Origin of the sequence: Sphingomonas faeni (assembly GCF_024273235.1) — a bacterium.
Classification (GTDB): Bacteria; Pseudomonadota; Alphaproteobacteria; order Sphingomonadales; family Sphingomonadaceae; genus Sphingomonas; species Sphingomonas faeni_A.
This window is the reverse complement of record NZ_JANBVH010000009.1, coordinates 1-57,671: the sequence shown is the minus strand read 5'-3', so window position 1 is coordinate 57,671 and position 57,671 is coordinate 1. Positions and strand designations below refer to the sequence as shown.

Annotated in this window: 49 protein-coding genes and 1 pseudogene (1 of these 50 running past the window's edge); 17 read left to right on the top strand and 33 right to left on the bottom strand. The window is 66.8% G+C overall.

Annotated features, from left to right (window positions below; all coding sequences use genetic code 11):
- Positions 1–170 carry the 5' end (the start) of a TIGR04063 family PEP-CTERM/XrtA system glycosyltransferase gene (locus tag NLI89_RS06660; protein WP_254686306.1) on the bottom strand. The gene continues 1,042 nt to the left of window position 1, outside the view, so 170 of the gene's 1,212 nt are visible here — the first part of the coding sequence; the start codon lies at positions 168–170; the stop codon falls past the left edge of the window.
- 97 nt (positions 171–267) lie between these two features.
- Here NLI89_RS06660 and NLI89_RS06655 point away from each other — a divergent pair, with 97 nt between their 5' ends.
- Genes NLI89_RS06655 through NLI89_RS06645 form a run of 3 tightly spaced genes read left to right on the top strand, consistent with a single transcriptional unit; the run spans position 268 to position 2,796 of the window.
- On the top strand, positions 268–423 hold the full coding sequence (locus NLI89_RS06655) for a hypothetical protein (protein ID WP_254686305.1): 156 nt from the start codon (positions 268–270) through the stop codon (positions 421–423).
- Positions 416–1,759, top strand: a complete 1,344-nt coding sequence (locus NLI89_RS06650; protein WP_254686304.1) for a putative O-glycosylation ligase, exosortase A system-associated — start codon at positions 416–418, stop codon at positions 1,757–1,759. Before NLI89_RS06655 ends, NLI89_RS06650 begins: the two co-directional genes overlap by 8 nt.
- On the top strand, positions 1,756–2,796 hold the full coding sequence (locus NLI89_RS06645; protein ID WP_254686303.1) for an acyltransferase family protein: 1,041 nt from the start codon (positions 1,756–1,758) through the stop codon (positions 2,794–2,796). The genes NLI89_RS06650 and NLI89_RS06645 overlap by 4 nt, the downstream gene beginning before the upstream one ends.
- A 94-nt stretch (positions 2,797–2,890) precedes the next feature.
- Here the strand turns inward: NLI89_RS06645 and NLI89_RS06640 are convergent, their stop codons facing one another.
- Complete coding sequence (locus NLI89_RS06640) at positions 2,891–3,454, bottom strand: type 1 glutamine amidotransferase domain-containing protein (protein WP_254686302.1); 564 nt, start codon at positions 3,452–3,454, stop codon at positions 2,891–2,893.
- Positions 3,455–3,616: 162 nt separating this feature from the next.
- Here NLI89_RS06640 and NLI89_RS06635 point away from each other — a divergent pair, with 162 nt between their 5' ends.
- Both NLI89_RS06635 and NLI89_RS06630 read left to right on the top strand, forming a co-directional pair.
- Positions 3,617–4,585 carry a DNA topoisomerase IB gene (locus tag NLI89_RS06635; protein ID WP_254686378.1) on the top strand — a complete coding sequence of 323 codons (969 nt, stop codon included), beginning with the start codon at positions 3,617–3,619 and terminating at the stop codon, positions 4,583–4,585.
- A gap of 11 nt (positions 4,586–4,596) precedes the next feature.
- Positions 4,597–5,772, top strand: a complete 1,176-nt coding sequence (locus NLI89_RS06630; RefSeq protein ID WP_254686301.1) for a mechanosensitive ion channel family protein — start codon at positions 4,597–4,599, stop codon at positions 5,770–5,772.
- Between the two features lie 364 nt (positions 5,773–6,136).
- Here NLI89_RS06630 and putA read toward each other — a convergent pair whose 3' ends face one another.
- Entirely contained in the window at positions 6,137–9,184 is a 3,048-nt protein-coding gene (gene putA / locus NLI89_RS06625) for a bifunctional proline dehydrogenase/L-glutamate gamma-semialdehyde dehydrogenase PutA (RefSeq protein WP_254686377.1), read from the bottom strand.
- Positions 9,185–9,341: 157 nt separating this feature from the next.
- On the opposite strand from putA, the gene NLI89_RS06620 reads away from it, so the two are divergent.
- The 3 genes from NLI89_RS06620 (at position 9,342) to NLI89_RS06610 (ending at position 11,904) form a co-directional block, all read left to right on the top strand.
- Positions 9,342–9,794: a MaoC family dehydratase gene (locus NLI89_RS06620; protein WP_254686376.1), complete on the top strand. Its 453-nt coding sequence runs from the start codon at positions 9,342–9,344 to the stop codon at positions 9,792–9,794.
- Between the two features lie 64 nt (positions 9,795–9,858).
- Positions 9,859–11,037 carry an acetyl-CoA C-acyltransferase gene (locus NLI89_RS06615; RefSeq protein WP_254686300.1) on the top strand — a complete coding sequence of 393 codons (1,179 nt, stop codon included), beginning with the start codon at positions 9,859–9,861 and terminating at the stop codon, positions 11,035–11,037.
- Between the two features lie 384 nt (positions 11,038–11,421).
- Entirely contained in the window at positions 11,422–11,904 is a 483-nt protein-coding gene (locus tag NLI89_RS06610; protein WP_254686299.1) for a pyridoxamine 5'-phosphate oxidase family protein, read from the top strand.
- A gap of 125 nt (positions 11,905–12,029) precedes the next feature.
- Here the strand turns inward: NLI89_RS06610 and NLI89_RS06605 are convergent, their stop codons facing one another.
- The gene (locus NLI89_RS06605; RefSeq protein ID WP_254686298.1) at positions 12,030–13,262 is read right to left on the bottom strand and encodes a polyhydroxyalkanoate depolymerase; all 1,233 of its coding nucleotides are present in this window, start codon (positions 13,260–13,262) and stop codon (positions 12,030–12,032) included.
- Between the two features lie 175 nt (positions 13,263–13,437).
- Here NLI89_RS06605 and NLI89_RS06600 point away from each other — a divergent pair, with 175 nt between their 5' ends.
- Positions 13,438–15,213, top strand: coding sequence for an ABC transporter transmembrane domain-containing protein (locus tag NLI89_RS06600; RefSeq protein ID WP_254686297.1), 1,776 nt, complete (start codon positions 13,438–13,440; stop codon positions 15,211–15,213).
- Between the two features lie 237 nt (positions 15,214–15,450).
- Here NLI89_RS06600 and NLI89_RS06595 read toward each other — a convergent pair whose 3' ends face one another.
- Complete coding sequence (locus tag NLI89_RS06595; protein ID WP_254686296.1) at positions 15,451–15,789, bottom strand: TfoX/Sxy family protein; 339 nt, start codon at positions 15,787–15,789, stop codon at positions 15,451–15,453.
- A 110-nt stretch (positions 15,790–15,899) separates the two neighbouring features.
- Here NLI89_RS06595 and NLI89_RS06590 point away from each other — a divergent pair, with 110 nt between their 5' ends.
- Positions 15,900–17,057, top strand: a complete 1,158-nt coding sequence (locus tag NLI89_RS06590; RefSeq protein WP_254686295.1) for a saccharopine dehydrogenase family protein — start codon at positions 15,900–15,902, stop codon at positions 17,055–17,057.
- Positions 17,058–17,242: 185 nt separating this feature from the next.
- Here NLI89_RS06590 and NLI89_RS06585 read toward each other — a convergent pair whose 3' ends face one another.
- A complete protein-coding gene (locus NLI89_RS06585; RefSeq protein WP_254686294.1) occupies positions 17,243–17,539 on the bottom strand; it encodes a hypothetical protein in 297 nt (98 codons plus the stop codon).
- A 51-nt stretch (positions 17,540–17,590) separates the two neighbouring features.
- Positions 17,591–19,936, bottom strand: a complete 2,346-nt coding sequence (locus tag NLI89_RS06580) for a ribonuclease R family protein (protein WP_254686293.1) — start codon at positions 19,934–19,936, stop codon at positions 17,591–17,593.
- Between the two features lie 52 nt (positions 19,937–19,988).
- Between NLI89_RS06580 and glpD the strand changes: the two genes are divergently transcribed.
- On the top strand, positions 19,989–21,464 hold the full coding sequence (gene glpD, locus NLI89_RS06575; protein ID WP_254686292.1) for a glycerol-3-phosphate dehydrogenase: 1,476 nt from the start codon (positions 19,989–19,991) through the stop codon (positions 21,462–21,464).
- A 64-nt stretch (positions 21,465–21,528) separates the two neighbouring features.
- Positions 21,529–21,798, top strand: coding sequence for a hypothetical protein (locus NLI89_RS06570; protein WP_254686291.1), 270 nt, complete (start codon positions 21,529–21,531; stop codon positions 21,796–21,798).
- A gap of 154 nt (positions 21,799–21,952) precedes the next feature.
- Here NLI89_RS06570 and NLI89_RS06565 read toward each other — a convergent pair whose 3' ends face one another.
- The 4 genes from NLI89_RS06565 to NLI89_RS06550 all read right to left on the bottom strand — a co-directional run bounded on the left by NLI89_RS06565 (position 21,953) and on the right by NLI89_RS06550 (position 27,349).
- Positions 21,953–22,672, bottom strand: coding sequence for an SPOR domain-containing protein (locus NLI89_RS06565; protein ID WP_254686290.1), 720 nt, complete (start codon positions 22,670–22,672; stop codon positions 21,953–21,955).
- On the bottom strand, positions 22,672–24,396 hold the full coding sequence (argS, locus tag NLI89_RS06560; RefSeq protein WP_254686289.1) for an arginine--tRNA ligase: 1,725 nt from the start codon (positions 24,394–24,396) through the stop codon (positions 22,672–22,674). Before argS ends, NLI89_RS06565 begins: the two co-directional genes overlap by 1 nt.
- Positions 24,397–24,626: 230 nt before the next feature.
- On the bottom strand, positions 24,627–25,781 hold the full coding sequence (locus NLI89_RS06555) for a DUF1501 domain-containing protein (RefSeq protein WP_254686288.1): 1,155 nt from the start codon (positions 25,779–25,781) through the stop codon (positions 24,627–24,629).
- Positions 25,782–25,783: 2 nt separating this feature from the next.
- Positions 25,784–27,349 (bottom strand): DUF1800 domain-containing protein, encoded by a 1,566-nt coding sequence (locus tag NLI89_RS06550; protein ID WP_254686287.1) that lies wholly within the window; start codon positions 27,347–27,349, stop codon positions 25,784–25,786.
- 217 nt (positions 27,350–27,566) lie between these two features.
- Here NLI89_RS06550 and NLI89_RS06545 point away from each other — a divergent pair, with 217 nt between their 5' ends.
- Positions 27,567–27,860, top strand: a complete 294-nt coding sequence (locus NLI89_RS06545) for a hypothetical protein (protein ID WP_254686286.1) — start codon at positions 27,567–27,569, stop codon at positions 27,858–27,860.
- 226 nt (positions 27,861–28,086) lie between these two features.
- Here NLI89_RS06545 and NLI89_RS06540 read toward each other — a convergent pair whose 3' ends face one another.
- From NLI89_RS06540 to NLI89_RS06445, 20 genes are all read right to left on the bottom strand, one after another.
- Positions 28,087–29,253, bottom strand: a complete 1,167-nt coding sequence (locus NLI89_RS06540) for a deoxyguanosinetriphosphate triphosphohydrolase (RefSeq protein ID WP_254686285.1) — start codon at positions 29,251–29,253, stop codon at positions 28,087–28,089.
- Between the two features lie 25 nt (positions 29,254–29,278).
- Positions 29,279–31,489, bottom strand: a complete 2,211-nt coding sequence (locus tag NLI89_RS06535) for an SPOR domain-containing protein (RefSeq protein WP_254686284.1) — start codon at positions 31,487–31,489, stop codon at positions 29,279–29,281.
- Between the two features lie 357 nt (positions 31,490–31,846).
- Positions 31,847–33,433, bottom strand: coding sequence for a cell division protein FtsZ (ftsZ, locus tag NLI89_RS06530; protein WP_254686283.1), 1,587 nt, complete (start codon positions 33,431–33,433; stop codon positions 31,847–31,849).
- Between the two features lie 113 nt (positions 33,434–33,546).
- A complete protein-coding gene (gene ftsA, locus NLI89_RS06525) occupies positions 33,547–34,809 on the bottom strand; it encodes a cell division protein FtsA (protein WP_132897832.1) in 1,263 nt (420 codons plus the stop codon).
- A gap of 1 nt (position 34,810) precedes the next feature.
- A complete protein-coding gene (locus tag NLI89_RS06520) occupies positions 34,811–35,776 on the bottom strand; it encodes a cell division protein FtsQ/DivIB (protein WP_254686282.1) in 966 nt (321 codons plus the stop codon).
- Positions 35,773–36,726 (bottom strand): D-alanine--D-alanine ligase, encoded by a 954-nt coding sequence (locus NLI89_RS06515; protein WP_254686281.1) that lies wholly within the window; start codon positions 36,724–36,726, stop codon positions 35,773–35,775. Before NLI89_RS06515 ends, NLI89_RS06520 begins: the two co-directional genes overlap by 4 nt.
- Positions 36,723–37,730 carry a UDP-N-acetylmuramate dehydrogenase gene (murB, locus tag NLI89_RS06510; RefSeq protein ID WP_254686280.1) on the bottom strand — a complete coding sequence of 336 codons (1,008 nt, stop codon included), beginning with the start codon at positions 37,728–37,730 and terminating at the stop codon, positions 36,723–36,725. The genes NLI89_RS06515 and murB overlap by 4 nt, the downstream gene beginning before the upstream one ends.
- 83 nt (positions 37,731–37,813) lie before the next feature.
- Entirely contained in the window at positions 37,814–39,244 is a 1,431-nt protein-coding gene (murC, locus tag NLI89_RS06505; RefSeq protein ID WP_254686279.1) for a UDP-N-acetylmuramate--L-alanine ligase, read from the bottom strand.
- Positions 39,241–40,383 carry an undecaprenyldiphospho-muramoylpentapeptide beta-N-acetylglucosaminyltransferase gene (gene murG / locus NLI89_RS06500; RefSeq protein ID WP_254686278.1) on the bottom strand — a complete coding sequence of 381 codons (1,143 nt, stop codon included), beginning with the start codon at positions 40,381–40,383 and terminating at the stop codon, positions 39,241–39,243. Before murG ends, murC begins: the two co-directional genes overlap by 4 nt.
- Positions 40,380–41,621: an FtsW/RodA/SpoVE family cell cycle protein gene (locus tag NLI89_RS06495; RefSeq protein WP_439144486.1), complete on the bottom strand. Its 1,242-nt coding sequence runs from the start codon at positions 41,619–41,621 to the stop codon at positions 40,380–40,382. Before NLI89_RS06495 ends, murG begins: the two co-directional genes overlap by 4 nt.
- 5 nt (positions 41,622–41,626) lie before the next feature.
- Positions 41,627–43,003 carry a UDP-N-acetylmuramoyl-L-alanine--D-glutamate ligase gene (murD, locus tag NLI89_RS06490; RefSeq protein WP_254686277.1) on the bottom strand — a complete coding sequence of 459 codons (1,377 nt, stop codon included), beginning with the start codon at positions 43,001–43,003 and terminating at the stop codon, positions 41,627–41,629.
- Positions 43,000–44,070: a phospho-N-acetylmuramoyl-pentapeptide-transferase gene (mraY, locus tag NLI89_RS06485; RefSeq protein ID WP_254686276.1), complete on the bottom strand. Its 1,071-nt coding sequence runs from the start codon at positions 44,068–44,070 to the stop codon at positions 43,000–43,002. The genes murD and mraY overlap by 4 nt, the downstream gene beginning before the upstream one ends.
- Entirely contained in the window at positions 44,071–45,462 is a 1,392-nt protein-coding gene (locus NLI89_RS06480; RefSeq protein WP_254686275.1) for a UDP-N-acetylmuramoyl-tripeptide--D-alanyl-D-alanine ligase, read from the bottom strand.
- A gap of 127 nt (positions 45,463–45,589) precedes the next feature.
- Complete coding sequence (locus tag NLI89_RS06475) at positions 45,590–47,005, bottom strand: UDP-N-acetylmuramoyl-L-alanyl-D-glutamate--2,6-diaminopimelate ligase (RefSeq protein ID WP_254686274.1); 1,416 nt, start codon at positions 47,003–47,005, stop codon at positions 45,590–45,592.
- A 10-nt stretch (positions 47,006–47,015) separates the two neighbouring features.
- On the bottom strand, positions 47,016–48,734 hold the full coding sequence (locus tag NLI89_RS06470) for a peptidoglycan D,D-transpeptidase FtsI family protein (RefSeq protein ID WP_254686273.1): 1,719 nt from the start codon (positions 48,732–48,734) through the stop codon (positions 47,016–47,018).
- Positions 48,731–49,429: a hypothetical protein gene (locus NLI89_RS06465; protein WP_254686272.1), complete on the bottom strand. Its 699-nt coding sequence runs from the start codon at positions 49,427–49,429 to the stop codon at positions 48,731–48,733. Before NLI89_RS06465 ends, NLI89_RS06470 begins: the two co-directional genes overlap by 4 nt.
- Entirely contained in the window at positions 49,426–50,376 is a 951-nt protein-coding gene (gene rsmH, locus NLI89_RS06460; RefSeq protein WP_254686271.1) for a 16S rRNA (cytosine(1402)-N(4))-methyltransferase RsmH, read from the bottom strand. Before rsmH ends, NLI89_RS06465 begins: the two co-directional genes overlap by 4 nt.
- Entirely contained in the window at positions 50,373–50,873 is a 501-nt protein-coding gene (locus NLI89_RS06455) for a division/cell wall cluster transcriptional repressor MraZ (RefSeq protein ID WP_056052920.1), read from the bottom strand. The genes rsmH and NLI89_RS06455 overlap by 4 nt, the downstream gene beginning before the upstream one ends.
- Before the next feature lie 1,341 nt (positions 50,874–52,214).
- Positions 52,215–52,484, bottom strand: coding sequence for a hypothetical protein (locus NLI89_RS06450; RefSeq protein ID WP_235982692.1), 270 nt, complete (start codon positions 52,482–52,484; stop codon positions 52,215–52,217).
- Positions 52,485–52,555: 71 nt separating this feature from the next.
- Entirely contained in the window at positions 52,556–53,524 is a 969-nt protein-coding gene (locus NLI89_RS06445) for a cysteine synthase A (RefSeq protein ID WP_254686270.1), read from the bottom strand.
- Between the two features lie 267 nt (positions 53,525–53,791).
- Here NLI89_RS06445 and NLI89_RS06440 point away from each other — a divergent pair, with 267 nt between their 5' ends.
- From NLI89_RS06440 to aat, 4 genes are all read left to right on the top strand, one after another.
- Positions 53,792–54,076, top strand: coding sequence for a hypothetical protein (locus NLI89_RS06440; protein WP_254686269.1), 285 nt, complete (start codon positions 53,792–53,794; stop codon positions 54,074–54,076).
- 141 nt (positions 54,077–54,217) lie between these two features.
- A complete protein-coding gene (locus tag NLI89_RS06435; protein WP_439144483.1) occupies positions 54,218–54,586 on the top strand; it encodes a hypothetical protein in 369 nt (122 codons plus the stop codon).
- A gap of 121 nt (positions 54,587–54,707) precedes the next feature.
- On the top strand, positions 54,708–55,418 hold the full coding sequence (locus tag NLI89_RS06430; protein ID WP_254686267.1) for a ParA family protein: 711 nt from the start codon (positions 54,708–54,710) through the stop codon (positions 55,416–55,418).
- Positions 55,415–56,146 carry a leucyl/phenylalanyl-tRNA--protein transferase gene (gene aat / locus NLI89_RS06425; protein WP_368077249.1) on the top strand — a complete coding sequence of 244 codons (732 nt, stop codon included), beginning with the start codon at positions 55,415–55,417 and terminating at the stop codon, positions 56,144–56,146. Before NLI89_RS06430 ends, aat begins: the two co-directional genes overlap by 4 nt.
- A 35-nt stretch (positions 56,147–56,181) precedes the next feature.
- Here aat and NLI89_RS06420 read toward each other — a convergent pair.
- Both NLI89_RS06420 and NLI89_RS06415 read right to left on the bottom strand, forming a co-directional pair.
- Positions 56,182–56,415: pseudogene (locus NLI89_RS06420) on the bottom strand (DUF2155 domain-containing protein); the annotation flags it as partial.
- 197 nt (positions 56,416–56,612) lie between these two features.
- A complete protein-coding gene (locus tag NLI89_RS06415; RefSeq protein WP_187503347.1) occupies positions 56,613–57,005 on the bottom strand; it encodes an NADH:ubiquinone oxidoreductase subunit NDUFA12 in 393 nt (130 codons plus the stop codon).
- Between the last annotated feature and the right edge of the window lie 666 nt (positions 57,006–57,671).

Below are 57,671 nucleotides of genomic sequence, written 5' to 3'. Positions count from 1 at the left end.
GTCAGCCCGTCGACCGACTCCACCGAAGCCGGCGCAACGCCGTGGCGCGGGCCGGTGACCGCCGCGACGGTCCACCCCAGCCCCTCCTGCGCCTTGAGGATCGCCCGGGTGCGGAACGTGTAGCCACTTTGCAGCGGCAGGCCGTGATCGAGGATATGAAGGATACGCATCGTGGACGTCGTCTGCCACAGATCGCTTAACGGCGCGTCAACCGACTATGGCTACGCACGAATCTCGAAAAGCCCTCACAGGAAAGGAGGCCGTCCCATGATCGACAATCTCGCGCTCGGCCTCAGCCACGGGCTGATGATGCTCGCCGCGTTCCTGTTGCTCAAGCGCCCTGACCTCGATCGCGAGCCTAGCCCGCACGACGCACCCGACAAGAAGCGCGCGCCAATAGAGAAACCCCGCAGCGATGCGTGATCTCGCGTTCATCGCCTTTCTGCTCGCGTTCTTCGCGATGGGCTTCAAGCGGCCGTTCCTGCTCGTGCTCGTCTATGTCTATATCGACATCGTCTCGCCGCAGCGGCTGACCTACCTCCTGCTCAACAGCGTGCCGATCTCGCTGATCGCGGTCGCGCTGGCGGTCGGCGGGTGGATGGTTGCGGACGACAAGCGCGATACGCGGATCGGCGGGCGACAGGTGCTGATCGTGCTGCTGCTGCTCTATTGCTGGGGCACCACGATCGCCGCCGACTTCCCCGCCGAGGCCAAGGAGAAATGGGACTGGGTGTGGAAGGCGCTCGCCTTCGCCGCCTTCCTCCCCCTGACGCTCAGGACGCGCGTCCGGATCGAGGCGCTGTTGCTGTTCATGATCCTCGCCGCATCGTCGATCATCGTCGTCGGCGGGATCAAGACGATCGCCAGCGGCGGCGGCGGGTACGGCCAGTTGAACCTGATGGTCGACAATAATTCAGGGCTGTACGAGGGCAGCACGATCAGCGCGGTGGCGATCGCGATCGTCCCGATCATCATCTGGTTCATGCACCACGGCACGATCTTCAGGCCGGACTGGCGCGTGAAGGCCTATTGCCTCGCGCTCGTCTTCGCCTGCCTGCTGATCCCGGTCGGCACCTCGACTCGCACCGGGTTGCTCTGCATCGGCCTGTTGGCGCTGCTGTCGATCCGCAACGTTAAGCGGAAGGTCGCGTATCTGGCATTGCTTGGCGTGCTGGGGCTGGCGGCGATCCCGTTCCTGCCCTCGACCTTCACGAACCGCATGAACACCATCAAGACCTACGACGCCGACGAGTCCGCCTCGACTCGGCTCGCGGTGTGGAAATGGACGATCGAATACGCGAAGGCGAACCCGTTCGGCGGCGGCTTCAACGCCTATCTCGGCAACCGCATCCGCTACGATTTGAAGACCACGCCCGGCGCTGCTGCAGCCCCCAAGGTCGAGGTCGACAAGGCCCGCGCCTATCACAGCGCGTATTTCGAGATGCTCGGCGAACAGGGCTATCCCGGGCTCGCCTTGTGGCTCGCGATCAACCTGATCGGCATCATCCGGATGGAGGTCATCCGCCGCCGCTACCGCGATCCGGACGGCGAGTTCGCCTGGGCCGGACCGCTCGCCGCCGCGCTCCAGAGCGGCCACATCGTCTACCTGCTCGGCGCGGCATTCATCGCGATCGCGTTCCAGCCGTTCATCTACATGCTGATCGGCGCCCAGATCGGCCTCGACACATATCTGTCGCGCAAGCGGAGCGAGCAGTCGTTCCGGCCGATGCGCCGCAGTGCCGTACCATCTCCGGCGTGACGGATCGCGCTCCGGTCCACGAACTCCGCGCATTGACCGGCGTGCGCGGGATCGCGGCGTGGTTCGTCGTGTTCTACCATATCCGCCTGTCGATCGCGGGCCTGCCGACGGGGCTCCGCGACGTCTTCGCCAAGGGCTACCTCGCGGTCGATTTCTTCTTCCTGCTGTCGGGCTTCGTGATCTGGCTGACCTGGAACGACCGCCTCCGCACCGGCGGCCCTGAAAGCGTGCCCCGTTTCCTGCAAAAACGCATCGCCCGCATCTGGCCATTGCATCTGGTGACGCTGGCGGGGGCCATCGCACTCGCACTGGTGCTGCGCGCGACCGGCCGCAGCGATCCGCAATTCGTGTTCCCCGAACTGCCGCTGCACATCCTGCTGCTGCAGAACTGGGGCTTTACCCGGCACCTCGCCTGGAACGATCCGGCCTGGTCGATCAGCGCGGAACTGGGCGCGTACCTGCTGTTCCCGCTACTGGTCATGACGGTGGACTGGCGGCGGCTACCAACCGCGGCACTGCTGGCGATCGCGGCGGTGCTGCTGATTACGCTGCACCTGGCAATGGACGCCCGTACGCTCGGCACCGACATCCCGCGCTACGGCCTGCTGCGCTGTCTTGTCGAGTTCACCACCGGCAGTATCGTCTGCGCGTTATGGCTGCGGTGGAGGGGTACGCGGGCACCGTTAAGCGCGGCGGTAGCGCTCTTGGTGCTGGTCGCGCTGTGGCGCATCGGCGCACCGGAAACGCTGGTCGTCCCTGCGCTCTTCGCCGTCGTGCTCCTGTTGCTCGCACTGACTGCGGGGCGGGATTTCAATCCGTTCGAGACGGGCTTGGTCCATTACCTCGGCGAGATCAGTTACGCGACCTATCTCAGCCATTTCATCCTGTGGAAGGCGTTCAAGCTCGCCTTCGTCAGCGATACGACCGCCGTTTCGCCAGCGAAGATCGCACTGTACCTCGGCTTCGTCCTGCTAGCCTCGATCGCGCTCTACCACCTGATAGAACGCCCCGCCCAACGGTGGTTCAACAAGCTTTAGCCCGCCCCCTCCTTGTTTCCCCGCGAAGGCGGGGACCCAGTCTGGGCTCCCGCCTTCGCGGGAGAACAAGGAAGAGCGTGCATCACTCTTTAAATCAATCCACCGGCTCGTCCGCCAGTTCTTCCTCCAGCGCCTCGATGATCGCCTTGTTGAACGCGGGGATATCATCCGGCTTGCGGCTGGTGATCAAATTGCCATCCACGACGACCTCCTCGTCCACCACGTCCGCGCCCGCATTCTCCAGGTCCGTCTGGATCGAGGGATAGCTCGTCACCCGGCGCCCATCGATCACGTCCGCCTCCGCCAGCAGCCACGGCGCATGGCAGATGGCGGCAACGATCTTGCCGTCTTCCATGAACTCGGTGATGATCTCGATCGCGCGCTCCTGCTGGCGCATCGTGTCCGGATTGGCGACCCCGCCCGGCAGGATCAGCGCGTCGTAATCGTCGGTATCGACCTCGTAGAGCGTCAGGTCGGGCGTCGCCGTCTCGGCCTTGTTGATGTCGCCCTTCATGCCCTGGATCGGATCCATCCTGATCGAGGCGAGCTGCACCTTCGCACCCGCCGCCTCCAGCGCTTTCCTCGGTTCGAACAGCTCGACGGTCTCGAAACCGTCGGCAGCGAGCATCAGTACGCGAGCTTGGGAAAGATCGGTCATGTCATGTCTCCAGTGAAATCCCGTGCCCCCTCAACCCCGCGTCGCGCGGGTCGTTCCGGAACGATGCGTCCCCCCGAACATTTCGAGACCGGAAGGACCACCGCATTGCCCACCAAGATCGTGTATTCCGACGACTCCAAGCCCGGCATCACCCGCAAGAAGATGCGGAACGGCTGGGGCTATTGGGATGCCAGGGGCGAGCGCATCACCGACCGCGACGAGATCGACCGGCTGAACGCGATCGGCCTGCCCCCCGCTTATGGCGACGCGTGGTTCTGCCCCAAGCCCAACGGCCATATCCAGGCGGTCGGCTGGGACGAGAAGGGCCGCAAGCAATACCGCTATCACACCGACTTCCGCGAAGCGCAGGAGGCCGCCAAATACGAGCGCTGCGCCGATTTCGGCCACGCCCTCCCCAAGATCCGCAAGGCGGTCGAGGCCGACCTCCGCAAACGCTCGCTGACCCGCGAACGCGCGGTCGCCGCGGTCATCCGCCTGCTCGACGGGGGCCATATCCGCATCGGCAACGAGGCTTATGCCGCCGCCAACGAGAGTTTCGGCGCGACCACTCTGCGCAAGCGCCACGGCGAAGTGAAGGGCGCGACGTTGAAGCTCCAGTACAAGGGCAAGTCGGGCAAGATGCGGACGCTCAAGATCACCGACCGCTCGCTCAGCAGCTTCGTCAAGAAATGCCAGGACCTCGACGAACAGCATCTGTTCGCGTGGCTCGACGAGGCCGGCGAAGCGCATCCCGTCACCTCGACCGACGTCAACTGCTACATCCGCGACGTCACCGGCACCGACTTCACCGCCAAGAACTTCCGCACCTGGGCGGCCAGCGTCGCCGCGTTCGAGGCGCTCGCCTCCGCCGAACGCGACCTCAGCCTGAAGGCGATGCTCGAACCCGTCGTCGCACGCCTAGGCAACACGCACGCGATCGCGCGGAAAAGCTATGTCCACCCGTCGCTGATCGCCCTCGTGAAGACCGGCCAGTCGACCTTCCGCAAGGCGCTCCGCCTGCCCCGCGCCAAGCGCCATCTCAGCCGCGAGGAATGCGGCCTGATCGCATTCCTCGAAGCCGGCACGCCCGCCACCGCGACCATCGCCCCCCCGCGCGCCAAAGCCGCCTGACGAGTATCGCCATGTCCAACGCCACCGCCCCCAAACAGCCGATCTTCGACGCGAGCGACGTCGGCGATCACGCCCAGGGCTTCGTCACGGCCAGCATCGCCTGGGTCCAGGCCTATTGGCTCCAGATCCTGATCGCATTCGGGATCGGCGCGGTCATCGTCCTCGTCCTCCACACCGCACGCCGCTTCGGCAGCAAGCTCTGCGAGCGCCCGCGCGCGCTGAATGGCTGGGGGCTGGTCGTCGGCAAGGCGATCGCACGGACCGGCAATTTCTTCATAGTCATGCTCGCCGCGAAACTCGTCTCCGGCTATTCCGCCGCCCCCGGCGAGGTATCGAAGACGATCGACTTCCTCTTCACCGTCGCCGCCGTCATGCAGGCCGCCGTCTGGATCCGCGAGATCATCCTCGGCGCGATCGAGCACCGCACGCAGTCCGAACATTATTCGGGCGAGGCTTTGCTCTCGGCGATGGGCCTGATCCGCCTCCTCGTCACGTTCGTGGTGTTCGCGGTCGCGCTGGTGGTGGTGCTCGACAATCTCGGCGTCAACGTCACCGGCCTAGTGGCGGGTCTCGGCGTCGGCGGCATCGCGATCGGCCTCGCCGCGCAGGGCATCTTCGCCGACCTGTTCGCAGCCCTCGCGATCATCTTCGACCGCCCGTTCCGCCGCGGCGACTCGATCAGCTACGACACCGCCTCGGGCAGCGTCGAGGCGATCGGCCTCAAGTCCACGCGCATCCGCGGGATCGACGGCGAGGAACGCGTGATCTCGAACAAGAACCTCCTCAACAAGGAGATCCTCAACAACACGCAACGTAACCACCGCCGCGCGAAGTTCGTCATCGGCGTCACCTATTCGACGCCCCCCGAAGTCTGCTCGCGTATCCCCGCGATGCTGAAGGAGATCGTCGAAGCCAACGACAAGATCTTCACCCGCGCCGGCTTCACCGGCTTCGGCGCGTCGAGCCTCGACTTCGAGGTCCAGTTCGACAGCAAGGGCCCCGATTATGCGAGCTTCTACGACGGCCGCACGGCGGTCGGCATCGCGATCCTGAAGCGCTTGAACGACGAGAAGATCGAGATCGCCTTCCCGACCCAGGTGAACATGATGGCCGCACCGGACGGCTCGATGGTGATGCCGTATCCGGAAATCGAGGCGTCTCGCGACCCTGCGGCGACACCCGCCTGATCTGCTTGGCTGGCCAGCACGAACGCGTTCGCACTCGGAGATGCTCGCGCCGGTTAGGGCGGCGCTGCTTTACCTTGTTCTCCCGCGAAGGCGGGAGTCCAGTCTGGATCCCCGCCTTCGCGGGGAAACAATGCTAGCTAGGGTAGCGCGAGATCGTGGTCGCCGAGGTAAGCTAGGCGTGACGAGGCCCTGCCCCCTCCCCCACCACCCCGGCGAAGGCCGGGGCCCAGTTGGTGAGGTCGCAGTAACGAAGCGCAACACACTTCAGCAACGTCTCCCACCTGGACCCCGGCCTCCGCCGGGGAGGCGCTATTCCGCCGGGGGGCGCTATACGCGGGGGACCTCGGCCCCCGTCAGGCCGAGACTAAATCCCACCCTCATCCAACGACAGCAAAGTCGCATTCCCCCCAGCAGACGTCGTATCCACAGAAACCGCCCGCTCCGCACAGAACCGGTACAGATACCGCGGCCCGCCAGCCTTAGGGCCAGTCCCCGAAAGCCCCTCGCCCCCAAAAGGCTGAGACCCCACAACCGCACCGATCATAGACCGGTTGATATACAGATTCCCCACCGCAGCCTCGACCTCCATCACCTCGGCCGCCCGCGCGATGCGGCTGTGCAGCCCCATCGTCAGCCCGTACCCCTTGGCGTTGACCCGCGCGATCGTCTCGCTGAGCTTGCCCGCTTCCCAGGTCGCCACGTGAAGGATCGGCCCGAACCATTCCTGGTTCAGATCCTCGATCGCCCCGATCCGCACCAGAGTCGGCGGCACGAACAGCCCGTCCGTCGGCACGTCGAGCGTCTTCAGCCACTGCCCGCGCACGCTCTCGCGGTACGCCATCAGCTTATCGTACGCAGCCTGGTCAATCACCGGCCCGACATCGGTCGCGGGATCGCCCGAGCGCCCGATCCGCAGCGTCTCCATCGCCCCCGACAGCATCTCGATCACGCCGTCCGCGATATCCTCCTGCACCAGCAACAGGCGCAACGCCGAGCAGCGCTGTCCCGCCGAGCGGAACGACGACGCGATCACGTCCGCCACCACCTGCTCGGGCAGCGCGGTGGAATCGACGATCATCGCGTTGATCCCGCCCGTCTCCGCGATCAGCGGCACGATCGGCCGGTTATCGTCGTCGAGCAGCGCCCGGGCGATCTTGCGCGCGGTCGCGGTCGATCCGGTGAACGCGACCCCCTGGATCCGCACATCCGCGGTCAGCGCAGCGCCGACTTCGGTACCGCCCGTCACGAGGATCAGCACGTCGGCCGGCACCCCCGCCTCATGCGCCAGCGCAACCGCAAGCGCGGCGATGCGCGGCGTCTGCGGCGCAGGCTTGGCGACCACGCTGTTACCCGTCACCAGCGCCGCCACCGTCTGGCCGAGGAAGATCGCCAACGGGAAGTTCCAAGGCGCGATCGTCGCCCAGACACCGCGACCCTCGATATGCAGCATGTTGCGCTCGCCGGTCGGCCCCGGCAACTCGATCGCCTGGAGGTTCGTCCGCGCCTGCTGCGCATAATAGCGACAGAAGTCAGCCGCCTCGCGCACTTCGCCGATCGCGTCGGCAATCGTCTTGAACGCCTCCTGCACGCAGATCGCCATCAGCTCGTCGCGGTGCTTCTCGAGCAAATCGGCAAGGCGCTCCAGACACGCAGCTCGATCATCCACCGGCGTCCGAGACCAAGCCGGAAACGCCGCATGCGCACGACCAATGGCAGCCGCGACCTGGTCCCCCTCCCGCATGCGGGAGGGGCTAGGGGTGGGCACGCGCTCACCACTGGCCGCAACGCTTGCGGCTGCCCGCTCATCACCAGCCGTAGCCGACGACGATAGCGCGAGCCCACCCCCGGCCCCTCCCGCACGCGGGAAGGGGGAATTCACCGCCGCAACCGTCGCCTCCAACGTCCCCACATCACTCAAATCCAACCCGGCAGAATTCCGGTGCCCCCCAGCCCCGAACAAATCCACCGGCAACGGAATGCTGGGATGCCGCTTCCCCCCCACCGCAGCGATCTTTGCCACAGGATCCGCCAGAATCTCCGCCTCGGTCAGCCGCTCGTCCGCCAACTGATGCACGAAACTCGAATTCGCCCCATTCTCCAACAACCGCCGAACCAGATACGCGAGCAGGTCGCGATGCCCCCCGACCGGCGCATAGACCCGGCAATGATACCCATTCTCCTGCACCAGCCGCTCGTACAGCCCGTCGCCCATCCCGTGCAGCCGCTGGAACTCGAAATCACGTGAGTTCCCCGCCCACTCCATGATCGTCGCGACCGTCAGCGCATTGTGGCTCGCGAACGCCGGCCGGATATTCTCCGCCGCCAGCATGTCCTTCGCCACCGCCAAATACGACACGTCGGTCGCCGCCTTGCGCGTGAACAGCGGATAGTCCGCCAGCCCCTCGACCTGCGTGCGCTTGATCTCGCTATCCCAATACGCGCCCTTCACCAGCCGCACGTTCATCACGCGGTCCAGCCCGTTCGCCCATTCGATCACCGGCCGCGCGCGCTTGCCATACGCCTGCACCGCCATGCCGAACCCGTCCCAGCCTTTCAGCGACGGCAGCCCGGCGACCGCGCCGATGATGTCCAGGCTCATCTCCAGCCGCTCGGATTCCTCCGCGTCGACGGTCAGCGCGATGCCCTTCGACGCCGCCTGCACCGCCAACGCCTCCAGCATCTCGGTCAGCGCGGGCACGCATTCGCTCCACCGCGCCACCTCGTATCGCGGGTGCAGCGCCGACAGCTTGACCGAGATCGAATGCCCCGCCGCCGGATCGCGGCCGACCGCATCGACCGCCCCGACATACGCCTGGAAGTATCGCTGCGCATCGGCATGCGTCCGCGCCGCCTCGCCCAGCATGTCGAAGCTCGCCGTGAAGCCCTTGTTTTCCGGCCGGCGCATCCGCTTCATCGCCTCGTCGATGGTGCGGCCCATCACGAAGATCTCGCCCATCATCTTCATCGCCGCGCCGACCGCCTGCCGCACGAACGGCTCGCCCGCGCGACTGATCAGGCGCCGCAGTGGCCCGGTCGATCCCTCGCCGACCAGCACGCGGCCGACCACCAGCCCCCAGGTCGCCGAATTGACGAGCTTCGAGTTCGACTTGCCCGCATGCGCGCGCCAATCGGCATCGCCCAGCTTGTCGGCGATCAGCAGATCCGCCGTCTCCGGATCCGGCACGCGCAGGAACGCCTCCGCCAGCGACAGCAACGCGACGCCTTCCGACGAATTCAGCCGATATTCCTGCAGAAACTGGTTTACCCAGCCCTTGCTCTGCGCCGCCCGCAGGTCCGCGAGCAGCCCCAGTGCATGCCCCATCACCCGCTCGCGCGAATCCGAATCGAGCGCGGCGCGGTCCAGCAACGGTTTTAGAACATCGGGTTCGCTCGCGCGGTACAGCTTCGCCATGATATCACGGGCATTGGACGTTACGGCAGTCGACATTTTCCAGCTTCCGGTTGGGTGAGGCTTGCGATCCGCTTGCCTGTACGCCTAGAGACATTTCAGCGCTTAGCGCCAAATGAGCTTTGAGGGGAATGCCGTGGCGACGATCACCACCGCGCAGATGCAGCAGCGCATCGGCACCGAGACGGTTTCCGACTGGGTCGAGGTCACGCAGGCCATGATCGACAAATTCGCCGATGCGACCGGCGACCATCAGTTCATCCATATCGATCCGGTCCGCGCGGCGCAGACCCCGTTCGGCGGCACGATCGCTCACGGCTTCCTGACGCTGTCGCTGATGCCGTTGCTGTCGTCGAAGGTGCCGGACGCGCCGCAGATCGAGGACGCGATGATGGGCGTGAACTATGGCGGCGAAAAGGTCCGCTTTTTGAGCCCCGTCCGCTCCGGCAGCAAGGTCCGGGGTCGGTTCAAGCTATTGAGTTTCAACGAGAAAAAACCAGGCCAGTGGCAGCAATCGATGGAGTTCGCCGTCGAGATCGAGGGTCAGGACAAGCCCGCCCTGATCGCCGAATGGCTTAGTCAGGTCTTCGTCGCTCCTCCCTCCGCCGAATAACCGATCTTGGCCTAACCCGGCCTAATCTTCTTTCCCCATTCGCCAGCTTTTCGAGAGGTTTATAATGCGCTCAGCCGTCATCGTCTCCACCGCCCGCACGCCCATCGGCCGCGCCTATCGCGGCGGGTTCAACAACACCCCCGCCCCCACCCTCGCGTCGCATTCGATCAAGGCCGCGGTCGAGCGCGCTGGCATCGACGGCGCCGAAGTCGACGACGTCGTCTTCGGTTGCGCGCTCCAGCAGGGCCACCAGGCCGGCAACATCGCCCGTACGTCGCTGCTGCGCGCCGGGCTGCCGGTGACCGTCTCGGGCATGTCGGTCGACCGCCAGTGCGCGTCCGGCCTCATGGCGATCGCCACCGCGGCAAAGCAGATCATCACCGACAACATGCACATCACGATCGGCGGGGGCGTCGAGAGCATCAGCCTCGTCCAGACTCCACAGATGCGCGTCGCCCCCGATCCCCGGCTGATCGCGATGCACAAGGACGTCTACATGCCGATGCTGCAGACCGCCGAGGTCGTCGCCAAGCGCTACGGCATCAGCCGCGACGCGATGGACGCCTACGCGCTCCAGTCGCAGCAGCGCACCGCCGCCGCGCAGGCCGCCGGCTATTTCGACGCCGAGATCGTGCCGGTCGATGCCAACATGGCCGTGGTGAACAAGGAAACGAAGGAGGTCACGTACAAGGACGTGACGGTCACCAAGGACGAGGGCAACCGCGCCGACACCACGCTGGAGGGCCTCCAGTCGCTGAAACCGGTGATGGGCCCCGACTTCACGATCACCGCCGGCAACGCGTCGCAGCTGTCGGACGGCTCGTCGTCGTCAGTGCTGATGGAAGAGAAGATCGCCTCGCAGCGCGGTCTCCAGCCGCTCGGGCGCTATGTCGGCATGGCGGTCGGTGGCACGGAGCCCGACGAGATGGGCATCGGCCCGGTGGTGGCGATCCCCAAGCTGCTCAAGCGGTTCGGCCTGAAGATGGACGATATCGGCCTGTGGGAACTGAACGAGGCGTTCGCGGTGCAGGTGCTCTATTGCCGCGACAAGCTCGGCATTCCCGACGAGCGCCTCAATGTCAGCGGCGGCGCGATCTCGATCGGCCACCCCTACGGGATGACCGGCGCCCGCGCGACCGGCCACGCGCTGATCGAAGGCAAGCGTCGCGGCGCCAAGTATGTCGTGGTCACAATGTGCGTCGGCGGCGGCATGGGCGCAGCCGGCTTGTTCGAGGTCCTGTGAACTTGTAAATTATGCCCGACAGGCATACTCTTCTTACTGGCGAAGGACATTCTCGCCTTTCTGGGAGCCCCGACCGTTGCAGCGGTCGGGGCTCTAATACGTTTGGGGCTTGGCTTGCAGGCCAAACCCCGCCCGTGTGCTTATCCTCGACGTGCCACTTCGATGATCTTCACGACCAAGGTCGCGAAGGCGAAGAGCACGCCTAGTATCAGACACAGATCGGTGAGAGACATTCTCGATCCTTTCTGGTCGACAGCAGAACTGCTGCCGTCCGCACAATGACGTGCAACTCGCGCTTTCACCAAGCGACATCGTATGCACTCGCGCAACCAACCTCCGCCCCACCCGTTCTCAGTGGCAATCCAAGCCCATAGGAGAATGATAATGGCCGATAAGGATACCCCGCAGGAAGTCGCAGCGAAGTTCATCGACAAGCTGAAGGCGAGCCCGTTCGTCATGATCGGCCTGCATGATGGCCAGCATTCCGAGCCGATGACAGCGCAGATCGACGACGATCAGCCTAACACGCTGTTCTTCTTCGCCGGCCGCGACAACCGCATCGCCAAGGGCGGCGCGGCGATGGCGCAGTTCGTCGGCAAGGGCCATGATTTCTTCGCCTGCATGGCCGGTGACGTCTCGACGTCGAACGACCGCGCGCAGATCGACAAGCTCTGGAACAACCAGGTCGAGGCATGGTTTCCGGGCGGCAAGGAAGACCCCAACCTCACACTGCTCCGCTTCGACATCGACAGCGCCGAGCTTTGGGAAACCGACATCTCGATCGGCGGTCGCCTTAAGATGCTGTTCGGCGGGACGATCCAGTCGGACGAGTCGAGCAGCCACGCCGTGGTGAACTCGATCGCGTAACAGCGACGGGGGGGCAAACCGCCCCCCCGTCATCCCAGCGAAAGCTGGGATCTCCCGGTTTGCGCCTCAACGCGAGCCAACGGGAAGACCCCAGCTTTCGCTGGGGTGACGAGACTAGTGGGAGGTCACCCGTTCGCGGTAATGAACTCTTCGACCACCGGCGCGATCGTCTCCCGCCAGCGCGAGCCGTTGAAGATTCCGTAATGGCCGGCACCCTCCGCCATAAAATAGCGCTTCTTCTCGTCGGGCAACGCCGTCGCCAGCGTCAGCGCCGCCTTCGTCTGCCCCAACCCCGAAATGTCATCACGCTCCCCCTCGACCGCGAGCAACCCGATGTCGGTGATCGCCGCCGGATCCACCAGCCGCCCGCGATGCGTCATGATCCCGCGCGGCAGCGCATGGCTCTGGAACACCACGTCGATCGTCTGGAGATAGAATTCCGCGGTCATGTCGCAGACCGAGCGGTATTCCTCGTAGAAATCCTGGCTCTGCGACGCGCTGGCACCATCGCCCTGGACGAGATGCTTATACATCTCCCAATGCGAGACCATGTGGTTGCCAAGGTTCATCGACATGAACCCGGCAAGCTGCAAGAAGCCCGGATACACTTTCCGCCCCGCACCCGGATAATTGCCCGGCACCGTCGCGATCACGTTCTGCTCGAACCACGCGTGCGGCCGCTCGGTCGCCAGCGTGTTGACCGCGGTCGGCGCCTCGCGCGTATCCACCGGACCCCCCATCATCGTCAGCGTCTTCGGCCGGCACGGGTTCTCGTCCGCACTCATAAGCGCAACGGCGGCATAGCACGGCACCGAGGGCTGGCAGACGGCGAGCATGTGCGTGCCGCCCTGCCCTTCGTTCGCACCGATCGTCTCGAGGAATTCGATCAGGTAATCGATATAATCGTCGAGATCGAACCGGCCAGCCGACAGCGGCAGGCTGCGTGCGTCGCGCCAGTCGGTGATGTAGACGTCGGCAAACGGCAGCATCCGCTCGACCGTGCCGCGCAGCAGCGTCGCGTAATGCCCCGACATTGGCGCCACGATCAGCAGCTTCGGACCGCCCCCAACACCCTCGCGCACGAACCGCTTCAGCTGTCCGAAGTCCTTCCGCAACACGATTTCCTCGCGCACCGCGACCTCGCGACCGGCGATCGTCGTCTGGTCGAGCCCGAAGGCAGGTTTCCCACGGGTCGCATTCGCGTGTGCGAACACCTCAAGGGCCGACGCGACCACCGTACCGCCGCCCAAATAGGCGAACGGGTTTGCCGGATTGTTGAGCATATCGGCGCCGAAACTGGCCATCTTGCTGGCACCGGCCATCATCGAACGCTGGAATTCATAGGCATCGTAGAGCATGCGGTATCCTCTCGCCTCATCGGGCTTTGCACGGTGGTAACGCAATTTTGCCGCAGTGCAACGCGCGATCGACCGGCGTTCGGTCCATTGCGGTGGTCCGGTGGGTCCGCACCGCCGCCCTTCACGTCGCCCGGTTCTCGTTGAGCGCCACCCCCGCCGCTGCTAGGCACCGCGCATGGCCAAGCCGATACCCGAAGAGAAGACGTCCCGCCGGATCGGCGATCTCGCGATGGTGTGGCGTCACGCCGCGCAATATCCCCGACAAATCGCCTTTGCCGGGCTCGCGCTGTTGATGACGTCGGCGGCGACGATCGGTATTCCCTACGGATTCAAGCGCGTGATCGACCGCGGCTTCGGCCCCGGCGCGAGCGGATCGGTCGGCACTTCGTTTCACTATCTGCTGATGATCGTCGTCGTGCTCGCGCTCGCGACCGCGGTGCGCTTCTATTATGTCTCGTGGCTCGGCGAGCGTGTCGTCGCGGACATCCGCACCACCGTTCAGCGCCACCTCCTCCGCCTGACGCCGCGCTTCTTCGAGGAAAACCGCCCGTCCGAGATCGCCTCGCGCCTGACCTCCGACACGGCGCTGATCGAACAGGTCGTCGGCAGCACGGTGTCGATCGCGCTGCGCAACACCTTCACCGGGATCGGCGGGCTGATCTATCTGTTCGCGATCTCGCCCAAGCTCGCCGGCATGTTGATGATCGGCATCCCGCTGATCATCCTGCCGATCGCCCTCCTCGGCAAACGCGTCCGCAATTACTCGCGCACGTCGCAGGACCGCGTCGCCGACGTCGGCTCGATCGCGACCGAGACGCTCGGCGCGATGAAGGTCGTGCAGGCATTCGGGCAGGAGGATCGCGAGGCGATCCGCTTCTCGGACGCGGTTGCCGCGACGTTTGCGGCGGCGCGTGCGCGGATCATGCTGCGCGCGGTCATGACCGCGATCGTCATCGGGCTCGTCTTCGGGTCGATCACTTTGGTGCTGTGGGAAGGCGCGATCGACGTCGCTGCGGGCCGCATCAGCGGTGGCGCGATCGCGGCGTTCGTCCTGACCGGCGGAATCGTCGCCGGCGCGTTCGGCGCGCTCACCGAAGTATATGGCGACCTCCTGCGCGGCGCCGGCGCGGCGGGGCGCCTGTCCGAACTGCTGCGCGAAAAGCCCGAAATCGCCGCGCCCGCCAACCCGGTCGCATTGCCGCAGCCGCCACGTGGCGCGCTAGCGTTCGAGGGCGTACAGTTTCATTACCCGACCCGCCGCGACGTCGCCGCGCTCAACGGCTTCTCGCTCGACGTGAAGCCGGGCGAGACGGTCGCCGTCGTCGGCCCATCGGGGGCTGGCAAGACCACCTTGTTCCAGCTGGTCCAGCGCTTCTACGACCCCGACGCCGGGCGCGTGACTCTCGACGGCATCGACCTGCGTGACGCCGATCCTGCCGAAGTCCGCGCGCGGATCGCGATGGTCCCGCAGGAAACGATCATCTTCGGCGCCTCGGCCCGCGACAACCTTCGCTACGGCGACTGGTCCGCGACCGACGATCAGCTGTGGGCCGCCGCCGAAGCCGCCAACGCCGCCGAGTTCCTGCGCAAGCTCCCCGAAGGCCTCGATACGTTCCTCGGCGAAGGCGGCGCGCGGCTTTCCGGCGGCCAGCGCCAGCGCGTAACGATCGCCCGCGCGCTGCTCCGGGACGCGCCGATCCTGCTGCTCGACGAGGCGACGAGTGCGCTGGATGCGGAGAGCGAGCGGCTGGTGCAGGAAGCGCTCGAACGGCTGATGGCGAACCGCACCACCCTCGTCATCGCGCACCGCCTCGCCACCGTGCGCGCGGCCGAGCGGATCATAGTGATGAGCGATGGTCAGATCGTCGAGGAGGGCTCGCACGGATCGCTGATGACTAACAGCGGACTGTACGCGCGACTGGCGAGCTTGCAGTTCAACGAGGCGGCGTAGGATCGAGCGCGGTTCGGCGGCTTGATCCCACGCCACGACAAAACCGCTACCTTACCGACTCGTTCGAACGACAGTCCGCTCTTCCTTGTTCTCCCGCGAAGGCGGGAGCCCAGTCTGGATCCCCGCCTTCGCGGTGAAACAAATCTTATTTCCTCGAGCGGAAAGTCGCCCAACCAGTCCGGGGCCACGAACCTATCGGGTGTGTCATGACCCGCGACCGCTGAGCCTTGATCGGTCCTAGACTGCCTTGACCTTCGGCTTTTTGGGTTTCGGCAGAGGCAGTTCCGCAGTCGAGATGCGGATGAGCTCGGCGAGCCATTCCGCATCGTCCCAACGGTCCGCATCGACCAGCAGGCAGGGTTTCGCGCCCGGATACGGCGGTGCTTCGTCGATTGCCCCCGCAAACGCGCGGCCGCCTAGGGTCGGCTTCACGAACAGCTGGTCGTCGCAGATCATCGCGACCATCCGGCCATCGCAATAGAGTCCGTATTCGCCGAACATCGGCTTTGCGGAGACATCCCCCGCCGCGGCGAGCTGGTCGACGATGAACGTTACGGTTTTGCGATCGGATGCCATGCCGCGATCCTTGCAGATCGGCGCGCCGATGGCGAGCCACGAGTCACGACAGCGTTTCGCTTGCGATGGCCCGAGCGCGAGCGCAAAACTTGGCAAAACAGGAGGTGGATATGCGCGACTTCGATATCGTCATCTATGGTGCGACCGGCTTCACCGGCCGGCTGGTCGCGGAATACATCGTCCAGACCTATCCGACCGGCGCCCGCTGGGCGATGGCCGGGCGCTCGCTGGCGAAGCTCCAGGAGGTCCGCGATCTGATCGGCGCGCCCGCCGACACGCCGCTGGTTACCGCCGACTCGGACGATCCCGCCAGTCTCCGCGCAATGGTCGAACGCGCCACCGTCGTCATCTCGACGGTTGGTCCGTATCAGCTTTACGGCTCCAACCTCGTCGCCGCCTGCGCCGCAACCGGCACGGGTTATGTCGATCTATGCGGCGAGCCGGCCTGGATGCGCCACATGATCGACGCGCACGAAGGCGAGGCGACGCGCACCGGCGCCAGGATCGTGTTCTCGTGCGGGTTCGACTCGATCCCGTTCGATCTCGGCGTGCTGACGTTGCAGGACGCCGCGAAGGCGAAATACGGGATCCCCGCCCCCCGCGTGAAAGGCCGCGTCCGCAAAATGCAGGGGACATTCTCGGGCGGCACCTCGGCGAGTGTCAAGGCAACGCTCGCTGCCGCCGCGCGCGATCCCGGAATCGTCAAGCTGCTGACCAGCCCGTTCGCGCTGACGCCGGGTTTCAGCGGACCGCACCAGCCGAGCGGGCTGATCCCCGAATACGACACGACCATCTCCGCCTGGGTCGCACCGTTCGTGATGGCGCCGATCAACACCAAGAACGTCCACCGCACCAATTTCCTGCTCGGCGAGGCCTATGGCGCGGACTTCGTCTATGACGAGATGATGGTCGCCGGCCTCGGCGATCTCGGCAAGGTGGCGGCCGAGGCGATCGCCAAGTTCAATCCGTTCTCGGGCGACAAGGGGCCGAAGCCCGGCGAGGGACCATCGAAGGAGGAACGCGACGCCGGCCATTACGATCTGCTGTTCGCCGGCATCATGCCTGGCGGGGAGCGGATCGATGCGGTCGTCACGGGCGATCGCGATCCCGGCTATGGCTCGACCAGCAAGATGATCGCCGAGGCGGCGCTGTGCCTCGTGCAGGACGTCGAGGGCGATGGCGGGATTTGGACGCCGGGTGCGCTGATGGGAACGAAACTGCGCGATCGACTGGTGGCGAAGGCGGGGCTGAGCTTCACGGTCGGGTGATAAGCCGGGATCATTGATCCAGCGACAGCACCCGCGCCCTTGTTCTCCCGCGAAGGCGGGAGCCCAGTCTGGGTCCCCGCCTTCGCGGGGAAACAATTTTCAGGGTCTGCGCGTCCGATAGGCCGATGTCCGTATCGGCCTATCGGACGCTGATCAGAGTGTAGCCCAGTATCCCTCCGCCCCCGTCACTCCGCCAGCGCGAACACCGTTGCAGCAGCGGCTGCACTCGCAACGACTCCCGACGTCGCCGCAATCGCCGCGGCCCGCCTGCGCACCGCACCGCGAAACGCGCCTAGCCTCCCTGCGTCGAGATGATAGCGCCCCGCGCCGTTGTCGACGATCGCGCCATAGCCGCACAAGCGTCGAAACGTCCGCTGGTCAGCCGCTTCATACGCGATCGCGCGCGCAGCCGTGGTCGCCTTCGCCGCGACGAAATCATTGACGATCCGCCGCCGCGACCGGCCTAGACCTAATCTCCACATACCAGTCTCCCCCGCTAAGACGTCGCATAACGCGGGGGGTTTGCGCAAATCCTAACGCCGCTTGCCCTGATGGCGGATGTTCGCCGGACGCCCGCGCCGCTTGATCTCGCGCACCGGCTTGCGCCCGCCGCGTATCGGGGGAGCAGCGCCCTTCCCCTCGGGCATTTCGTACCGCAGCGCGCCCGAGACGGGGTTCGCCTCCGCCAGCCGCAGTTCGAGCGTCTGGCCTTGCGCGAAGACGTCGCCGCTATGCTCGCCGGTCAGCGTCCGCGCACCCTCGTCGAAGCGGAAATACTCGCCGCCCAGGTCGCGCACCGGCATCAGGCCATCACCGCCGATCCCCTCGACCGTCGCGAAGAAGCCGAAATTGGTCACGCCCGTGATCCGCACGTCCATAACCTGCCCGACGCGCTCCGACAGGAATGCCGCGACGTAGCGGTCGGTGGTGTCGCGCTCCGCCTCCATCGCGCGACGTTCGAGCCGGCTGATGATCTCGCCGACCGACTCCATGTTGGCCGCATCGTCCGCCGGCAAACCACCCTCGCCGAGGCCGTAGGCGGAGACCAGCGAGCGGTGGACGAGCAGATCGGCATAGCGCCGGATCGGCGACGTGAAGTGCGCGTAACTGCCGAGGCTCAGCCCGAAATGCCCATGATTGCCGGGCGCGTAATAAGCTTGGGTCTGCGTGCGGAGGATCTGCTCCATCACCTGCGGGCGGAAGTCTGCATCGCCGATCCGTTCGATGATGTGGTTGAACGTCGCCGGACGCACGACCTGCCCCAGCGCGAACGGCACGTCGAACGTCTCGAGATACTCCTTGAGCGCCATCAGCTTTTCGCGGCTGGGCGGCTCGTGGATCCGGTACATCACCGGCGCCTTCTTCGCCTCCAGCGCCTTGGCGGCGGCGACGTTGGCGGCGATCATAAAGTCCTCGATCAGCCGGTGCGCATCGAGCCGTTCGCGCGGCGATACCGACATGATCCGCCCCTTCTCGTCGAGCACCACGCGGCGCTCGGGAAGATCGAGATCGAGCGGTGCCCGGGCATCGCGCGCCTTGGCCAACGCGTGCCAGCAGGCCCAAAGGGGAACAAGCGATGCAGCCACGCGCTCGTCATCCCAGCGAAAGCTGGCATCTCGTGCCGCGAGGGCGTCCTCTGTAGAGGGAGACCCCAGCTTTCGCTGGGGTGACGGGCTGGGGCTGTCGGACGAGATAGAGCCGTCGGACAGGGGGGCGTCGTTCGAGGCCATGCCATCGATGATCGCCTGCGCCTCTTCATACGCAAGGTTCGCCGCGATCCGCACCACCGCCCGCGTAAACCGCCACGACTTCAGCGACCCATCCTTGCCGATCCGCAAATGACACGCGAGCGCCGCACGGTCCGCGCCCTCCTTCAGCGAGCACACCTCCGCCGACAGGATCTCGGGCAGCATCGGCACCACGCGATCGGGGAAATATACCGAGTTCCCGCGCCGCCGCGCCTCGCGGTCGACCTCCGACTTCGGCCGCACGTAGAAACTCACGTCCGCGATCGCGACGATCGCCTTCCAGCCCCCAGCATTCGAAGGATCGTCATCGGCCTCCGCCCAGACCGCGTCGTCGTGATCGCGCGCATCCTCTGGGTCGATCGCAACGATCGGTAGGTCGCGCAGATCCTCGCGGCCCTCCCCTAGCGGCAGTTTCGAAACCCGCTCCGCCTCGTCGAGCGCCTCCTGCGAAAACACGTCCGGAATGCCGAGCTTGTGGATCGCGATCAGCGAGAAGCTCCGCGCCGCGAATGGATCACCAAGCTTCGATACGACGCGCGCGGCGATCTTCGGCGGCTTGCCCGCGAGTTCCGCCAGCACGAGATCGCCCGGCGCCGCACCCCCTGCATCCGCCACCGCAAACTCGCGCCGCTCGCGCTTGTCGACGCCGATCAACCACAGCCGCCCGCCATCCTCGCGCAACACGCCGAGCACCTGCTCGGAGGCCGGCGCGAGCACCTTCATCGGATGCGCGATCCAGCCATTCCCGGCCTCCTCGGTCCGCGCGAGGATCCGCTCGCCTACCCCCAGCGCACCCCGCTTGCGCTCGCGTACGCGCAAACGCGGCGGCGGCACGCCTTCCGCTTCCCAGCGCTCGGGCACCGCCCAGACATTGCCGCCATCGTCGACATCGGCGATCCGCAGCACCGTCACCTTCGGAATGCCGCCCATCTTGTGGAACGCGCGACCGGGGGCGCTGTCGATCAGCCCCTCGTCGGCCATGTCCTTGAGCAGTGCCTTCAGCCCGATCTTGTCCTGCGCACTGAGCCCGAAGCCCTTGGCGATCTCGCGCTTGCCAGCAGGCACGTCGGAAGTGGCGATGAAGTCGAGGATCTGCTCGCGCGTCGGAAGACCGGCTTTTGGTTTGTACATCGCACAGAGATAGTCGGTAGGCCCGCCATTACCAAACGGCTAAGCTTCTCGCATGACGCAAAGTTACGACCTCCTGATCGTCGGCGGCGGCATCAACGGCGCCGCGATCGCCCGCGAGGCGGCGCTGAACGGCCTGTCGGTGCTGCTCGTCGAGAAGGGCGACCTCGCCGGTGCGACCTCGTCCGCCTCGACCAAGCTGATCCATGGCGGCCTGCGCTACCTTGAATATTACGACTTCAAGCTCGTCGCCGAGGCACTGCGCGAACGCGAACGGCTGGTGAAGGCCGCACCGCACATCATCCGCCCGATGCGCTTCGTCCTGCCACACGAGAACGCGGTGCGGCCGTGGTGGATGGTCCGGCTGGGCCTGTACCTGTACGACGGGCTCGGCGGGCGGATGACGCTCAAGCGGTCCCGCGGACTGCGCAAGACCGACACCGCCTACACCGCCCCCCTCAAGAACGGCGCGCGCGGCTTCGTCTATTCCGATGCGTTCGTCGACGATTCCCGGCTCACCCTATTGAACGCCGTGGACGCGCACGACAACGGCGCAGAGATCGCGGTTCGCACCGAACTCGTCACCGCCCGCCGCGATGGCGCACTCTGGCGCGCAAAGCTGTCGGACGATCGCGACGTCACCGCCCGCGCGCTGGTCAACGCCGCCGGGCCGTGGGTCGCAGAACTGCTCGGCCGGCTCGGCATCAACGCCAGCGCGGGCGTCCGGCTGGTCAAGGGCAGCCACATCGTCGTGCCCAAGCTGTACGAAGGCGACCACGCCTATATCCTGCAGCTCGCGGACCGCCGCATCGTGTTCGCGATCCCGTATCAGGGCCAGACCGAGATCGGCACCACCGACATTCCCGTCGACCGCCCCGAGGACGCGGTGATCGACGCGGGCGAAATCGCCTACCTTTGCGACGCCGCGAACCAGCATTTCATCCGCCAGATCACCCCCGCCGACGTCACCTCGACCTGGTCCGGCGTGCGGCCGTTATACGATGATGGTGCGAGCGAGGCGAAGGCCGTAACGCGCGATTACGTCCTTGAACTCGATACGCTGGGCGATACCGGCGCAGCGCCCTTGCTGTCGGTGTTCGGCGGAAAGATCACGACCGCACGCCATCTTGCCGAAGAAGCCCTGGAAAAGATCGCGCCGGCGCTTGGCGCAGCGGTTCGTCCCATGACCGGTAGCCGGCCTTTCCCCGGCGGGGCAATCCCCCCCTTCCCCACCTACCTCGCGCAAGTCCGTGCCCGATGGCCGTTCCTAGGCGAGGCCCGCAGCGCGCGGATGGCGCATGCCTATGGCGCGTTGCTCGACGAGATGCTGGGCGACGTTACCGACGCAGCAGGGCTTGGCGCAGACCTTGGTGGTGGCCTCACCGAGATCGAGGCACGCTGGATGCATGATCGCGAGTGGGCTAGAATACCCGAAGACGCATTAATGCGTCGCAGCAAAATCGGGCTGGGCATGACTACGGCACAGGCCCAGACCTTCAATCTCTGGTGGCAGCGGACTTACGAGGGATAAATCTTACAGCTTGCTTGTTGGCACGTTCGGCATATCCTCGGCATATCGTGAGAGGAGATCCCCAATGGCAACGTACCCAGACCTCCAAACTGATCCCGAGGACAAAAATCTGGTCATCTTGCAGAGCCTGATTTGCCTGTTGCGCGAGAAGAACGTCCTGTCGCGCGCGGATATCGAGGAGCTTTGCGAAACGGTGAGTCGTCGCGCCAACGATCACGCCAGCGATCCGCTGCCCTGCCAAATGAACGGTGCCCGCGCTGCTGCGGCCGAAGTGGCGCAGATCGGCGATTACATCGGGCGCAAATATGGTGGAAAGCACCGCCGCTCGATTTGACCGCTGGATTTGGGTGCATCGGCTCCGGATCTAGGCAACCGACTTCAAAGCCACGTGCGGACGCAGTGGCCGGTGCTGAGGCAGATCGCATAGACCGGCTTTCGGTCCGGATTCACCGTCGCGCCCGCACTCGATAACGGTCCTACCGCGTCGGTCAGCTCGCAACGAAGCAGGTTTCGCCCGCCACGCGCAACCGGCCGCAGATGTCCGCCGCCTGGTTCGCGCTGCCCGCATTGACGCGCAGCCGGTACAGCGTGCGCCCACCCGTCGCGACCGGCTGGACCGACTTGCCCAGCGCCGCGATATAGGCGAACCGCTTCGAGAAATTGGTCCACGCCGCGTTCGCGACCGCCTCGCTCGGATAGGCGCCGAGCTGGACCAGCGAGCCACCCGTCGCCGCGGTCGCGGTGCCCGAGCGTGACGGCGCCATCGGTGCGGCCGCGACCAGGCGGCCGCTCGACTCCGGCACCTGCGCGACGGCGTTGCGACCTGCCACGTCGGAGGTCTTAGGCGCCACCGCGCGCTTGCCGTCTACGGGCGCTTCCGGCACGCCGCGCAGGTCGATCGCGCCATTGCCCGATTTGCCCGCGCTCGTCGCGATCGCCGAGTCGCCCTCGCCCTTGACCTTCAGACCGCCGGCGTCGTCGGGCTTGACCTTGTAGTCGCCCTCCTGTGCGGCGATCAGCTGGCCGTCGCCCGTGGGTGTGCGTTGTTGCAGCTTGTAGATGCCGAAGATGATCGCCGCGAGCACCGCCAGCCCGAGCACGACCAGCGCGATCACGCGGCCGATGCCGACCGTGTCCTGCTCGTCCGGCTCGACGGTCTCGAGCCAGGGGAGCCGGTCTTCCTCGCGCAGATCCATGTCGTCGGCCATCACTTCATCTCCGAAACCGCTTCGACCCCCATGATGGCGAGGCCATTATGAATAATTTGCCCTATAGCGGACGCCAAGAAAAGCCGTGCGGCCGTCGCCTGCGGATCCTCGATCACCAGGAAGCGGCGATCGGGACGGTCGTTGCCGACATTCCACAGCGCATGGAATGCCGCCGCCAAGTCATAGAGATAGAACGCGATTCTGTGCGGTTCGCGCGCCGTGGAGGCGATCTCGACGAGCCGCGGAAACTGTGCCGCGAGCTGCACGAGCGCCAGTTCGTCCGTATCAAGCCGGGACAAATCAGCCGCAATCGGCGTAATTCCCGCCTCTTCCGCGCGGCGATGCAGCGATGCGATGCGGGCATGCGCGTATTGGACGTAGAAAACCGGGTTGTCCTTCGACGCCTCGACCACCTTGGCGAAGTCGAAATCCATCTGCGCATCCGACCGCCGCGTGAGCATCGTGAAGCGCACCACGTCCTTGCCGACTTCGCGCACGACGTCGGCCAGCGTGACGAAATTGCCCGAGCGCTTCGACATCTTCACCGGCTCGCCGTTACGCAACAGCCGGACCATCTGGACCAGCTTCACGTGGAACCGCGTCTTGCCGCCGGTCAGCGCCGCCACCGCCGCCACGATCCGCTTCACCGTGCCGCCATGATCCGCACCCCAGATGTCGATCAGCTGGTCGGCGCTCTGGCTCTTCTGGAAATGATAGGCGAGATCGGCGCCGAAATAGGTCCACGATCCGTTCGACTTCTTGATCGGCCGATCCTGGTCGTCGCCGAACTGCGTCGAGCGGAACAGCGGCAGCTCGACCGGCTCCCAATCGTCCGGCATCTCGCCCTTCGGCGCTTCGAGCACACCGTCATAGACGAGATCGCGCGACCGCAGCTCGGCCTCGGCGGCCTCAGGCTTCTTGGCGGCCTGGAGTTCGGCCTCCGACGAGAACACTTCGTGCTCGATCCCGAGCAGCGCGAGATCGGCGCGGATCATCACCATCATCGCCGCGACCGCCTGCGTGCGAAAGACGGCGAGCCATTCGCTCTCGGGCGCGCCGACATAGCGGTCGCCGAATTCCTTCGCGAGCGACTGGCCGACGGGGACGAGATAGTCGCCGGGGTACAGGCCCTCGGGGATCTCGACGGTCTCGCCGAGCGCCTCGCGGTAGCGCAGGTGGACGGAGCGGGCGAGGACATCGACCTGACCGCCGGCGTCGTTGACGTAATATTCGCGGATCACCCGGTGTCCGGCGAATTCGAGCAGGCTCGCGAGCGCATCGCCGACCACCGCACCGCGGCAATGCCCCATGTGCATCGGCCCGGTCGGGTTGGCCGAGACATATTCGATATTGACGGTGATCCCCGCGCCTTGCGTCGACCGGCCGTAATCGGCGCCTGCCTCGGGGATCGCGGCCAGTTCGGCGCGCCAGGCATCGTCGGTCAGCTTCATGTTGATGAAGCCGGGGCCCGCTACGCTCGCCGACGCGACGTCCTCGAGCTTCGACAGCTCGGCGACCAGTGCATCCGCCAGCACGCGCGGATTGGTCTTTGCGGGCTTGGCCAGCACCATCGCGGCGTTGGTCGCGAGATCGCCGTGGCTCGTGTCGCGCGGCGGCTCGACCGTCACGTTCTTGCGGTCGAGGCCCGCGGGCAGCGTCCCCGCCGCGGTCAGCGTGTCGAGCGCCGCATCGATATGCGCGGCGAAACGGGCGTAGAGCGTCATGGCAATTCCGGTATCACAAGGAAGCGCGCGCTCTAGACCATAGCGGCACGGCGCTCAATTTTAATCCCGTCGCGCAGACGCGGTCAGTTCCCGTCCGAAACAATGAAACGCTTTAACAGTCCCCCCGCGGACGCGGGGGCCCAGCTAAACCACGGGCACCGCGCGAGATCCTGGGCCCCCGCGTTCGCGAGGGAACAGAAGTGTGGCGGGGCAAGGTGGAAAGAACGACCTTAGACTTGCACCAAACCCTCGACCGCGGCCGTCTTCGCGCTCGCCGGGAACAGCGCCGCCATCGCCCGCGCCGGCTCGATGCCGAAATGCGACGACACGGCCCCGCCGATGAACGCATCCAGCTGCATCGTCGGCTTCAGATCGCGCGCCTCGTACAGCGCGGCGGGGGCGAGGCTCGGCCAGTCCGACACGACCCGCCCGCCCTTCACGGCGCCCCCGAACAGCATCGCCGCCGTACCCGTGCCATGATCGGTGCCGCCGGTGCCGTTGACCGCGACGGTCCGCCCGAACTCGGTCGCGACCAGCACCATCGTGTCCGCCCATAACGGCCCCAGCCCCGCCTGCAGCGAGGCGACCATCACATCGAGGCCCTTCAACTGCGCCGCGAGCCGCCCGCGCTGCCCCGTATGCGTATCCCAGCCGCCCGTCTCGATCATCGCGATCCGCGCGCCATTGTCGGGTTTCAGCAACCGTGCAGCCAGCGCGCCGGTCGCGGCGGCGTTACGGCCACCGTCCTGACCGAGATCGCTGGTCAGTTGGCGCGTCGCCATCGCCTCGCTCCACAGCGCGTGCAATTGCCGGTCGCCATCGTAGAGCATCGTCACCCGCTGCAACAGGTCGTCCGACGCATCCGGCAGGTTCGACGGCGCGTAAGACGCCACCTCACGCCGGCCGCGAAGCGCCATCGGCACGGTCGCCGCCACCGCGATCGCGCGCGCCTCCTCCGCGGGCAGCACGCCGAGCAGTCGGTTCAGCCACCCGTCGCGGACCTGATACGCACTCACGCCCCCCGTCTCGAGCACGTTCTGCCCGTCGAAATGCGATCGGTCGCGGTAAGGCGACGCGATCGCGTGCGCGAACAGCGCCTGGCCCTGTTTGTAGAGGCCCGCGCTCGCCGTCATTGCCGGATGCAACGCGAACATGCCGTCGAGCTTCGTGCCCGTGGCGAAGTCGGCCGCGAGATCCCCCCTGACCCCGGCGAATGCGGGATCGCCGACCGCACCGATCGTGCCGAGCCCGTCCGCCGCCCCGCGCTGGATGACGAACACGAACCGCCTGTTAGTCGCGGCCCGCGCGAAAGCGATGCGCGGCGCGAAGGCGGACGCCAGCACGCCGAGCGTACCGGTCGAGAGGAAGGAACGACGGTCGAGCATGACTATCTCCGCATGGATTCGGGGGCGACGAGCAGCAACGCAAGCCCCTGCGCCGGACTGTCCGCGCGCGCGATCGCCTGCGTGGTGGCAGGACTGACCGACGCCGGGAACAGCGTCGGCGCCAGCGCCCGGGCATCGACCGGCCCGGCCCGCGCGGCAAACCGCTCCGCCGCCTCCACGCGGCGCAGGATCGCGTCGGGTCCGGCCCAGGCCGCCGCGATATCGTCGTAGCCGACCGGTTGCCCCGGCTTCCACACCGGCTGGCCGAGTTGGTTCATCATGCCCACCGTCACGCCGGGCTGGACGATGGTCGTGCCGAGCGCGCGCTGCGTCGAGACATACCATTCCCACGGCGATTTGAATTTGACCGGCTGCGTCACCCATGCCTCGGGCGATGCGACCAGCGCGCGATAGACTATGGGCAGGTCACCGCCCGATTCGAGGAACGCGGCCTGGAGGCGCTTCACCATCGCCGGCGGCGGCGTGTCGCCCGCGAAGTGCCGCGCGAGCTTGGTCGCGATATGGGTCGCGGTCGCCGGATGGACCGCGAGATCGGCCAGCACCGCCTGCGCCTGCTCCTCGCCTGCCGCGGGATAGCGCTTGCCCATCACGATCCGGTCACCCGGCTGATGCACCTCGGAAAGGAAGACGAACGCGCCCGGCCGGGCATCGTCCTGCCGGCTATCGTCTTGCATGCGCGCACCCGGCCCGCGACCGATTCCCGCGACCGTCCAGCCGGTCATCGCCCGCGCGAATTCGGTGACGTCGGCCTGGGTGTACCCGCTGCGGACGCCGAGCGTGTGAAGTTCCATGATTTCACGCGCGAGATTTTCGTTGAGACCGGTGCGTCGCCTGGGTCGGCGCGCGGCGAACGGACTGTCGGGGCCGACCGATACCGCCTGATCGAGATACAGCAGCATCGCCGGATGACGCTCGACCGCGTTCAGCATGTCTGCGAAATTGCCCAGGACGTGCGGGCGGATCGCCTCGAACTCCATCGGCCCGGCGAGCCCGGTGACTTCGAGCTTGTCGGTGGAAACCGCAAAATGGTTCGCCCAGAAATGCACGAGCCGCTCGACGAACGGCGCATCGCTCGTCAGTGCGGCGATCGTACGAGCCGCAACCGCGCCGCCGTAATCGTCGCGACTCTGCTTGCCGGCGAGTTGCCGCGCGGCGCGCCGGGCCGCTTCGCCGGGCTTGTCGCCGGCTGGACCGGGCATGGCGGGCGGGGCCATCATGGCGGACATGGCGGGTGCCGTCATCGGCGTAGGGGCGCCCGGCCCGGTCATCGGCATGAAGGCGCTCGGCGCCGTCATCGGCGCGGCGGCGCTCGGCGCCGGTTTCGGCCGACGGGGTCCGAACTCCGCCCTGATCATCCTCTGCTGTGCAAAATACGTCGCCAGGGTCGCCGAAACGCTCGACGTCGACGGCGCGCTGGCAATTGCCGCGGGCCGCGCCTCGAAGCGCTCGCACTGCGCGAGCACCCATTTCGCCGGGTCCCCGGAGACGCCGTCACCGGGCCTCGCACCAAGGCCGAACCGATTGAGCGCGATACTGGAAGCGGACAAGATCCCTCTCCTTCGCGTCGGCTATGCGCCTGAGATGTCGCGGAACTATGTCACCGTCGCAGTTCACCGCATCGTCAGGGCGCTACGTCGTTGCAGCGCACGCAAGCGTGATCGCCGGCTTTGCAATTGCGACTTATGCTGCACCGCAATATTTATCTGACTCGAGAGTTGGGAGAAGACCTGATCCGGCTCGACGCACAACGCGGGAGACACGATCATGCGCAATAGTTTCAAGATCATCGCAGTAGCAGCCGCCGCCCTCACCTCTACGATCGGCATGGCCGCAGAGTCCAAGCAGAGCTTCGTCCACGAGGGCAGCACCTATGTCTATACCTCGACCCAGGAAGGTGGCCGCCAGGTCATCGACGGCCGTCGCTACCCGTCGGGCCAGAAGTTCCACCTGATCGTCCGCGGCGATCGCGTATCGGGTGTGTCGGGCGGCGTACCGGTCGCGTTCAAGACCGCCGAAGCCAATGGCGCAGCCGGCGGCATCGCTTCGGTCACGCGCTGAACATCGCTAACATCGACGATGGTATAATCGGCGGTCGGACCAAGGTCCGGCCGCCGATTTGCGTTAGAGCCGCCGTTTATCCGCAATCCTCCCCCGCCAGGGGGAGGTGGCACCGAAGGTGACGGAGGGGGAGGACACGGAACTTCGGTTTGCCCTTCCCGCCCCCTCCGTCTGGCAAGGGCCAGCCACCTCCCCCTAGCGGGGGAGGATAAGCGCCGTATCGGACTCAGAACCCCTCGGGCAGATCGATCGGGCCGACCAGTTCGCGGTAGCGCGACACCGCATACCTATCCGTCATCCCCGCAATGAAATCCGCGATATGCCGGCTGCGGTCGGGATCCTCCGACGGCAGCCGCTCGCGCCATTCCTCGGGTATCGTCGCGGGATCGTCGCGATAGACCGCGAACAGCCCGGACACGATGCCATGTGCTGCATCCGCCGCCGCCAACTGGCGCGGGTGATGATATAGATTGGCATACATGAAGCGCTTGAGGTCACGCTCAGCCTCGCGCATCTCGCCCGAGAACCCGACCAGGCACTGTCCGGCGGCACGGACGTCGTCGACGCTCGCAACGCCACTCGCCGCGATCCGCTGACGGGTTTCGGCGATCAGGTCATTGACCATCGTCCCGATCTGCGTGCGGACGAGTTCGCCGACCAGCCGCTTCGGCGCAACGTCCGGGAACCGCCGGCGGACGTCGTCCCAGCCGCTCGCGACCAGCGGCACCGCCAGCATCTGGTCGAGCGTCAACAGTCCGGCGCGCAAGCCGTCGTCGATGTCGTGATTGTCGTACGCGATATCGTCCGCAATCGCCGCGACCTGTGCCTCCAGCGACGAAAAACTGGTCAGCGCCAGCGGAAACTCCGCATCCGCCGCGGCCAGCGCCCAACCCGGATGCCGTACCGGGCCGTTATGCTTGGCGAGACCCTCGAGCGTCTCCCAGGTCAGGTTGAGCCCGTTCCACATCGGATACGGCCGCTCGATCGTCATCAGCGTGCGGAGCGTGTGGCCGTTGTGATCGAAACCGCCCTGCCCCGTCAACGCCGCCTTCAGCGCATCCTCGCCGGCATGGCCGAACGGCGGATGGCCGATGTCGTGCGCCAGGCACAAGGCCTCCGTCAGATCCTCGTTTAGCGCCAGCGTCCGCGCGATCGTCCGGCCGATCTGCGCGACTTCCAGGCTGTGCGTCAGGCGTACCCGAAAATGGTCGCCGTCCGGCGCCATGAACACCTGCGTCTTGTGGCGTAGGCGACGGAAGCTGATCGAGTGGATGATCCGGTCACGGTCGCGCTGAAAGGCATCGCGCGGCCCACGTACGGTCCCGTTCTGTTCCTCTTGAAGCCGTCCTTTGCTACGCGCCGGGTCCGAAGCCCAGGGCGCGCGGTGACTCACTTCGCCGGCCAGAGTGTGAACGCGCTCACTTCGCAGGCAACTTCGTAATGACTTGGCCCGGTTCGCTGGTGAAGCTGAACGTCGAAACGCCTTCCTTGGCGAGCTGATTGACGAAGGTGCGCGCCTCCGCATCGGTCTTGAACGGCCCGGCCAGCACGCGATTGGTCGCCTTCCACGGAGTCGTCCAGCCGCCGCGACTGCCGACCACGGCCGGCGCCTTGGCCTTCACACCCTTCCACGCCTTGGGCAGATCGCCCTCGGTCGCGCCGGTCGACACCTGCACCCAGATGCGTTCGGGATTGGCGCGCGCGATCCGCTTTTCCTCGGCCGCAGCCTTGTCTGCAGCAAGCTTCTCGGCGGCGGCCGCCTTCTTCTCGGCAAGCGCCTTCTTGTCGGCGATGGCTTTGCGCGTCGCCGCCTTCTTGTCGAGGGTAGCCTTCTTGTCGGCAGCGAGTTGCTCGGCCGCGATCTTCTTTGCCGCCGCATCGCGCTGGAGCTTGGCTTTCGCCTCGGCGAGCACGCGCTCGGCGTCGTCGGAAACCGGCACAGCGGCCTGCGTCACGACGGGCGCGGGTCGCATCGGCGCGACATCGAGCTCTGACGCCGGGATCGACAACCCCGCGACGATCCGCGCGAGGATCGAATCCTCACTCGCCACCACCGCGCGTGGCGGCAACACTGCGGCGACCTCGACCGGCGGCGTCGACGGCGTCGCTCCATTCGCGGAGAAGCCGGGAGTCGGCAGCGGTGCGGCACTCGCCTGCTGAACCGGCCGGGGCTGGACCGAAGCCTGCTGCACCGGCGCCGGTGTCACGGGCTGCGACTGGACCGAAGCCTGTTGCACCGGTGTCGGCTGTACGGGGCTAGGCGCTACCGGCTTGGCCATCGTACCCGTCGACGCGACCGCCGCGGCCGCGATCGAATTGGCCACGCGCGTGTTGCTTTCCGACTGGATCCGCCCCGCGGGGACGGCCGCCATCTGCGTGACGGTGGTCGCGGGCAACGCCCCGGTCGAAGTCGGCGCCGAGTTGGGCGCCGGCGTCGGTGTTGGCGCGACACGTGCCACTGCGACCGGTGTCTGGGTCTGCGGCGCGACCGTGGTGGTCTGCGCGACTTGCGGTGCACGATAGGTCGGCTGCGGTGTCGCGACCCGCGCCGCTGTCGATTGCCCAGGCACGGCTTGCACCATCGGGACCGACGACGACGCGAACTGAACCGGCGGCGCGACCGCAGTGGGAATAGTCGGAGCGGGAGTAGTCGGGGTACGCGTCGCGACAACCGGCACCGGCGTCGCGGCGCGCGTTGTCGCGGCCATCTCGGTCCGGCCCGGCTTGCTGCGACGGCCGCGCTTGGTCTTGCCGGACGCGGCGACGACGACCGGCTGCGGCACGGCAGCCAGCATCACCGGCGCGGTCGGATCCGCCGCGAGGATGCCCAGCGGCGGCGCCATCCGCGCATCCGCCAGGCGCGCCGGCGTCGCATGGACCTCACCGAAATGCACCGCGAACGCCCGATCGCTCGCCGGCAGGGTCGGCAGGCGCTGGAAGAACGGTTGCAGACCCTGGGCGGTGCCGGCGGGCATCATCGTGGTCGCGATCTTCTCGGCACCCGCGACGTCGCCGTTCATCGCGATGATGAACGCGCGCGAGCGCCATGCACCACGATCGCTCTTCAGCAGGAGCGGATTGAGCTGCTGGATCGCGAGTTCCGGCTTCCCCGAAATGCCGAGCGACAGCGCATAGCGCCTGATCGTCTCGTCATCCGGCGCATTGCGGAGCGCGACCCGGTAATCGCGCTGCGCACGATCCTGCTGGCCGATCAGATCGTACGCGAGCCCGCGATCCGCCGCGAAATTCCGCGGGTCGAGACCCAGGCTTTCCGCCTGCGCATAATAGCGCAGCGCCTCGCCCGGCCGTTCCGAGCGGACCAGGATCGACCCCATCCCCGCCTTGATCCGACCATCACGCGGGTTCACTTTCTCGGCGCGTGCGAACAAGGCCGCGGCACCGCTCAGATCGCCCAGCCCCATCGACAGGTCGCCCGCCCGGATCAGCGCATCGACGTCGCGCGGATTGCTCGCGACCCGGCGCATGAGATCGCCAAGCTTGTCCGCATCGGTCGTCCCCGGGATCGCCTGCACGACTTCCTGCGCGACGACCGCGCACGGCACCGCGGCCAGCACGAGCGCCAGCGCGGCAGTCAGGAAATGATGCGAGGACCGGGTCATGATGATCATCTGTCTAGACGCCAGCCCGACCGAACCGGCAATGTCTCCGACGCATCGGCGCGGCGAACTGGGGCGGGGTGGCGACGAGTGCAGTACCGAGGAGCAAGCAACGGGCGAGAATTACGATCTGTGGGTTCGGCATAGGTGATCTTGGAAAAGCGTTCACTCTGAAACGCCGCCTCCCCGGCGGAGGCCGGGGTCCAGTCGGGAGACGGAAATAACGATCGAAAGCGCTCCGTTACATCAACCTTGCCAACTGGGCCCCGGCCTCCGCCGGGGAGGTGAAGAAGTTGGAGAACGATACCCCCCGATCAACCCATCTCGCCCCGCCGTTCTCTCGCCATACCAAGAGAACGGCGCTCAGGCTTACTGGTTGTTCTGCCGATGCAGGAAGCGCGGGATGTCGAGCGGATCCTGCGGGGCCGCTTCGCCGTCTTCCTTCGCCGCGCCGCGGGCCGCATTGGACATGCGCTCGAACAGAGTACCACCCAGCTTCACGCGTGGCGCGGCCGGAACCGCCTCCGGAGCCGCTTCGGCACCCGGCGCGAGCCAGCGACGCCGTGCACCACCTTCGTCCGCAGCGGGCGTCGGCGCCGGGATGGCGGGTGCGATCGGCGCACGAGCCGGCGGCACGGCCGATGCCGAAGCCGGACGTGCGATCGGACCGCGACCATAGGGCTCGTCGCCATAGACGCGCGGCGCAGGAGCCGGCTGCGGCGCCGGTGCGGCCGGCGCGGGCGCGGCCAAAGGTGCTGCCTGCGGTACGATCGTCTCGGCGCCGAGCACGAGCTCGTCGTCCGACTTCGAGGACGACGGCTCGACTTCCGACGATGCGTTCAGGTCGAGCGGCTCTTCATCGGCCGACGAAGCGGGCACGGACGATGCCGCAGCCGGCTCACTCGGACGGAACGAAGTGGTCTCGTCAGTCTTGCGCGATCCGAAGCTGAACGAGCGCGTGGGCTCGGGCGCAACTTCCGGAGGGCGCGCATCGGCGTCGATCCCGGTCGCGACGACCGAGACGCGGATCTTGCCTTCCAGCTCCTGGTTGAACGCCGAACCCCAGATGATGTTCGCATCGGGATCGACCAGGTCGCGGATGTGATTCGCGGCTTCGTCGACTTCGAGCAGGCGCATGTCGTCGCCGCCGGTGATCGAGATGATGACGCCCTTCGCGCCGCGCATGCTGACGCCTTCGAGCAGCGGGTTCGAGATCGCCTTCTGCGCGGCCTCGAGCGCGCGGTTGTCGCCGCTCGCCTCGCCGGTGCCCATCATCGCCTTGCCCATCTCCTGCATCACCGAGCGGACGTCGGCGAAATCGAGGTTGATGAGGCCCGGCATCACCATCAGGTCGGTGATGCTGCGGACGCCCTGCTGGAGCACCTCGTCCGCCATCGTGAACGCTTCCTTGAAGGTCGTGTTCGCGTTGGCGATGAGGAACAGGTTCTGGTTCGGGATGACGATCAGCGTGTCGACATACTTCTGCAGCTCGTCGATGCCGCCCTCGGCCGACTTCGCGCGACGGTTGCCCTCGAACGCGAATGGTTTGGTCACGACGCCGACCGTCAGAATACCCATGTCGCGCGCCGCCTTGGCGATGACCGGGGCCGCGCCCGTACCCGTGCCGCCGCCCATGCCGGCGGTGATGAAGCACATGTGCGCGCCTTCGAGCATCTTGGCGAGCTGGTCGATCGTCTCTTCGGCCGCCGCGCGCCCGATCTCGGGACGCGAGCCGGCACCCAACCCTTGCGTGATCTTGGTACCCAGCTGGATCCGCTGCGGTGCGGTCGACTGCTTCAACGCCTGCGCGTCGGTGTTCGCCACGAGGAAGTCGACTCCCTGGACGTCGGCCCGCATCATGTTGGCGATTGCGTTGCCGCCCGCGCCGCCGACGCCGATCACCGCGATGCGGGGGGCCAGATCGTCCACTTCGGGACTAAGGAATTCGATGCTCATCGCCGTTCTCCGCACAACCCGGTAGATACGCTACGGCCGGGCCCCTGATTAATCTGTGTGCACCAACGCCACGGCCGGTTCCAGCCGAAATAACGCCAGCGCCCTCGAAACTCTTAATAATTCGCGCGCGCCGCCTGAATCAATTTCCGCACCATGCCCATACCCTTTGGCCGATGCACCGTCGTCCGCTGCGGCGCGAGCCCGCGAAGATCGATCGGATTGGTCGCCGCATAGAAGGCCAACCCCGCTAGCGTCGCGAAGGCCGGTCCGCCATGCGCTTCCGGCAGCGCGGTCAGCCCGCGCGGTCGACCGATCCGTACCGACCGTCCGAGCGCCTGTTGCGCATAGTCGGCGATGCCCTTCAGCTCGGCACCACCGCCGGTCAGCACGACCTGACGCCCGACCGGCCCCTCGAACTTCAGCTTGGTGAGCGCGTTGCGCACTTCGCCCATCTGATGCTCGAGGCGCTGGCGGATCACGCCGATCAGTTGCGCCTTGGTGATCTGCGCGCCCTCGCCCGCGCCGTCCTCGGCAGAGATCGGCATGACCGGGATCATGTCGTGATTATCGCGGGGGCTCGCATTGGCCGAGCCGTGGAAGCACTTCATCCGCTCGGCATTCTGCCGCCGCGTGCCGAACGCGCTGGCGATATCATCCGTAATGTCCGCCGCCCCCATCGGGATCGAGGTCAGACCTACGAGCATGCCGCCCGCGAACAACGACACGTTGGTGATCCCGGCACCCATCTCAACCAGCGCGACGCCGAGCTCACGCTCCTCCTCACTGAGGCAGGCAAGCCCGGTCGCGACCGGCGAAGCGATGATCGACTTCACCTCGAGATGCGCCGACCGCACGCACAGATCGAGATTGCGGACTGGCGAACCGTCCGCTGCGACGACATGGATATGCACGCCGAGCCGGTCGGCATGCAGCCCGAGCGGCGTCTTTACACCGGTAAGGCCATCGAGCGTATAGAGCGCGGGTTGCGCGTGCAGCACCATGCGGCCCTGCGGATCGATCGAGTTGCGCCCGGCGGCGAGCAGCGCATCGATATCCTGCTGCTCGACGCGGTGGCCGCCCAGTTCGAACTCGACTTCGGCGACGTCGGACACGAGCCCGCCGGCCGAGAACCCGACCCAGACGTTCTCGATGTTGATGCCCGCGATCCGTTCGGCCTGCTCGACCGCCTCGCGCACCGCCGCCTCGGTCGTCGCCATGTCGGCGATATAGCCGCGCTTGACGCCCCGGCTCTCGCGCTGGCCGGTGCCGAGCACGATCAGCTCGCCCCCGTCCCCCTTCTGCGCGATCATCGCCGAAACCTTCGACGACCCGATATCGAGCGCCGTGATCAGCCCTTCCGGTGCCACCTTTGCCATGTCATCCCTCCCCGCCCGTTACGTTCGCGCCCGCCGTTTGCGACGGATTAGTCGTCTCTGTAGTGCCCGTTGCCGGCACGCTCGCAGGCGCCGGCACGTCGACGCTGTGCGCCAGGCTCGCGCCCGGCTTGCGCGCGACCAGCTTGGTCGGATCACGCATGTCGAACCGGATCCAGCCGCGCCCCAGCAGCGGCCGCGCGCCGTCCAGTTCGGCGAACTTCACCAGCGCACGGGGCGCTCCGTCCTCGGGCAGCGCCAAGGTCTCGCCGCTCTCGAAGGTAAGATCCCAGCGCCGGTTGCCGACCCAGGTCGCCGCCTTCACGCGCGGCTTGAGCGCGGGCGCGGCGGCGAGCAGTGTCTGGTACGACGCCTCCTGTCGATCCGCACCCGGCCCGATCACCAGCGGCAGGTTCGGGATCGCCTCGGGCTGGACCGGCTCCAGCAGCACGCCCGACGAATCGATCAGCGTCAGCTGGCCGTTGTCCTGCCACACCGCCGCGGGCGTCCGCTCGACGATATCGACCAGCAATGTGTTGGGCAGCCGCCGCGAGACGTGCGCGTCCGCGATCCAGCCATAGCGCAGCAGTTTCTGGCGCACCGCCTCCAGGTCGACCGACAGCATCGACGTCTGGTTCTGCTTGTCCTCCAGCGCGACCGCGTAGACAGACATCCGGTCCATCCGCTTGAGGCCGGTCACCTCGATCTGCTCGACCTTGAAGCCCGCGCGCCCGGCGCCTTCGGCCAGCGCCGCGCCGATCATCCCGGGAATGCCGACCCACGTCGCCGCCGCGATCGCAACCGCACCGCCCGCGCCGAGGATCGACCAGGTCGCGATTTTCCGGAGCGTGTCCTCGCTGACCGGGAGCATCCCGACCAGCCGGTCCATCACCGAAACCTTCTTGACCGCGACCTTCCGGCGCGGGGCGGGCCGCTTGGGGGGCGGACCGCGCTTGATCGTGCGGCTCATGGCGCCCCGCTTTGCGCACGCGGGTGATCCTGAAGCGCCTCGTCGACGATCGCCTGCACGAGTTCGGCATAGCTCATGCCGATATGCCGCGCCTGTTCGGGGACGAGGCTTAAGGGAGTCATCCCCGGCTGCGTGTTCACTTCGAGCAGGAACAGCCCGTCGACCCCGCGCTCGTCATCCCACCGGAAATCGGATCGCGACGCGCCCTTGCAGCCGAGCAACCGGTGCGCTTCGAGCGCGAGGCTCTTGCAGGCATCGGTGATCTCGTCGGGGATCTCCGCCGGGCAGACGTGCACCGTCATCCCATCGGTGTATTTCGCGTCATAATCGTACCAGCCGCTCTTGGGCTTCAACTCGGTCACGCCCAGCGCCTTGCCGCCGAGCACGGCCGTCGTCAGCTCACGCCCGCGAATATACGGCTCGGCCAGCAGTTCCTCGAACTCGCCCCACGGCCCGACGCTGTCCCGCGAAATCGGATTGCCGTAATTGCCGCTGTCGGTGACGATCGCCACGCCGACCGAGGAGCCCTCGTTGACCGGCTTCAGCACATACGGCCGCGCCATCGGATCGCTCTCGAACAAGTCCGCCGACTTGACGATCCGCCCACCTGGCATCGGCACGCCCGCGGGGACGAGCAACAGCTTGGTCAGCACCTTGTCGATTGCGATCACCGACGTGGCGAGACCCGAATGCGTGTAGCGCAGGCCCATCAGGTCGAGCAGCCCCTGCACCGACCCATCCTCGCCAGGCGTCCCATGCAATGCGTTGAAAACAAGGTCAGGCTGCGCCTCGGCCAGCTTGGCAGCAACATCCCGCCCCATATCGATCCGCGTGACCCGGTGGCCGAGCGACTCCAGCGCGTCCGCACAACCATTGCCCGACATCAGCGAAACCTCCCGCTCCGCCGACCAGCCACCCATCAACACCGCGATGTGAAGAGGCGATGTCATAGCCCTCTCCCCTCCGGGGAGAGGGTTGGGTGAGGGGCTGTTCCAGGCGCTGCACTGCTTGGCTGCCCCTCACCCCGACCCTCTCCCCGCAGGGGAGAGGGAGCAGCGATCCCAACCCGCTGGATTTCCCATTCCAACGTCACCCCCGAATGCGCCTTCACTCTGTCCCGTACCTCTTCACCCAGCGCCTCGATCTCCGCGCTCGACGCGGACCCGAGGTTCAGGAGGAAATTGCAATGCTTCTCGCTGACCTGCGCGTCGCCGCGAGTCAGCCCCCGACACCCGGCGGCGTCGATCAATGCCCACGCCTTGTGCCCCTCGGGATTCTTGAACGTCGAGCCCCCAGTTCGCGACCGCAAAGGCTGCGAAGCCTCCCGCTCGGCCGCGATCCGATCCATCTCCGCACCGATCACGGCCGGCTCTCCGGGCATGCCGGAAAACACCGCCTCGACCACCACCGCCCCCGCGGGCAGGTCCGAATGGCGATAGACATACCCGAACCGCGCGGCAGGCCAGACTTCGACCGAACCAGCCCGCGTCACGACGGTCGCCTCGACCAGAATATCGCTGACGTCGCGGCCATAGGCGCCCGCGTTCATCCGCACGGCGCCACCGACGGTCCCCGGAATGCCGCGCAGAAACTCGAGCCCGGCAATACCCGCGTCCCGCGCGGCGCTGGCAACGGTAATCCCCATCGCTCCCGCGCCTGCGCGAACGCGGCCGTCGTGCACCGAAACCTTCGCCATCGCCTTGGGGAGACGCACGACCACACCCGGTACGCCACCATCGCGCACAATCAGGTTGGACCCGACCCCGACTGGCAGCACCGGTGTCGAAGGATCGAGATCACGCAAATACGCGGCCAGATCGTCCGCCGTATCGGGCCGCACCAACGTCTCCGCCGGCCCACCCGTCCGGAACCATATGAAGGCCGCCAGCGAGGCCTCCGATTCGACCTTGATTCCCCTCCCGCTTGCGGGAGGGGTTAGGGGAGGGACTGACATAGCCGCGCCCGAGCCCTCGGAGGAGGCAGGAGCCCCTCCCCCGACCCCTCCCGCAAGCGGGAGGGGAGCAGAAGCGTTCGCACTCACGCCAGCACCTTCGCGCGCTCGACCGCGATCGCATCGGCAAGCCCAGCCGCCCACTTGGTAATGTCGCCCGCCCCGAGACACACAACCATGTCATCCGCCTCGATCGCGGCCGCAAGCTCCACCGCCAGCGCATCGGCATCAGCGACCACACCCGCAAACCGGTGCCCGCGCCGCTTCAATCCCTCGACCAAAGCCTCGGCATCGACACCCTCCACCGGCGCCTCGCCCGCGGCGTAGACTGGCGTCACCAACACCCGGTCGGCGTCGTTGAACGCCGTCTGGAAATCCTCCATCAGATTGCCCAACCGCGAATAGCGATGCGGCTGCACCACCGCGATCACGCGACCCTTCACGCCTTCGCGCGCCGCCGCCAGCACCGCCCGGATCTCGACCGGATGATGCCCGTAATCGTCGATGATCGTGACGCTCCCACCTTCGACGGCCACTTCGCCGACGTTGGTGAAGCGCCGCTTCACGCCACCGAACTTGGCGAATCCCTGCTGGATCGTCGCATCCGCGATCCCGAGTTCGAGCGCCACGCCGATCGCCGCCAGCGCGTTCTGGACATTGTGCCGCCCCGGCATCGGCATCTCGATCCCCGCAATCGTCCGCGTCGCACCATCGCGTTCACGCACCACGCAATCGAAGCGGTTGCCGCCCGGGATCGGCGTAACCTCCACCCCGCGCACATCCGCCTGCGCCGAGAAACCGTACGTCACCACGCGCCGATCGCGCACCCGCGGCAGGATCCCCTGCACCTCCGGATGATCGAGGCACAGCAACGCAGCCCCGTAGAACGGCACGTTCTCGACGAACTCGACGAACGCATCCTTCACCGCCTCGAACGAGCCGTAATGATCGAGATGCTCGGGATCGATGTTGGTGACGACCGCGATCGTCCCGTCGAGCCGCAGGAAGCTGCCGTCGCTCTCATCCGCCTCGACCACCATCCAGTCGCTCGCGCCCAGTCTCGCGTTCGAGCCGTACGAGTTGATGATCCCGCCATTGATGACCGTCGGATCGACCCCGCCCGCATCGAGCAACGCCGCGACCATCGACGTCGTCGTCGTCTTCCCATGCGTGCCCGCCACCGCGACGGTCGACTTCAACCGCATCAGTTCGGCGAGCATCTCAGCCCGACGCACCACCGGCACGCGCGCGTTCAACGCCGCCTCGACCTCTGGGTTCGAGCGCACGATTGCGGTCGACACGACCACCACCGCAGCATCGCCGATGTTCGACGCCGCATGGCCGATCGCCACCGGGATGCCCTTGTCGCGCAACCCCTGCACGACATAGCCCTCGGCCACGTCCGACCCTTGCACGCGGTAACCGAGGTTCTTCATCACCTCGGCGATGCCCGACATGCCGATCCCGCCGATCCCGACGAAATGGATCGTGCCGATATCGGTTGCGACACCCTTCATGCGAACTGCGCCTTGGGCTTGGAGGGTGCACCGACCGGCAGGCGGATCACGGGTGCGTCGAGGCTCTCGACCAGATCGGCCAGATCGCTTGCCGCATTCGGCCGACCGCAACTGCGCGCGCGTCCTGCCGCATTCTGCAACGCCGCCGGATCGAGCCCCAATTTCTGCATCTGCTTGGCCAGTTCCACTGCGGTAAAGTCTCCCTGCGCGATCGTCCGCGCGCCGCCCGCCTGCGTGATCTCGCGCGCGTTCACCGTCTGGTGATCGTCGGTCGCACTCGGCAGCGGCACCAGGATCGCCGGCCGCCCCGCCGCGGTCAGCTCCGAGATCGTCGAGGCCCCCGCGCGCGCGATCACCAGATGCGCCCAGGCCAGTTGCTCGGGCATATCCGGCAGATACGTCGCGAGCTCGGCCGGAATATGATGCTCGGCATATTTCGCGCGCACCGCGTCGATATCCTCGATCCGCGCCTGGTGCGTCACCTGCAACCGCCGCCGGAACGTCACCGGCAGCATCGCCAGACCATCCGGCACCACCTGCGACAGGATGCTCGCCCCCTGGCTCCCACCGGTCACGAGCACACGGAAGATGCCGTCCTCCTCCAGCAACGGATACGGCCGCGCACGCAGCGCCAGCACCGCCTCGCGCACCGGATTGCCAACCAGATGCGTCTTCCCCAGAAGCTTAGGCGCCAACCGCTCGGTCGGCTCCGAAGACGTCGCGATCGCATCGACGCGTCCGGCGACGAAGCGGTTCACCCGCCCAAGCACCGCATTCTGCTCATGCACGGCGGTCGGGATCTTGTCCGCAAACGCCGCCAGCAACGCCGGAAGCGCAGGATAGCCGCCAAAGCCGATCACCGCGGCCGGCTTGAAATTCCGGTACAGCTCCCGCGCCATCGCCCGGCCGCGCCACATCTCGCGCGTCGCCTTCGCCCAACCCAGAGGCCCGCCGCTGAAGCGCCCCGCCGGCAGGACATGCGTCTGGATTTCCTCGAACAGCCCCGGAAACCGCACGCCGCGCGCGTCGCTGACCAGCGCCACCCGGTGGCCGCGCTTGGTCAGTTCGGCCGCGAGCGCCGCCGCCGGGACCATGTGTCCGCCCGTGCCACCGGCGGCCAGGACATAATGCTTAGTCATTCACCACTCCAGCGGACGACATAGGGGCTCCGCGTGAGAAACGGATTGCGCCGGGTAAACGCCAGCAGCAACCCCATGCCGACCGACAATGCCACCATCGACGACCCGCCATAGCTGATAAACGGCAAAGTCATGCCCTTGGACGGGGCCAGCCCCGTGTTGACCGCCATGCTCACCAGCGCCTGCGCGCCGAACTGCGTCGCGAGCCCGGCGGAGGCCAGCAGCTTGAATTCGTCCTGCTCGTCCAGCAGCTTGACGAACACGCGCACCACGATCGCAAGGAAGATCACCGCAATCACCGAGCACGCGATCAGCCCGAATTCCTCGCCGATCACCGAGAAGATATAGTCGGTATGCGCCTCAGGCAGCCCGAATTTCGCCGCGCCTGCGCCTGGGCCAGTCCCGGTCCAGCCGCCCGCGGTCAGCGTATTATGCGCGGCATTCGTCTGGAAATGATCCGACGCACCCTCGCCCTCCACGCCCGGAAACAGGAACGCGTCGATCCGCGACCGCGCCACGCCATAAAATATATAGGCGGCGACCAGCCCGGCCGGCGCGAGCGCGACGAGCCCGACAAGTATCCGCACGGGCGTCCCCGCGATCATCAGCAGCGCCAGCCATACCGAGCAGAAGATGATCGTCTGGCCGAAATCGGGTTGCAGCATCAGCAGCACCGCGACCCCCGCGGTCATCGCGCCGGTAATCAGCACGGTCGGCAGCTCGGCATCCTTCGCACGCAACGACAACAGCCACGCGACGGTCACGATGAACAACGGCTTCAGGAACTCGGAAGGCTGAAACTGCGCGAACCCGACGCCAAGCCAGCGCCGCGCGCCGTTCGCCTCGACCCCGATGAACGGCGTCACCATCAGCATCAGCACGAACAGCGCACACCCGCCAATCGCCATCCGCCGCGCCATAGAGACGGGCATCATCGACACACCGAACAGCACCGGCAGCGACACGCCGACCCACATCAACTGTCGCCAGAAATAATAGAGCGGCGCGATCTTGTGATGCTCGCCCGAATAGCGGACCGCGCTCGCCGGCGATGCCGCGGCGACCGCGATCAGCCCGATCGCGATCAGGAACAGCGTCAGGAGCAGCAGCATCCGGTCGATGTCCCAGAACCACGTACCGAGCGGCGACTGGTCGCCACGCCCGCCGCGCCGCTTCATCTTGGCGACGATCCCGGTCTTCTGTCCGGACACATCCATATCCATGGTCCCAGCGCGCATATCGGTCATGCCAGCGACTCCACCGCGTCGCGGAACGCTGCCCCGCGCGCTTCGTAATCGCGAAACTGATCGAAGCTAGCACAGGCTGGGGATAACAACACTGTGTCGCCGGGACGCGCGTTGGCGGCGGCGCTGCGGACGGCAGCGTCGAGCGTGCCGACATTCTCGACAGGCATGGAGTCTTTCAGGATTTCGGCGAACCGCGGCCCCGCCTCGCCGATCGTGTAGGCGCGAACGACGTGGCCAAAGGCGGTCTTGCACGCATCTAAGTCGTCGCCCTTGGCGCGCCCGCCGACGATCCAGTGAACCCGGTCGAACGCGGCCAGCGCAGGCGCGGTGCTCTCGGGATTGGTCGCCTTGCTATCGTCGACATAGCCGACGCCGCCATATGAGGCGATCTGCTGCATGCGGTGTGGCAGGCCGGTAAAGCTGGCGAGACCACGGTCGATATCGACCTCGCTCACCCCCAGCGCCTTCACGACAGCAATCGCCGCAAGAGCGTTCTGCGCATTGTGCGGGCCCTGGAGCGCGGGCCAGTTGCTCTGATCCATGCAAACGCCCGGCGCGATCTTGGTCAGATGCTCACCCTTCGCCGACAGGCCGCGCGCGATCAGCGCGGACGGTGCATCGCCGATGCCGATGACCGCGTCATGCTCGGCCGACTGCATCGCAAACAACCGCGCCTTGGACGCCGCATAGCCTTCGAAGCCGTCGTAGCGATCGAGATGATCCGGCGTGATGTTGAGCAGCACCGCGACATCGCAATCGAGCGTCTGCGTCAGATCGATCTGGTAGCTCGACAGTTCGAGCACATAGACGCCGCCCTCGGGGAGCGGTTGCTGTTCGAGGATCGGCAGGCCGATATTGCCGCCCATCAGAGTCGGGACGCCGGCGGTCCTGAGGATGTGGTGGACGAGCGCGGTGGTGGTCGACTTGCCGTTGGTACCGGTGATGCCGACGGCCTTGTGGGGGGGCAGGTCGGCTCGGGCCTGCGCGAAGAGTTCGATGTCGCCGATGACAGGCACGCCGGCCGCGCGCGCGGCCGCGGCGAGAGGGTGCGTGTTCAGCGGCACGCCCGGCGACACGACAAGCGCGTCGAAGTCCGAAAGATCATCCAACGGCGCCACATCCAAAAGCCCTCTCCCCTCCGGGGAGAGGGTTGGGTGAGGGGCAGTTCCGGGCGCAGCGCTGCTAGGCAGCCCCTCACCCCAACCCTCTCCCCGCAGGGGAGAGGGAGCAAAGACGTCACGCCGAGCTTTATCCGAATCCCAAGCGACAACGCTCGCACCACCAGCCACCAACGCCCGAACAGTCGCAGCCCCCGACCGCGCCAACCCCAGCACCGCATAGCGTTTCCCGCGCCAGGCCTGCGCAATAATCACCGCAACTTCAACGTCGAAAGGCCGACCAGCGCCAGCACCAGCGCTATGATCCAGAAGCGGATCACCACCGTCGCCTCGGCCCAGCCAAGCTGTTCGAAATGATGGTGGATCGGCGCCATCCGGAACACCCGCTTGCCGGTGCGCTTGTAGAAGAATACCTGGATGATCACCGACAGCGCCTCGATCACGAACAGCCCGCCGATGATCCCGAGCACGATCTCGTGATGCGCGACGACCGCGATCGTTCCCAGCGCGCCACCTAGGGCCAGCGACCCGGTATCGCCCATGAACACCGCCGCCGGCGGCGCATTGAACCACAGAAACGCGAGCCCCGCCCCGACGATCGCACCGCAGAAGATCGCAAGCTCACCAGCACGCGCCACATGCGGAATACCGAGGTAATCCGCGAACTTCACGTTACCGACCAGATACACGATCACCATGAACGCGACGCTGGCGATGATCACCGGCATCGTCGCCAGCCCGTCCAGACCGTCGGTGAGGTTCACCGCATTGCCGAACGACACGATCGTGAACGCCGCGAACACCGGGAAGAACCAGCCCAGATCCAGATACATGCGCGACGTGAACGGCAGATACAGATGCGGTCCGTTCTGCGACATGATGATCGTCGCGGCGATCCCGGCAATCGCGAACTCGAGCAGCAACCGCGTCCGCCCGCTGATCCCCGCGGTGCTCGCCTTACGCACCTTGTCGTAATCATCGAGGAACCCGATCGTCCCGAAGCCGAGCGTCACGAACACGCACGCCCAGACATACGGATTGCTCAGGTCCATCCACAGGAAGATCGCGAGACACATCGAGGTGAGGATCATCAGCCCGCCCATCGTCGGCGTGCCGCGCTTCGACAGATGCGTCTGCGGGCCGTCGGCGCGGATCGGCTGGCCCTTGCCCTGCCGCACGCGCAGCCAGCCGATGAACTTCGGCCCGATGATCAGGCCGATGATCAGCGCCGTCGCCACCGCGCCCCCGGTCCGCACCGTCTGGTAACGGATGAGGTTCAGCAGGCCGGGAAACCCCAGATGCTCGGCGAGCCAATACAACATTCAGTTAATCCCGCCTTTGAGGCCAGCTTGAAGACCAGCCACGACGCGAGCGAGGCCCACCCCGTTCGATCCCTTGACGAGCACGACATCGCCCGGCGCCAGGATCGTCCGTAACGACGCGAGCGCGGCCGCAGCGTCGCCCACATGGACGGTTTCGATCTGTCCCTCAAGCACCTGCGCGAGGGGCGCCATCGCTTCACCGACCAGCAGCGCCATTTCGACGCGCGCGCCAACGATCGGCTCGGCGAGGCCGGCATGATAGTCGTAGGTGCCCTCGCCCAGTTCACGCATCTCGCCGAGCACCGCGACGTGCCGGCCCGGCTCGTGGCCGAGGACGCTGAGCGTCGCGCGCATCGACGCGGGGTTGGCGTTGTAGCTCTCGTCGATCACCAGCGCCTGGCCTTCGCCGACCGTCACCAGCGACCGCGCGCCACGTCCTTGCAAGCCACCAAGTTCGGCCAGCGCGAGCCCGGCCAGCCCGAGGTCGCTCCCGGCGGCCTGCACGCAGGCGAGCACGCCCAGCGCGTTCGATACCCAATGCGCGCCCGGCTGTGCGATCGTGAAGCTCAGTTCGTGATCGGCCCCTTGCCCCATTCGCGCGGTGACGAACGTCCCACCGGTCGGCAGCCGCATTGCCTCGATCGCGCGGACATCGGCCCCCTTCTCGCTACCGAACGTGACGATGTGCGCAGCATGCGGCGCGGCGTGGCCGAGCAGGCGATCACGGTGCGGGCTGTCGTACGGTACGATCGCCGTCCCATCCGGCTCCAGCCCGGCGAAGATCTCGCCCTTGGCGTCGGCGATCGCGCTTTCGTCGGGGAAGAATGCGGTATGCGCGGGGGCGATCGCGGTGATCATCGCGATATGCGGGCGGACGAGTTGGGTCAGCTCGGCGAGTTCGCCGGCGTGGTTCATCCCCATCTCGAACACACCGAACTTCGCATCCCGCGGCATGCGGGCTAGGCTCAGCGGGACGCCGGTGTGGTTGTTGTAGCTCTTGACCGAGCGATGCACCTCGCCGGGGGCTGAGCGGTCGAGGCAGGCGAACAGCGCTTCCTTCGCGCTGGTCTTGCCGACCGACCCGGTGACGCCGATGATCCTGGCGGCGGAGCGCGCGCGGCTGGCGCGGCCAAGCGCGTTCAATGCGGCAAAACTGTCCGCCACGAGGACGTGGGGGTGGTCGCAAGCCTCGGACACGATCGCCCCGGCCGCGCCTTGGGCGAAGGCCTGGTCGAGGAAGCGGTGCCCATCGCTGGCCTCCCCCTTCATCGCCACGAAGAGATCGCCGGGACCAACCTCCCGGGAATCAAACGCAACACCAGTGACGGAGAAGTCACCCGACGCCACGCCACCGGTGGCGACGGCGATCTCGGCGGAAGTCCACAAGCTCACTGCTCCCCTCCCGCTTGCGGGAGGGGTCGGGGGAGGGGCTGATCAAACAGAGCGGACGCCAGTACGTACGTCGCGCCCTCCCCTAGCCCCTCCCGCAGGCGGGAGGGGAATAAAGATGGTGCCGCCCTCACGCCGCGCACTCCCGCGCCACCGTCACGTCATCGAACGGCAAGACCATGTCGCCGACGATCTGCCCCTGCTCATGCCCTTTGCCGGCGATCAGCACGATGTCCTCGGGTCCAGCCTCACGCACCGCAGCCGAAATCGCCGCTCGCCGGTCGCCGATTTCCTCAGCCCCGCGCGCGCCCTTCAGAACATCGCAGCGGATCGCCCGCGCATCCTCGGTCCGGGGATTGTCGTCGGTGACGATGACGCGGTCGGCGTGCTGCACCGCGACCTGCCCCATCGTCTCGCGCTTGCCGGTGTCGCGGTCGCCGCCTGCCCCGAACACCACGATCAGCTTGCCGCCCGCATGAGGCTTGAGCGCCGCGATCGCCGCCTCCAGCGCGTCGGGCGTATGCGCGTAATCGACATAAACCGGCGCACCCGACTTCGCGATCACCGCACGCTCCAGCCGCCCGCGCACCGGTTGCAGGCGCGCGAGATTGGCGATCGTGGCGGCCACGTCTCCGCCGGTTGCGATCACCAGCCCGGCCGACACCAGCGCGTTCGCCGCCTGGTATGCACCGATCAGCGGGAGCGTCACCTTGTACGTCTGGCCCTCGGCCTCGATCGTCAGTCCCTGCCCGAGCAGCGTCGGGTCGCGGCCTACCAGCCGCAACGTCTCGCCCTGTGTCCCTACCGTCACCAGCCGGTTGCCACGTTCGCGCGCGAGGTCGATCACCCGAGCCGATTGCGGATCGTCCGCCCACACCACCGCCGTGCCGTCTGTCGACAACACCTCGGAGAACAACCGGATCTTGGCGGTAAAATACGCCGCCATGTCGCCGTGATAATCAAGATGATCGCGGCTCAAATTCGTGAATGCCGCGGCGGCAACTTTGAGCCCCTCGGTCCGATACTGCGTCAGCCCATGGCTCGACGCCTCGAACGCCAGATGCGTTACACCCTCGCGCGCCAGCCCCGCCACGTTCGACAGGAACGTCACCACGTCCGGCGTCGTCAGCCCGGTCGTCACCCGCTCATCGGCGGTCGTGACCCCCAGCGTGCCGATCGAGGCCGCATGGAACCCGGCCATCCGCCATAACTGCCGCGTCATCTCGACGCAGGACGTCTTCCCGTTCGTGCCGGTGATCGCCACGGAAGTCTCGGGAAACGGCGCGAAGAACTTCGCGGCCAGTTGCGCGAAGCGTTCGCGAGGATTGTCGTCGGCGATATAGGTGGCGCCTTCGACCTTGAGCCCCGGCCGCGCCACCACCGCGATCGCACCCGACCGCACCGCGTCGGCGATGAAGTCCTCGCCATTGACGCGCGCGCCTTCGAACGCGCCGAACACCGTGCCCGGCGCGACCTTGCGGTGATCGATCGCAAACCCCGTCACCTGCGCTTCTTCCGTACCGTCGGTCAGCGCTGCGAGTTTCATGCAATAGTCCTCATTGCCCGGTCGGCTGCGTACGGGTCGGGTCCTGCCACAAAGTCGGCACGATGTCAGACACGTCGATGTCGCGGTGCGCGTCCGGCACGACGCCCAGGATCGCACCGACGCGCGAGATCGTGCGGCCCACCACCGGCGCGGTATTCCACGCCGCCGTCTTCCACCCACCGGTTTCCTTCGTCCCGAGCGGCGAGTCCAGCATCGCCAGCACGACATAGCGCGGCGCATCCATCGGGAATGCCGCGGCAAACGTCGCCACGTTGCGCGAATGATCGTAGCCGCCCGAGACAGCCGCCTCGGCCGTCCCGGTCTTGCCGCCAACCCGGTAGCCCGGCGCATCGCCCTTGCGACCCGTACCGCGCTGCACGATCAGCCGCAGCATCTGCCGCATCCGCGCGCTGGTCTGCTCGCTGATGACACGACGCCCGACCGGCGCATGCCCCGGCGCGACCTTCAGCAACGTCGCCGGCCGCCAGATCCCGCCATTGACCAGGGCCGCATACGCGCTCGCGAGATGGAGCGGAGTCACCGCGATGCCGTGGCCGTAGGCGGTGGTCATCGTCGTCGTCCGCGCCCAATATTTCGGCCACAACGGACGGCCCTTCTCGCGCAGTTCGATATCGGGCTTGGTGTCGAAGCCCAGCTTCTTGAACATCGCCTGCATCTTCGCGGGCCCGACCTCGTCCGCAACTCGCGCAGTGGCGATGTTGGACGAATAGATCAGCGTCTCGGCCATGTTGAGCCAGCGCTTCGGATCGCCGCGCTCGTCGTGAATCGTGAAACGCCCGACCTGGAGCGGGTGCGTCGCGTCGAAGCGCCGTGCGAACGACGTCACCACGCCGGTGTCCATCGCCGTCGCCATCGTGATCGGCTTGAACGTCGATCCCAGCTCGAACACGCTCTGCGTCGTGACGTTGCGGAGTTCCTCGCTGCCCGACATGCCGACCCGGTTGGGGTTGAACGTCGGCAACGAGACCATCGCGATCACCTCGCCGGTGGCCACGTCGAGGACGATGCCGCCTGCGCCGCGCGCCGAAAAGGTCGTCATCGCGCGACCGAGTTCGCTCTCCATCGCCGCCTGGACGCGGTTGTCGAGCGACAGCGCGACCGGCGTGCCGTTGAGCGCGGGGTTGGTCAGCCGCTCGTCCAGCACGCGTTCCATCCCGCTCATGCCGTGACCCGCGGTCGACAGGAAGCCGAGCGCATGCGCCGCCATCGTCGACTGCGGATACAGCCGCTGCGTATCGCGGTCGAACACGATCGCAGGCTCGCCGATCGCATTGACCTGCTCGACCAGCGCCGGCGACGCACGGCGCTGGAGATAGATGAAGTTCTTGCGCGACGTCAGCAGCGCATAATAATGCGCCTGGTCGCCAGCCTCGGGCATCAGCGCCGCGAGCTTGCTGGCGATCTCGGTCGGATCGCCGATCAGCTTCTTCGGGTGCACCGCGATGGTCCACGCATCGATCGTCCGCGCCAGCGGCGAGCCGTTGCGATCGACGATATCGCCCCGCGCCGCAATCGCCACCGAGCGCGCCTGCGGATCGGCCAGCGACGCCTGCACCGCCAGCATCCCGAGCCGTCCGACCACCACCAGCACCGCCGCGCCGAACAGGAACATCAGCATCATCAGGCGCGTGTGCGCCGTCGCCACCAGGGCGTGACGCTGGTTGGCGCTACGCTGTTGCGAGACAGGCCGGGCGACCAAGGCGGTCACCGCCGCTTACGGCTCTCGGAGCGGGCGCCGCTCATGATGTCACCCAGCGTCGTATCGGACAGCAGCTTGCGGTCGAGCATCGCGACGGCCTGCGGACGGACCTTCGCAACGGCGGCGAGGCGCTCGGTCTTGGCGGCACGGACGAGTGCGGCCTCGGCCGAGCGTGGCGTGGAGACAGAGGCGCGGATCACGACCGGCTTGAGCGCGGTCTTCGACGCAGCCTGGATCGCGACGTTCATCGCGCGCGGCGCAGTCACCTGCGCCATCTGGACCGGCGCGATGGGGGCAAGCTTCACGACCGCAGGCGCGGCGGTGACCGGAACGGTCGACGTGGAAACGACGGACCCCGCCCCCGACGGCACGAGCAGCGCGGCGGTCTGGACCCCGTCCGCGCGCAGGCTGTTGACGTCGAGCGCCGCGAGCGCGGCCTCGCTCACGACGAACTGGCCGGCGGTCGGCGCCGACAGCGCCAGCGTGTCGCCGTTCCAGCGCTCGAGCTGCGCCAGATTGCCGCGTGTGTCGAACTCGGTCTCGAGCGCGCGGATGTCACGCTGGGCGACGCGGATCTGACCATTGACCGCCTCCAGCTTCTTGCGCTCGGCGGCGACCTGCAGCGACACGAGGTAGAAACCGAGCACGACGGCCACGCAGCCCCCGAACCAGCCCACACCCTTCATCCGATACGCCGCCGTCATGTCGTCACCTCTTCCGTCCAAGGTTGCGCGGAGGTCCGCCGCGCCGTCCGTAATGTCGCCGAGCGCGCGCGCGGGTTGCGTGCGATCTCGGCCTCGCCGGCGCGAACACCGCGGCCGACATGAGAAAAACTAGGTTCTGCAGGGGCTTTCACCTGCGGAAGATGACGGGACCCTGAAGGCGAGCCACCAGACCGCGTGCGCAGGAAGCGCTTCACCATCCGGTCCTCGAGACTGTGGAAGGTCACGATCGCGAGCCGACCGCCGGGCTTGAGCACGCGCTCGGCCGCCAGCAACCCGTCGGCCAGCTCGCCAAGCTCGCGGTTCACATGGATGCGGATCGCCTGGAACGCGCGCGTCGCGGGGTCCTTCTTGTCGTGCGCCTTGTAGCCGAGCGCACGGCGGACGATGTGCGCCAGCTCGCCGGTCCGCGTCAGCGGGCGCGCCGCGACGATCGCGCGCGCGACGCGTCGCGACTTGGGCTCGTCGCCATATTGATAGAGCACGTCGGCGATCTCGTTCTCGTCGGCCTCGTTGACGAAGTCCGCCGCCGACATGCCGGCCTGCGCCATCCGCATGTCGAGCGGGCCATCCGATTGGAACGAGAAGCCGCGCTCGGCCTGGTCGAGCTGCATCGACGACACGCCGATATCGAGCGTCACGCCGTCGACCGGCGCAAGGCCGCGCGCTTCGAGTTCGGACGCCATCGCCGAGAAATCCGCGGCGATCAGCGTCAGGCCCTCTTCGGCTTCTTCCATCGCACGACCATTGGCGATCGCGTCGGGATCGCGGTCGAACGCAACGATCCGGGCGCCCGACTTGAGCAATGCCAGCGTGTAGCCGCCCGCGCCGAACGTGCCGTCGACCATCGTCTCGCCGGGCTCAGGGGAAAGCGCGGCCAGGACTTCGTCGAGCAGGACGGGGATGTGTGGCGCGTCAGGAGTACTCACAGCTGCACCCCCTTCTCGGCCATGTAGAAGCGCGCCATCTCCTTGACGACGGGGGGCATGCCGTCGGTGGCGATCAGCGTCGCGGGGTCCCAGATCTCGATGTAATCCAGCACGCCGTAGAAGAACGCATGGCCCTTGATGCCCGCATAGAAGCGCGGGAATGCGGGCATGATGAAGCGCCCGGAGCCGTCGAACGGCACCGCTTCGCCCGACGCGGCGGCGCGCTTGATGTTGTAGTCGTATTCGCCGTTCTCGGACGTGTTCTCGGATTCGCGGCGGTCGAGGCGTTCGGCGAGGATGTCGACGTAACCGGGATCATACGCCACCAGGCAGCGATTCTTCTGATGCGCGCCGATGATGATGGTTCCGCCGTCCTTGCCGTTCGCCTTGGGCGCATTTGCGGAGAGGGTGGTGCGGAGTGCCGAAGGGATGGCTACCCGGCCCTTGTCGTCGACAAGGCCGATACCGTCTCCTTGATAGCGACCACGAACCGACACGCCAAAACCCTTCGAAATGGCGCACACGTTTCACCATCTCGGAAAGCGACCATCGTCGCGTCCCGACCGCGCTCTAAAGCTAACGGTGAACGTGCCCCTATTAACCTCCATCTATCATAGCCATGCGGGGACGCAACGGGATTTTTGGGGATTTGCGGGATTTGCGACGAGTTTCGCTCATCGCTTCGAGGGGATTTGCGTGCAAATCGGATTCGATCGGGGGGCAGAGCGCGATCAGAGTTGGGGAAATTCGGGGATGGCCTTGTGGACGGCGCTGCCCCGCGGACGGCGACAGCCAGCGCCCGTCACCGAAGGATAACGCTCTCCCTCCCTGAAAGGGAGGGGTCGGGGGTGGGTCGGCCCGATCAAGCCGCGACGCCGGGCCATGCGGAAACCAACCCACCCCCAGCCCCTCCCTTCCAGGGAGGGGAGCAAGATACTGCGGCATCATGTTAGCTACTATGCGGGAGCCTGTACGTTCGCGCTCGGTGCCACGCCCATCTCCGCGCGCGGCTCACCCGCGCCAGCCATCTCCACGATGTTCGAAATAACCATGAGCGCTCGTCCCTCGAAGGGCGACAGCCAAAGCCCGTCACCCGCCATCAAAGGTGACGCTCTCCCCTCCCTGAAAGGGAGGGGTCGGGGGTGGGTCGGCCCGATCGAGCCGCAACGCCGGGCCATCCGGAAACCAACCCACCCCCCAGCCCCTCCCTTCCAGGGAGGGGAGCAAGATACTGCGGCATCATGCTAGCTACCGTGCGGGAGCCTGCACGCTTGCGCTCGGTGCCACGCCCATCTCCGCGCGCGCCTCACCCGCACCGGCCACCGCAACGCTGTTCGCATCGACCATGAGTGCTCGTCCCTCGGACGGCGACAACCAAAGCCCGTCACACACCATCAAAGGTGACGCTCTCCCCTCCCTGGAAGGGAGGGGTCGGGGGTGGGTCGGCCCGATCGAGCCGCGACGCCGGCTATGCGGAAACCAACCCACTCCCAGCCCCTCCCTTCCAGGGAGGGGAGCAAGATACTGCGGCATTATGTTAGCTACTATGCGGGAGCCTGTACGTTCGCGCTCGGTGCCACACCCATCTCCGCGCGCGGCTCACCCGCGCCAGCCATCTCCACGCTGTTCGAAATAACCATGAGCGCTCGTCCCTCGGAGGGCGACAACCAAAGCCCGTCACACGCCATCAAAGGTGACGCTCTCCCCTCCCTGGAAGGGAGGGGTCGGGGGTGGGTCGGCCCGATCGAGCCGCGACGCCGGGCCATGCGGAAACCAACCCACCTCCAGCCCCTCCCTTCCAGGGAGGGGAGCGAAATCCTGCAGCATCATGCTGGCGATTATTGTGCGGGAGCCTGCACGTTCGCACTCGGTGCCACGCCCATCTCCGCGAGCGGCTCGCCCGAGCCGGCCACCGCGACGCTGTTCGAAACGACCATGTTCGCCACCACGTCCGCCTGCGCGGTACCCGCGGTGGCGACCGGTCGTTCGCGATTCGTCGAACCGATGATCGCGCTCGCCAGTCCGATCAGCAGCACGACCGCCGCCAGGCCGATCATCCCGACCTTGATGCGCTGCATGGTCTGCGAGGGTTCGTGTGGTACCTTCATCTTACCGCGTTCCGATACCCGACCACCGCCCGTCTGTCGATGCCGGGGCGGTTTTCTACCGGGCTGGACGCTCAAGCGAGGCCCTTCGCCTCGCGCCACGCCGGATCGTACAGCGTCGAAAGATAGCGGAACCCGGTGTCGCACAGGATGGTCGCGATCCGCTTGCCCGGCCCGAGATGCTTCGCCAGCGCGACCGCCCCCGCGACGTTGATTCCCGACGAGAGACCGAGGCACAGCCCTTCCTCGTCGAGCAGGCGGCGGACCCAGGCATAGCCCTCTTGGTCGGAAATCCGGAACTGCGTGTCGATCGGCGCGCCCTCCAGATTGGCCGTGATACGCCCCTGCCCGATCCCCTCGGCGACCGACGATCCCTCGGACTTCAGCTCGCCGTGCGCATAATAGTTATACAGCGCCGCGCCGTGCGGATCGGTGAGCGCGATGCAGATTTTCTCATCCTTCGCCTTCAGTCCGAGACCGACGCCAGCGATCGTCCCGCCGGTTCCGGCCGCGCAGGTGAATCCGTCGACGCGGCCGTCCATCTGCGCCCAGATCTCTTCGGCCGTACCGACGATGTGCGCGCGGCGATTGGCGGTGTTGTCGAACTGGTTCGCCCAGATCGCGCCCGGCGTCTCCTCGGCGATCCGTCGCGAGGTGTGGACGAAATGGCAGGGCGAGGAGAAGGCGGCAGCGGGGACCAGCACCAGTTCGGCACCCAGCGCGCGCAGCGTGTCCATCTTCTCGCGGCTCTGCGTCTCGGGCATGACGATGATCGTCTTGTAGCCCTTCGCATTGGCGACCAGCGCAAGGCCGATCCCGGTATTACCCGCGGTCCCCTCGACGATCGTGCCGCCGGGCTGGAGCAACCCGCGCTGCTCGGCGTCCTCGACGATGAACAGCGCCGCGCGGTCCTTCACCGACGCACCGGGGTTGGCATATTCGCACTTGCCGAAGATATCGCAGCCGGTGGCGTCGCTTGGGCCCTTCAGCCGGACGAGGGGAGTATTGCCGATGAGGGCGAGCGTGTCGGGTGTCGTTTGCATCGTCGATATGTGGCGCGGCGACCCGTCCGGAGCAAGCGAGGGAAAGTTTGTGTCGCCAAACTCGATCACGCGAGGGTCGCTGAAGCCGCTCGACTCGGCTGTGGAGCGAAGGATGTCACCGTTGCGAGGGCGACGCCGCTCGATGGGGCTCGATCCCGTCTCGCCCTGCCTTGAAATTCCGTCACCTCGACGCACGACAGGCGTTTGTAATTGCTCCGGTTTTTCGTGCGTGACAGCGTGTTTCATCCAGGGAGGGGACAGGGCAGCATGAGACTCGCCACGTTTACCGCATTCGTCACCACATCCGCATTGTCGGTATCGCCCGCAATGGCCACGCCGTCACGCGCTGCGCCGGCGACGGTCGCCCCATCGCCGAGCCAGTCGGCGACGCGGCTTTCGCTCGCGAAATCGGTTCGCACCGGCGAACAGGCGACATCGCGCGACAAGCTGGCGGGCGGCGGCGGGTTCGTCGTCGCGGTGCTCGCGGCGGCTGCGATCATCGCGGGAATCCTTATCGTAGCGGAGAGCGACGACAGCACGGACAGCAATTAGGCGTCACCGCTCACCGGCCGTACAGAACGTTTCGTCATACCCACATACCCGCCTGGCGAGCGCCGGGCGTTTGATAGGCCATAAGCCTTGACGCTCCATGCTGCATGCGCGAAGCGAGGTTCCGCTATGAAAATCCTCCCCATGACCGCCGTCGCCGCGCTGCTCGTGCTGGCCGCCTGCAACTCCAAGCCCGCTTCGCCCGAGGTGCTGGACAGCAACCCCGATCCGATGGCGAACACGCTCGCCAACGCCGCGCCGGTCGAGCTGCCGCCCGCGATCAAGTCCGAAGTGACGCTGCGCTGCAAGGACAACAGCCTGCTCTTCGTGACCTTCTTCCAGGGTGACAAGCAGGCTCGGGTTCGCACCAAGAAGGACGGCCCCGCAACCACGCTGAAGTCGGACGTCGCCGGTGCGCCGATGACCGCCGAGGGCGGCTGGTCGATGACCGGCAGCGACACCAACGTCACGCTGACCGCACCGGGCAAGTCGGCCCAGACCTGCCACGCCTGATCTAACCGCCTGATTTAGGCGCTATATCGATAGTCCTGACGGCCGGCGGATCATCCGCCGGCCGTTTTTCTTTGTGTCGCACACTCTTGCCCTCGCCGCCGCGGACCGGCACCGTAGCGGCATGGCAACAGTCGCGATCTACAGCCTCAAGGGCGGCGTCGGGAAGACGACGCTTTCGGTGAACCTGGCGTGGTGCGCCGCAACCCTGTCGGCACGCCGCACCCTGCTCTGGGACCTCGACCCGCAGGCCGCCTCGACCTGGGTGCTCGGTGGCGCGAATACGGTCGACCAGGCGCAGGCGATGTTCTCGAAGGACGTCGCCGTCACCAAGCAGGCGCGGCCGACTGCCTACCGGCACCTCGACCTGATCGCTGCCGACGCGTCTTTGCGCGGCCTCGACCAGCTGTTCCACGATCTCGACAAGAAGAAGCGCCTCGCCAAGCTGCTCGCCGACCTGAAGGCCTATGACCGGGTGATCCTCGACTGTCCGCCGGGACTGACCGAGACCGCGGACCAGGTGATGCGTGCTGCCGACCTGATCGTCATCCCCGTCATCCCCTCCCCGCTCTCGACCCGCGCGTACGACGCGGTCGTCCAGCATCTCGGCGGTCGCACGCCGCTGCTCCCCGTCCACGTGATGGTCGACAAGCGTCGCGCGCTGCATGCAGACGCACTCGCACGCCACCCCGACTGGCCGGTCATCCCGATGGCGAGCGGGATCGAGTCGATGGCGGTCAAGCGTGCCCCGGTCGGCGTGTTCGCCCCGAAATCCGCCGCTGCACTCGCGTTCGCGGACCTCTGGCGCCGGATCGAACACCGGCTGACCGCATGAGCGATATTTTAGACCCGCAACTGGTGTTGGGCGCGTATTCGGTCGGTGTCTTTCCGATGGCCGACAGCCGCGACGCCGCCGGCGTATACTGGGTCGAGCCGCGCCGCCGCGCCGTCCTCCCGCTCGACGGTTTCCAACTCTCGCGCTCGCTCAGGAAGACGATCGCCGCCGACCGCTTCCAGGTCACCGTCGACACCGCCTTCGACCGCGTCGTCCAGCTCTGCGCCGAGAGCGTCGAGGGGCGCCCGGAGACCTGGATCAACGACGGTATCGAGCGCGTCTTCCAGACCCTCCACGCGATGGGGTTCGCACACTCGGTCGAATGCTGGGACGGCGGCAAGCTGGTCGGCGGGCTCTACGGCCTGTCGCTCGGCCGCGCGTTCTTCGGCGAGAGCATGGTCAGCCGCGCCACCGACGCCTCGAAAGTCGCGCTCGCGCACCTCGTCGCACGGCTGCGCGCCGGCGGCTTCACGCTACTCGATTGCCAGTTCCAGACCTCGCACCTCGCCTCGCTGGGCGCGATCGAGATCGACCGGGCAGATTACGTCGCGTTGCTGGGCGCGGCGCTCGACGGTGCGCTCAAGCCGTCGTCCGCCGCCGGGGCAGCCTCGGCAGCCGGCGATTTCCGTGCGCTCGATCGCTTGGCGGGCAAGGCCTCGGCGGGCGGTGCGGTGTCGGGGCCGGTCGCCGGGAAAGTCATCGCGCAGCTCTTGGTCCAGACGTCGTAGACCGGATGCTGCACCGCGTTCAGCGCGGGGCGTTCCTTGTAGAGCCAGCCCGAAAACGTCCGCCGCCAATGCGTGTCGACGCCGCGCACCAGCACCTGGACGAACGCACCGGTCAGCTGCTCCTGCTCCCATGGCGCGGTCTGTTCGCACGCCCGCAACCGCAGCACGACATCGCCCATCCGCGTCGCCTGGCCGGGTTTCAGCGTCACTTCGCGAGTCTCGCCGTTACGCTTGTTGAGCAGGCCCAGCACCGCGACGCGTTGCGCCATCGGCGTGCCGCCATTGGCGATCGCCGCGGCACCGGTCTCGATCGTCTCGATCGACGAATTGCCCGGCTCGTCCGCGCCCGGCAGGTCCTGCTGGACCGCGGCCACCGGCGTCGCAGGCGTGGTGAGCGCGCGGTATCCGAACCAGCCGCCCACCGCCAACGCCACGACCAACACGGCCGCGGCGAGCCAGCGCATGATCACCCTTCGGGCGTCCAGGCTTCGTAGTCACCCGTCGCGGTGGCGCGCTTGCCACCCTTTTCGAGCGCACCGGCGGGACGATAGGCGAGCGCGGTACCGGTCATGTTCGGCACCGCCGGCTTCTGCCAGGTGCGGACCGGCGGCAGCGCGCGATCGGGCACGTCGTCGACCTGGTGATGCAGCCAGCTGAACCACGCCGGGGGCACCCGGCTGGCGTCGGTCGCGCCCTGGTAGATCACCCAGCGGCGCGGGTTGCCGGCGGTGTCCTTGCCGCCCTGGTAATAGACGTTGCCGAGCGCGTCCTCCCCCATCTTCGCCATGCTGCGCAGGCCGAATTTGGTACCGAGGGTGGCGCCGTTCCACCACGTGAATGTCGATGCGAGAAAGCCCATGCGCCGCGCTTAACCCGAGTAGGGGCGGGCTTCAACCATGATCATTGGAAGGGGGCGCGTAGCTTGTTGGGAGATCGTCTCCCGGGCGGTGCGTAGAGATCCTCCCCCGCCAGGGGGAGGTGGCGCCGCAGGCGACGGAGGGGGCGGACACGGAACCGAGGTTGTCGCCGCCTCCCCCTCCGTCAGGCTGTAGCCTGCCACCTCCCCCTGGCGGGGGCGGATCATTAAGGTCCGCCGTGGAGATTGGGCCCGCCCTGCCCGCAAGCGCCCGCCTTTGTTCTCCCGCGGAGGCGGGAGCCCAGTCTGGGTCCCCGCCTTCGCGGGGAAACAATCTTCGGTTTGGAAGGGCCGGGCCGCCCTCCAGTAAAATGACCGCACCCAAGTAGCCGGCAACTCCGGCAGCAGACTTTACGTGGATGGCCTTCGAATGGGGAAGCCCTCCCGGCGGACACGGAACCAAGGTTGTCGGCCACCTCCCCCTCCGTCAGGCTGTCGCCTGCCGCCTCCCCCTCGCGGGCGAGGATCGTGAAGATCCGCCGTGAAGACTGTCGTCCCACAGGACTGCAAGCGCCCGCCCTTGTTCTCCCGCGAAGGCGGGAGCCCAGTCTGGGTCCCGCCTTCGCGGGGAAGCAATCTTCGGTTTGGAAGGGCCGGGCCGCGCTCCGG

What these genes read in the sequence shown, in the direction of transcription:
- NLI89_RS06440 (WP_254686269.1), top strand. Translation starts at nt 53,792, where the DNA reads ATGAGACTCGCCACGTTTACCGCATTCGTCACCACATCCGCATTGTCG.
- NLI89_RS06565 (WP_254686290.1), bottom strand. Translation starts at nt 22,672, where the DNA reads ATGGCCGACGACATGGATCTGCGCGAGGAAGACCGGCTCCCCTGGCTC.
- mraY (WP_254686276.1), bottom strand. Translation starts at nt 44,070, where the DNA reads ATGTTGTATTGGCTCGCCGAGCATCTGGGGTTTCCCGGCCTGCTGAAC.
- NLI89_RS06640 (WP_254686302.1), bottom strand. Translation starts at nt 3,454, where the DNA reads ATGACCGATCTTTCCCAAGCTCGCGTACTGATGCTCGCTGCCGACGGT.
- NLI89_RS06430 (WP_254686267.1), top strand. Translation starts at nt 54,708, where the DNA reads ATGGCAACAGTCGCGATCTACAGCCTCAAGGGCGGCGTCGGGAAGACG.
- NLI89_RS06630 (WP_254686301.1), top strand. Translation starts at nt 4,597, where the DNA reads ATGTCCAACGCCACCGCCCCCAAACAGCCGATCTTCGACGCGAGCGAC.
- aat (WP_368077249.1), top strand. Translation starts at nt 55,415, where the DNA reads ATGAGCGATATTTTAGACCCGCAACTGGTGTTGGGCGCGTATTCGGTC.
- ftsZ (WP_254686283.1), bottom strand. Translation starts at nt 33,433, where the DNA reads ATGAGCATCGAATTCCTTAGTCCCGAAGTGGACGATCTGGCCCCCCGC.
- NLI89_RS06495 (WP_439144486.1), bottom strand. Translation starts at nt 41,621, where the DNA reads ATGCGCGCTGGGACCATGGATATGGATGTGTCCGGACAGAAGACCGGG.
- NLI89_RS06475 (WP_254686274.1), bottom strand. Translation starts at nt 47,005, where the DNA reads ATGAAACTCGCAGCGCTGACCGACGGTACGGAAGAAGCGCAGGTGACG.
- NLI89_RS06585 (WP_254686294.1), bottom strand. Translation starts at nt 17,539, where the DNA reads ATGTGGAGATTAGGTCTAGGCCGGTCGCGGCGGCGGATCGTCAATGAT.
- NLI89_RS06615 (WP_254686300.1), top strand. Translation starts at nt 9,859, where the DNA reads ATGCGCTCAGCCGTCATCGTCTCCACCGCCCGCACGCCCATCGGCCGC.
- NLI89_RS06415 (WP_187503347.1), bottom strand. Translation starts at nt 57,005, where the DNA reads ATGGGCTTTCTCGCATCGACATTCACGTGGTGGAACGGCGCCACCCTC.
- NLI89_RS06535 (WP_254686284.1), bottom strand. Translation starts at nt 31,489, where the DNA reads ATGATCATCATGACCCGGTCCTCGCATCATTTCCTGACTGCCGCGCTG.
- NLI89_RS06515 (WP_254686281.1), bottom strand. Translation starts at nt 36,726, where the DNA reads ATGACATCGCCTCTTCACATCGCGGTGTTGATGGGTGGCTGGTCGGCG.
- NLI89_RS06580 (WP_254686293.1), bottom strand. Translation starts at nt 19,936, where the DNA reads ATGTACAAACCAAAAGCCGGTCTTCCGACGCGCGAGCAGATCCTCGAC.
- NLI89_RS06590 (WP_254686295.1), top strand. Translation starts at nt 15,900, where the DNA reads ATGCGCGACTTCGATATCGTCATCTATGGTGCGACCGGCTTCACCGGC.
- NLI89_RS06465 (WP_254686272.1), bottom strand. Translation starts at nt 49,429, where the DNA reads ATGACGGCGGCGTATCGGATGAAGGGTGTGGGCTGGTTCGGGGGCTGC.
- NLI89_RS06450 (WP_235982692.1), bottom strand. Translation starts at nt 52,484, where the DNA reads ATGAAGGTACCACACGAACCCTCGCAGACCATGCAGCGCATCAAGGTC.
- NLI89_RS06600 (WP_254686297.1), top strand. Translation starts at nt 13,438, where the DNA reads ATGGCCAAGCCGATACCCGAAGAGAAGACGTCCCGCCGGATCGGCGAT.
- NLI89_RS06635 (WP_254686378.1), top strand. Translation starts at nt 3,617, where the DNA reads ATGCGGAACGGCTGGGGCTATTGGGATGCCAGGGGCGAGCGCATCACC.
- NLI89_RS06555 (WP_254686288.1), bottom strand. Translation starts at nt 25,781, where the DNA reads ATGCTCGACCGTCGTTCCTTCCTCTCGACCGGTACGCTCGGCGTGCTG.
- murC (WP_254686279.1), bottom strand. Translation starts at nt 39,244, where the DNA reads ATGAAGGGTGTCGCAACCGATATCGGCACGATCCATTTCGTCGGGATC.
- murG (WP_254686278.1), bottom strand. Translation starts at nt 40,383, where the DNA reads ATGACTAAGCATTATGTCCTGGCCGCCGGTGGCACGGGCGGACACATG.
- NLI89_RS06655 (WP_254686305.1), top strand. Translation starts at nt 268, where the DNA reads ATGATCGACAATCTCGCGCTCGGCCTCAGCCACGGGCTGATGATGCTC.
- NLI89_RS06520 (WP_254686282.1), bottom strand. Translation starts at nt 35,776, where the DNA reads ATGAGCCGCACGATCAAGCGCGGTCCGCCCCCCAAGCGGCCCGCCCCG.
- NLI89_RS06570 (WP_254686291.1), top strand. Translation starts at nt 21,529, where the DNA reads ATGGCAACGTACCCAGACCTCCAAACTGATCCCGAGGACAAAAATCTG.
- murB (WP_254686280.1), bottom strand. Translation starts at nt 37,730, where the DNA reads ATGTCAGTCCCTCCCCTAACCCCTCCCGCAAGCGGGAGGGGAATCAAG.
- NLI89_RS06435 (WP_439144483.1), top strand. Translation starts at nt 54,218, where the DNA reads ATGACCGCCGTCGCCGCGCTGCTCGTGCTGGCCGCCTGCAACTCCAAG.
- NLI89_RS06545 (WP_254686286.1), top strand. Translation starts at nt 27,567, where the DNA reads ATGCGCAATAGTTTCAAGATCATCGCAGTAGCAGCCGCCGCCCTCACC.
- NLI89_RS06650 (WP_254686304.1), top strand. Translation starts at nt 416, where the DNA reads ATGCGTGATCTCGCGTTCATCGCCTTTCTGCTCGCGTTCTTCGCGATG.
- NLI89_RS06445 (WP_254686270.1), bottom strand. Translation starts at nt 53,524, where the DNA reads ATGCAAACGACACCCGACACGCTCGCCCTCATCGGCAATACTCCCCTC.
- argS (WP_254686289.1), bottom strand. Translation starts at nt 24,396, where the DNA reads ATGACGCTCTACGCCCGTTTCGCCGCGCATATCGATGCGGCGCTCGAC.
- NLI89_RS06605 (WP_254686298.1), bottom strand. Translation starts at nt 13,262, where the DNA reads ATGCTCTACGATGCCTATGAATTCCAGCGTTCGATGATGGCCGGTGCC.
- ftsA (WP_132897832.1), bottom strand. Translation starts at nt 34,809, where the DNA reads ATGGCAAAGGTGGCACCGGAAGGGCTGATCACGGCGCTCGATATCGGG.
- putA (WP_254686377.1), bottom strand. Translation starts at nt 9,184, where the DNA reads ATGGCGAAGCTGTACCGCGCGAGCGAACCCGATGTTCTAAAACCGTTG.
- NLI89_RS06595 (WP_254686296.1), bottom strand. Translation starts at nt 15,789, where the DNA reads ATGGCATCCGATCGCAAAACCGTAACGTTCATCGTCGACCAGCTCGCC.
- NLI89_RS06620 (WP_254686376.1), top strand. Translation starts at nt 9,342, where the DNA reads ATGCAGCAGCGCATCGGCACCGAGACGGTTTCCGACTGGGTCGAGGTC.
- glpD (WP_254686292.1), top strand. Translation starts at nt 19,989, where the DNA reads ATGACGCAAAGTTACGACCTCCTGATCGTCGGCGGCGGCATCAACGGC.
- NLI89_RS06610 (WP_254686299.1), top strand. Translation starts at nt 11,422, where the DNA reads ATGGCCGATAAGGATACCCCGCAGGAAGTCGCAGCGAAGTTCATCGAC.